Origin of the sequence: Dyella sp. GSA-30 (assembly GCF_027924605.1) — a bacterium.
Lineage (GTDB): Bacteria > Pseudomonadota > Gammaproteobacteria > Xanthomonadales > Rhodanobacteraceae > GSA-30.
Genome location: NZ_AP027042.1, coordinates 574,393 through 631,565 on the forward strand (window position 1 = coordinate 574,393; position 57,173 = coordinate 631,565).

At 62.0% G+C, this 57,173-nt stretch carries 54 protein-coding genes (2 of these 54 only partly in view); 23 read left to right on the forward strand and 31 right to left on the reverse strand.

What is annotated here, in order from left to right; all coding sequences use genetic code 11:
- Window positions 1-200: the final stretch of a GFA family protein gene (locus QMG46_RS02660; RefSeq protein ID WP_281850904.1), read on the forward strand. Its footprint begins 226 nt before the window's first position; only the last 200 of its 426 coding nucleotides appear in the window; its start codon lies beyond the left edge, outside the window; the stop codon is at window positions 198-200.
- Window positions 201-206: 6 nt separating this feature from the next.
- On the forward strand, window positions 207-1,916 hold the full coding sequence (locus tag QMG46_RS02665) for a glucosyltransferase domain-containing protein (protein ID WP_281850905.1): 1,710 nt from the start codon (window positions 207-209) through the stop codon (window positions 1,914-1,916).
- Here the strand turns inward: QMG46_RS02665 and QMG46_RS02670 are convergent.
- The 8 genes from QMG46_RS02670 to QMG46_RS02705 all read right to left on the reverse strand — a co-directional run bounded on the left by QMG46_RS02670 (window position 1,913) and on the right by QMG46_RS02705 (window position 7,182).
- Window positions 1,913-2,977: an oxidoreductase gene (locus QMG46_RS02670; RefSeq protein WP_281850906.1), complete on the reverse strand. Its 1,065-nt coding sequence runs from the start codon at window positions 2,975-2,977 to the stop codon at window positions 1,913-1,915. The genes QMG46_RS02665 and QMG46_RS02670 overlap by 4 nt on opposite strands.
- Window positions 2,978-3,178: 201 nt before the next feature.
- Entirely contained in the window at window positions 3,179-3,931 is a 753-nt protein-coding gene (locus QMG46_RS02675; protein ID WP_281850907.1) for an HvfC/BufC N-terminal domain-containing protein, read from the reverse strand.
- On the reverse strand, window positions 3,928-4,773 hold the full coding sequence (locus QMG46_RS02680) for an MNIO family bufferin maturase (RefSeq protein ID WP_281850908.1): 846 nt from the start codon (window positions 4,771-4,773) through the stop codon (window positions 3,928-3,930). Before QMG46_RS02680 ends, QMG46_RS02675 begins: the two co-directional genes overlap by 4 nt.
- Window positions 4,774-4,828: 55 nt before the next feature.
- A complete protein-coding gene (locus QMG46_RS02685; protein ID WP_281850909.1) occupies window positions 4,829-5,107 on the reverse strand; it encodes a BufA2 family periplasmic bufferin-type metallophore in 279 nt (92 codons plus the stop codon).
- Between the two features lie 71 nt (window positions 5,108-5,178).
- Window positions 5,179-5,931, reverse strand: coding sequence for an alpha/beta fold hydrolase (locus QMG46_RS02690; protein ID WP_281850910.1), 753 nt, complete (start codon window positions 5,929-5,931; stop codon window positions 5,179-5,181).
- A gap of 39 nt (window positions 5,932-5,970) precedes the next feature.
- A complete protein-coding gene (locus QMG46_RS02695) occupies window positions 5,971-6,453 on the reverse strand; it encodes a DoxX family protein (protein WP_281850911.1) in 483 nt (160 codons plus the stop codon).
- Window positions 6,450-6,725 (reverse strand): BufA1 family periplasmic bufferin-type metallophore, encoded by a 276-nt coding sequence (locus QMG46_RS02700; RefSeq protein ID WP_281850912.1) that lies wholly within the window; start codon window positions 6,723-6,725, stop codon window positions 6,450-6,452. The genes QMG46_RS02695 and QMG46_RS02700 overlap by 4 nt, the downstream gene beginning before the upstream one ends.
- A 40-nt stretch (window positions 6,726-6,765) precedes the next feature.
- The gene (locus QMG46_RS02705; RefSeq protein ID WP_281850913.1) at window positions 6,766-7,182 is read right to left on the reverse strand and encodes an organic hydroperoxide resistance protein; all 417 of its coding nucleotides are present in this window, start codon (window positions 7,180-7,182) and stop codon (window positions 6,766-6,768) included.
- Window positions 7,183-7,482: 300 nt separating this feature from the next.
- Here QMG46_RS02705 and QMG46_RS02710 point away from each other — a divergent pair, with 300 nt between their 5' ends.
- From QMG46_RS02710 to QMG46_RS02720, 3 genes are read left to right on the forward strand one after another with little or no spacing between them, the layout of a single operon-like run.
- Window positions 7,483-8,025: a redoxin family protein gene (locus QMG46_RS02710; RefSeq protein WP_281850915.1), complete on the forward strand. Its 543-nt coding sequence runs from the start codon at window positions 7,483-7,485 to the stop codon at window positions 8,023-8,025.
- Between the two features lie 41 nt (window positions 8,026-8,066).
- On the forward strand, window positions 8,067-8,807 hold the full coding sequence (locus QMG46_RS02715) for a response regulator (RefSeq protein WP_281850916.1): 741 nt from the start codon (window positions 8,067-8,069) through the stop codon (window positions 8,805-8,807).
- Complete coding sequence (locus QMG46_RS02720) at window positions 8,804-10,123, forward strand: sensor histidine kinase (protein ID WP_281850917.1); 1,320 nt, start codon at window positions 8,804-8,806, stop codon at window positions 10,121-10,123. Before QMG46_RS02715 ends, QMG46_RS02720 begins: the two co-directional genes overlap by 4 nt.
- Before the next feature lie 220 nt (window positions 10,124-10,343).
- Here the strand turns inward: QMG46_RS02720 and QMG46_RS02725 are convergent, their stop codons facing one another.
- The gene (locus QMG46_RS02725) at window positions 10,344-11,786 is read right to left on the reverse strand and encodes a DHA2 family efflux MFS transporter permease subunit (RefSeq protein ID WP_281850918.1); all 1,443 of its coding nucleotides are present in this window, start codon (window positions 11,784-11,786) and stop codon (window positions 10,344-10,346) included.
- 208 nt (window positions 11,787-11,994) lie between these two features.
- Between QMG46_RS02725 and QMG46_RS02730 the strand changes: the two genes are divergently transcribed.
- On the forward strand, window positions 11,995-13,161 hold the full coding sequence (locus QMG46_RS02730) for a hypothetical protein (protein WP_281850919.1): 1,167 nt from the start codon (window positions 11,995-11,997) through the stop codon (window positions 13,159-13,161).
- A 101-nt stretch (window positions 13,162-13,262) separates the two neighbouring features.
- Here QMG46_RS02730 and QMG46_RS02735 read toward each other — a convergent pair whose 3' ends face one another.
- On the reverse strand, window positions 13,263-14,411 hold the full coding sequence (locus QMG46_RS02735; RefSeq protein WP_281850920.1) for a Fic family protein: 1,149 nt from the start codon (window positions 14,409-14,411) through the stop codon (window positions 13,263-13,265).
- 226 nt (window positions 14,412-14,637) lie between these two features.
- On the opposite strand from QMG46_RS02735, the gene QMG46_RS02740 reads away from it, so the two are divergent.
- Window positions 14,638-14,946: a UBP-type zinc finger domain-containing protein gene (locus QMG46_RS02740; protein WP_281850921.1), complete on the forward strand. Its 309-nt coding sequence runs from the start codon at window positions 14,638-14,640 to the stop codon at window positions 14,944-14,946.
- Between the two features lie 35 nt (window positions 14,947-14,981).
- On the forward strand, window positions 14,982-15,920 hold the full coding sequence (locus QMG46_RS02745) for a Dyp-type peroxidase (protein WP_281850922.1): 939 nt from the start codon (window positions 14,982-14,984) through the stop codon (window positions 15,918-15,920).
- A gap of 121 nt (window positions 15,921-16,041) precedes the next feature.
- Here QMG46_RS02745 and QMG46_RS02750 read toward each other — a convergent pair whose 3' ends face one another.
- Window positions 16,042-16,935: a LysR family transcriptional regulator gene (locus tag QMG46_RS02750; protein ID WP_281850923.1), complete on the reverse strand. Its 894-nt coding sequence runs from the start codon at window positions 16,933-16,935 to the stop codon at window positions 16,042-16,044.
- A 101-nt stretch (window positions 16,936-17,036) separates the two neighbouring features.
- On the opposite strand from QMG46_RS02750, the gene QMG46_RS02755 reads away from it, so the two are divergent.
- The 3 genes from QMG46_RS02755 to QMG46_RS02765 are packed head-to-tail and all read left to right on the forward strand — an operon-like array spanning window position 17,037 to window position 19,370.
- Window positions 17,037-18,020: an aldo/keto reductase gene (locus QMG46_RS02755; protein WP_281850924.1), complete on the forward strand. Its 984-nt coding sequence runs from the start codon at window positions 17,037-17,039 to the stop codon at window positions 18,018-18,020.
- A gap of 4 nt (window positions 18,021-18,024) precedes the next feature.
- On the forward strand, window positions 18,025-18,351 hold the full coding sequence (locus QMG46_RS02760; RefSeq protein ID WP_281850925.1) for a carboxymuconolactone decarboxylase family protein: 327 nt from the start codon (window positions 18,025-18,027) through the stop codon (window positions 18,349-18,351).
- A gap of 11 nt (window positions 18,352-18,362) precedes the next feature.
- Complete coding sequence (locus tag QMG46_RS02765) at window positions 18,363-19,370, forward strand: aldo/keto reductase (protein WP_281850926.1); 1,008 nt, start codon at window positions 18,363-18,365, stop codon at window positions 19,368-19,370.
- A gap of 4 nt (window positions 19,371-19,374) precedes the next feature.
- Here QMG46_RS02765 and QMG46_RS02770 read toward each other — a convergent pair whose 3' ends face one another.
- The 3 genes from QMG46_RS02770 to QMG46_RS02780 form a co-directional block, all read right to left on the reverse strand.
- The gene (locus QMG46_RS02770; protein ID WP_281850928.1) at window positions 19,375-20,178 is read right to left on the reverse strand and encodes a plasmid replication/partition related protein; all 804 of its coding nucleotides are present in this window, start codon (window positions 20,176-20,178) and stop codon (window positions 19,375-19,377) included.
- 146 nt (window positions 20,179-20,324) lie between these two features.
- Window positions 20,325-22,043, reverse strand: coding sequence for an ATP-binding cassette domain-containing protein (locus tag QMG46_RS02775; RefSeq protein ID WP_281850929.1), 1,719 nt, complete (start codon window positions 22,041-22,043; stop codon window positions 20,325-20,327).
- Window positions 22,044-22,104: 61 nt separating this feature from the next.
- Window positions 22,105-23,124, reverse strand: coding sequence for a serine kinase (locus tag QMG46_RS02780; RefSeq protein ID WP_281850930.1), 1,020 nt, complete (start codon window positions 23,122-23,124; stop codon window positions 22,105-22,107).
- Between the two features lie 331 nt (window positions 23,125-23,455).
- On the opposite strand from QMG46_RS02780, the gene QMG46_RS02785 reads away from it, so the two are divergent.
- Both QMG46_RS02785 and QMG46_RS02790 read left to right on the forward strand, forming a co-directional pair.
- Window positions 23,456-24,958, forward strand: coding sequence for a B12-binding domain-containing radical SAM protein (locus tag QMG46_RS02785; RefSeq protein ID WP_281850931.1), 1,503 nt, complete (start codon window positions 23,456-23,458; stop codon window positions 24,956-24,958).
- On the forward strand, window positions 24,933-26,210 hold the full coding sequence (locus QMG46_RS02790) for a nucleotidyltransferase family protein (protein WP_281850932.1): 1,278 nt from the start codon (window positions 24,933-24,935) through the stop codon (window positions 26,208-26,210). The genes QMG46_RS02785 and QMG46_RS02790 overlap by 26 nt, the downstream gene beginning before the upstream one ends.
- On the opposite strand, the gene QMG46_RS02795 is transcribed toward QMG46_RS02790, so the two are convergent.
- From QMG46_RS02795 to QMG46_RS02865, 15 genes are all read right to left on the reverse strand, one after another.
- Window positions 26,153-27,259: a glycosyltransferase family 4 protein gene (locus QMG46_RS02795; protein ID WP_281850933.1), complete on the reverse strand. Its 1,107-nt coding sequence runs from the start codon at window positions 27,257-27,259 to the stop codon at window positions 26,153-26,155. The two genes, QMG46_RS02790 and QMG46_RS02795, sit on opposite strands and share 58 nt — an antisense overlap.
- On the reverse strand, window positions 27,256-28,386 hold the full coding sequence (locus QMG46_RS02800) for a glycosyltransferase family 4 protein (RefSeq protein WP_281850935.1): 1,131 nt from the start codon (window positions 28,384-28,386) through the stop codon (window positions 27,256-27,258). Before QMG46_RS02800 ends, QMG46_RS02795 begins: the two co-directional genes overlap by 4 nt.
- A gap of 10 nt (window positions 28,387-28,396) precedes the next feature.
- Window positions 28,397-29,914 (reverse strand): B12-binding domain-containing radical SAM protein, encoded by a 1,518-nt coding sequence (locus QMG46_RS02805; RefSeq protein ID WP_281850937.1) that lies wholly within the window; start codon window positions 29,912-29,914, stop codon window positions 28,397-28,399.
- Between the two features lie 20 nt (window positions 29,915-29,934).
- Window positions 29,935-30,633, reverse strand: a complete 699-nt coding sequence (locus QMG46_RS02810) for a class I SAM-dependent methyltransferase (RefSeq protein WP_281850938.1) — start codon at window positions 30,631-30,633, stop codon at window positions 29,935-29,937.
- Window positions 30,633-31,859, reverse strand: coding sequence for an amidohydrolase family protein (locus QMG46_RS02815; protein WP_281850939.1), 1,227 nt, complete (start codon window positions 31,857-31,859; stop codon window positions 30,633-30,635). Before QMG46_RS02815 ends, QMG46_RS02810 begins: the two co-directional genes overlap by 1 nt.
- Window positions 31,860-31,864: 5 nt before the next feature.
- Window positions 31,865-32,707 carry a class I SAM-dependent methyltransferase gene (locus QMG46_RS02820; RefSeq protein ID WP_281850940.1) on the reverse strand — a complete coding sequence of 281 codons (843 nt, stop codon included), beginning with the start codon at window positions 32,705-32,707 and terminating at the stop codon, window positions 31,865-31,867.
- 160 nt (window positions 32,708-32,867) lie between these two features.
- Window positions 32,868-33,677 carry a Wzz/FepE/Etk N-terminal domain-containing protein gene (locus tag QMG46_RS02825; protein ID WP_281850941.1) on the reverse strand — a complete coding sequence of 270 codons (810 nt, stop codon included), beginning with the start codon at window positions 33,675-33,677 and terminating at the stop codon, window positions 32,868-32,870.
- A 1-nt stretch (window position 33,678) separates the two neighbouring features.
- Complete coding sequence (locus QMG46_RS02830) at window positions 33,679-34,836, reverse strand: hypothetical protein (RefSeq protein ID WP_281850942.1); 1,158 nt, start codon at window positions 34,834-34,836, stop codon at window positions 33,679-33,681.
- The gene (locus tag QMG46_RS02835) at window positions 34,833-35,786 is read right to left on the reverse strand and encodes a glycosyltransferase family 2 protein (RefSeq protein WP_281850943.1); all 954 of its coding nucleotides are present in this window, start codon (window positions 35,784-35,786) and stop codon (window positions 34,833-34,835) included. Before QMG46_RS02835 ends, QMG46_RS02830 begins: the two co-directional genes overlap by 4 nt.
- Window positions 35,783-37,033, reverse strand: coding sequence for an O-antigen translocase (locus tag QMG46_RS02840; RefSeq protein ID WP_281850944.1), 1,251 nt, complete (start codon window positions 37,031-37,033; stop codon window positions 35,783-35,785). Before QMG46_RS02840 ends, QMG46_RS02835 begins: the two co-directional genes overlap by 4 nt.
- Window positions 37,030-38,142 (reverse strand): DegT/DnrJ/EryC1/StrS family aminotransferase, encoded by a 1,113-nt coding sequence (locus QMG46_RS02845; RefSeq protein ID WP_281850945.1) that lies wholly within the window; start codon window positions 38,140-38,142, stop codon window positions 37,030-37,032. The genes QMG46_RS02840 and QMG46_RS02845 overlap by 4 nt, the downstream gene beginning before the upstream one ends.
- Window positions 38,142-39,074: a GNAT family N-acetyltransferase gene (locus QMG46_RS02850; RefSeq protein ID WP_281850946.1), complete on the reverse strand. Its 933-nt coding sequence runs from the start codon at window positions 39,072-39,074 to the stop codon at window positions 38,142-38,144. Before QMG46_RS02850 ends, QMG46_RS02845 begins: the two co-directional genes overlap by 1 nt.
- Window positions 39,061-40,014 carry a glycoside hydrolase family protein gene (locus QMG46_RS02855; protein WP_281850947.1) on the reverse strand — a complete coding sequence of 318 codons (954 nt, stop codon included), beginning with the start codon at window positions 40,012-40,014 and terminating at the stop codon, window positions 39,061-39,063. The genes QMG46_RS02850 and QMG46_RS02855 overlap by 14 nt, the downstream gene beginning before the upstream one ends.
- 7 nt (window positions 40,015-40,021) lie before the next feature.
- Window positions 40,022-40,687: an acetyltransferase gene (locus QMG46_RS02860; protein ID WP_281850948.1), complete on the reverse strand. Its 666-nt coding sequence runs from the start codon at window positions 40,685-40,687 to the stop codon at window positions 40,022-40,024.
- Complete coding sequence (locus tag QMG46_RS02865) at window positions 40,672-41,109, reverse strand: sugar 3,4-ketoisomerase (protein ID WP_281850949.1); 438 nt, start codon at window positions 41,107-41,109, stop codon at window positions 40,672-40,674. The genes QMG46_RS02860 and QMG46_RS02865 overlap by 16 nt, the downstream gene beginning before the upstream one ends.
- A 245-nt stretch (window positions 41,110-41,354) precedes the next feature.
- Here QMG46_RS02865 and QMG46_RS02870 point away from each other — a divergent pair, with 245 nt between their 5' ends.
- From QMG46_RS02870 to QMG46_RS02910, 9 genes are all read left to right on the forward strand, one after another.
- Window positions 41,355-42,026 carry a cytochrome b gene (locus QMG46_RS02870; protein ID WP_281850950.1) on the forward strand — a complete coding sequence of 224 codons (672 nt, stop codon included), beginning with the start codon at window positions 41,355-41,357 and terminating at the stop codon, window positions 42,024-42,026.
- 95 nt (window positions 42,027-42,121) lie between these two features.
- Window positions 42,122-43,450 (forward strand): cytochrome C, encoded by a 1,329-nt coding sequence (locus QMG46_RS02875; protein WP_281852794.1) that lies wholly within the window; start codon window positions 42,122-42,124, stop codon window positions 43,448-43,450.
- A gap of 72 nt (window positions 43,451-43,522) precedes the next feature.
- Window positions 43,523-43,861, forward strand: coding sequence for a c-type cytochrome (locus tag QMG46_RS02880; RefSeq protein WP_281852795.1), 339 nt, complete (start codon window positions 43,523-43,525; stop codon window positions 43,859-43,861).
- A gap of 226 nt (window positions 43,862-44,087) precedes the next feature.
- Window positions 44,088-44,759: a TorF family putative porin gene (locus QMG46_RS02885; RefSeq protein ID WP_281850951.1), complete on the forward strand. Its 672-nt coding sequence runs from the start codon at window positions 44,088-44,090 to the stop codon at window positions 44,757-44,759.
- Window positions 44,760-44,845: 86 nt separating this feature from the next.
- A complete protein-coding gene (locus QMG46_RS02890; RefSeq protein ID WP_281850952.1) occupies window positions 44,846-45,430 on the forward strand; it encodes a sigma-70 family RNA polymerase sigma factor in 585 nt (194 codons plus the stop codon).
- Window positions 45,427-46,065: a zf-HC2 domain-containing protein gene (locus QMG46_RS02895; protein WP_281850953.1), complete on the forward strand. Its 639-nt coding sequence runs from the start codon at window positions 45,427-45,429 to the stop codon at window positions 46,063-46,065. Before QMG46_RS02890 ends, QMG46_RS02895 begins: the two co-directional genes overlap by 4 nt.
- Window positions 46,062-47,381 (forward strand): S8 family peptidase, encoded by a 1,320-nt coding sequence (locus tag QMG46_RS02900; protein WP_281850954.1) that lies wholly within the window; start codon window positions 46,062-46,064, stop codon window positions 47,379-47,381. The genes QMG46_RS02895 and QMG46_RS02900 overlap by 4 nt, the downstream gene beginning before the upstream one ends.
- A gap of 9 nt (window positions 47,382-47,390) precedes the next feature.
- Window positions 47,391-48,044: a tetratricopeptide repeat protein gene (locus QMG46_RS02905; protein ID WP_281850955.1), complete on the forward strand. Its 654-nt coding sequence runs from the start codon at window positions 47,391-47,393 to the stop codon at window positions 48,042-48,044.
- Window positions 48,045-48,292: 248 nt separating this feature from the next.
- Complete coding sequence (locus QMG46_RS02910; protein WP_281850956.1) at window positions 48,293-48,634, forward strand: YkgJ family cysteine cluster protein; 342 nt, start codon at window positions 48,293-48,295, stop codon at window positions 48,632-48,634.
- Between the two features lie 97 nt (window positions 48,635-48,731).
- On the opposite strand, the gene QMG46_RS02915 is transcribed toward QMG46_RS02910, so the two are convergent.
- Complete coding sequence (locus tag QMG46_RS02915; protein WP_281850957.1) at window positions 48,732-50,384, reverse strand: methyl-accepting chemotaxis protein; 1,653 nt, start codon at window positions 50,382-50,384, stop codon at window positions 48,732-48,734.
- Between the two features lie 158 nt (window positions 50,385-50,542).
- On the opposite strand from QMG46_RS02915, the gene QMG46_RS02920 reads away from it, so the two are divergent.
- The gene (locus QMG46_RS02920) at window positions 50,543-51,880 is read left to right on the forward strand and encodes a glucoamylase family protein (RefSeq protein WP_281850958.1); all 1,338 of its coding nucleotides are present in this window, start codon (window positions 50,543-50,545) and stop codon (window positions 51,878-51,880) included.
- 91 nt (window positions 51,881-51,971) lie between these two features.
- Here QMG46_RS02920 and QMG46_RS02925 read toward each other — a convergent pair whose 3' ends face one another.
- Window positions 51,972-57,173, reverse strand: partial view of a glycoside hydrolase family 94 protein gene (locus QMG46_RS02925; RefSeq protein WP_281850959.1) — the 3' portion only. The gene runs 3,462 nt beyond the window's last position; 5,202 of the gene's 8,664 nt are visible here — the last part of the coding sequence; the start codon falls outside the window, past its right edge; the stop codon is at window positions 51,972-51,974.

Genomic DNA, 57,173 nt, shown 5'->3' on the forward strand with positions numbered 1-57,173 from the left:
GCGGAACGCCATTGACCTACCGACGTCCCTCAAAAGCAAACACGATCGACGTCACCGCGGCCACGCTCGATGCAGCCGGTGACTTTGCGCCCGCCAAGGAAATCTGGGTGGAAGAGAAACTCGCCTGGGAATGCCTGAACGATCGCATGCCTCACTACGCAAGGAGCAGCGTGGGGGCGACTCCTATCGTTTCGCCATAGGACTTCTTGCGGCAACCTTTCGGACCGCCTAAGAGAAAAGAAAGAGACAGCGAGGATAGTAGCCAACGTTCGGATAGAACATCACATCGACGGGACGTCGTTTTCTTTGCCGGCAAAGCCATTTGCCCAACCGCGACGGCTGCCATGAATCCAGGTAACACAAGCTTTACTCCGTCGAGCACCGACAGCCGCGTCCTGCTCACGTTGCTTGGGCTCTATTCGTTCGTTATTTTTCCGATCTTGCGCGCAGATCAGTACTACAACGACGACCTGAAGCGAGCACTCGTCGGCCATGGCTCGTGGGATGCTACCGGGCGACCTCTCACTACGTTGTTGATGAGGATGCTGCAGGCCTACGACCCTGCCATGGTCGATATCTCGCCGTTGACGCAAATGGGGGCGGTCCTCATTCTCGCGTGGACTGGTGTCCTCATCGCACGACGCTACGTCTTCGCCTCGCCCTGGATCGCGGCGCTGGCCGCTTTCCCGCTCGGGGCGCAGCCTTTCTTTCTGGAGAACCTGTCCTACAAGTTCGATGCCTTGAGCATGAGCCTGGCGATATTCTTTGCGCTGCTCCCCATCGTCATGCTTGGACAGTCGCGCCAACGATGGTGGCTGGGTATCGCATCGATTTTCGTCAGCCTGGACTTCTATCAGGCCGCCACCAATGCGTATCTGGTTTTTGTCATCCTTGATGTGTTGCTCGGACAGCTTGAAGGAAAAACTCCGCGGCAGCTTATCCGACAGTTTGCATCACGGGCACTTCAGGCAGGCCTGGCGATGCTCTTGTATCAGCTCATCATTGGGGTTCATATCAATGGCTGGGTAAGGATGCACAGCGAGAAGATTCACAGCTTGCAACAGCTGCCCCTGGTTGCCTCGAACTTCGTCGATTTTTATACCTACGTTGCTGCGAGCTTCAGTGAGCAATGGCAGCTCTATTTCTCGCCGATTCTTCTTTCCATGCTGGCGCTTCCGGCAATCGTCAGTGTTCGCTATGCGCTCCGCGTCGATGTTGCGACGGCCCGGATAAGAGTGGCCCTCTTTGCGGCCGGCCTGCTTACACCCCTCGCCGCACTTGCATGCGCGCTTGGACCCATGTTGATCCTGGAGAAACCACTCTTTGTGCCGCGCGTGCTGATCGGCTTCGGTGCACTGTTGGCGGCCGGTCTGATACTGGCGCAGGCCGCATTGCGGCAATGGCGTGTTTCGGACAAGTGGGCGTTGGCCGTCGGAGGCATTCTTGCCCTTGGCATGTGCGTCATAGCCAGCGCATATGGCAACGCATTGCGTGAGCAAAAGAACTATGAAACGCGTATCGCCGCCCATCTGGCGGACGACCTTGCCGGCCTGAAGGGTGATGGCATTATCGATACTTTCATGCTGGATGGGTCGGCGGGATACTCACCGGTTACCGCGCATGTCGCCAGTCAGTTCCCCATCATCTATCAGCTGATCTCCCCGTATCTTTCTGCCGAAGATCGCTTCCACTCGCATGCGTTTCTCAGCTACTACGTTTCGGGCGTGACGGATATGCGAGTCGACGAGAGTCCGGCGAACCTTTTGCTGATCTCGCGCATGCTGGCGCAAACCTGCACCGTACCGGCGTCATACATTACCGGCGCCTATCGCGTGCATGTGATTGTCCGCACCGCGGTGGTGACATTTAGCCAGGCCGCCCCCGAACGCTGTGACGTGGCGACCGCGCACCCCTAGGCGAACCATGCTCGACGCTCCTGCTCGGACAACGACAGCGCGACAGCTTGACCGCTGGCGGACGACTCCATGGCGGCTTCGAGCACCGCCATCACGGTAATCGCCTGTGCGGCAGTAACGGGATTGGCGCCTGTGCCAAGCACCGCATCGCGCAAGGCGATGTAGTACTGACGTTGATCGCCCAAGGGCGCAGGCAACGTTGTCACCTTGCCTTCGCCGTCGTAGATCAAGAGAGGATCGGGGTCTTCGCCCCAGCCTGCGCTGCCTGGGTGCACACCGGCGAGCAGCTGGGCTTCCTGCCAGTCGGCGTGTGTCTTGACCAGGCTGGCTTGCGTGCCGTGTAGCGTGAAACGCGCGCTACCGCCGGCCACCAGCATGCTGGCATGCACAATGACGCGGCGCGTACCGTACATCAGCACGACATGCGCCCAGTCGGTTACTTCGCCACCATCACGTTGTATGGCCAGACTTGCCAGTACCCGATCGGGCAGGCCGAACAGCAGCAGTGCCTGATCGATCAGATGAGGCCCCAGATCGTACCAAAGGCCGCTGCCCGCGCCGGGCTGCTCGCGCCAGCGCACGCGCACTTGCGGACGGAAGCGGTCGATATGCGACTCGAAGTGCTTCACCTCACCCAGCACACCGCTTGCCATTGCCTGCTGCACACCCAGAAAATCGCTATCCCAGCGGCGGTTCTGAAATACCGACAACAGCCTGCCTTGCCACTCCGCCACCGCCGCCAGTTCGCGCGCCTGCGCTAGATCGAGCGCGAAAGGCTTGTCCACGACAACATGCTTGCCCGCTTCCAAGGCGGTGCGCGCCAAGGGAGCATGCGTATCGTTGGGCGAGGCAATCACCACCAGGGATATGCTCGGGTCCGCGATAACAGCGTTCACGTCAGCTACGACAGCCATCTGCGGCAAGTCCGCATGCACCTTGGCCGCATCGCGCGATACCACAGTGGCGAGTTCCAGGCCGGGTACGCTACGGATCAGCGGCGCATGAAAGGTCTTGCCGGCGTAGCCGTAGCCGATCAGGGCTGCGCGTATGGGGGAGTGCATGGGTGGTGCTCGGCTGTAACTATCGATGGGTATCTGATGGTAGAGCACAAAGCCCCCCTCACCCCAACCCTCTCCCCCGGCAAAGCCAGGAGAGAGGGAGCCAAGTTGCACAAGAACGAAGTAATCAGGCTTACCTCAGTCGCCCCCCTCTCCCCTGGCTTTGCCGGGGGAGAGGGTTGGGGTGAGGGGGGCTCTTGCGCTCTACTCACTCCCGACACCCACGACAATTCCACCAGCAATCCAGTCGGCCAGAAAGGTGCCAGCTTTGGCGATTCCCGCCTCTTCACCCAACTGCTCGACCATCGCATCACATAGCGCACTGAAGCGCGCATCATCGCGCAGCAACAGCAAGGCGGCATGCTCTGCGCTATCGATCGACTTGATTCGACACGTGAACCCGTTGCGCCACACGATCAAGCCGCCAGGCGCGTCGAGCATCTCGCTGTCCGGTGCCGCAATGCCATCCTCCAGCGCCGACCAGATGTCGTTCGCGTTCGTCGACATGGCGCACTGACGCAAGCTGGGACTAAGCGACAAGCGGGCGGTATCCCAATCGACCTCATGCCACGCCTCGCCGGATAGATGTGGCGCATCGGCGGCAACGAACGATTCGGAAAGCGCCCATTCGATCCATGCCAACTCATGCACATCGGGATTGCGCGGAAACACCGACTTCAAGGTATCCCCAAAGTCGATGCCATAGGCGTCCAGTGTCCAGGCATGGGGTGGGTGGCTGTCGATGTGGGCAATGGCCGCCTTCAGGAAGAGCTCGTCACCTAACCATGCATGCAGTTGCGGAAAGCTTGCTTCAAGACAGCCGACAAGCTGCGCGCGATAGTTGTTCTGGTAAACAGTCAGACCCGTTGCGGCGCTCTTGCCCAGGCGCTCTTGTGTATCGGCGGCAGAATTGACCAGCCATGCGCGCAGATCCCGCTGCATGTCGATCAGGTTCATGCGGCCTCCCGCAGGCCACGCTGGCGACGGCCGATCTCGCGCGCCGTACCGAGCTCGTCGAGCAATTCAGCCAATGGCGGAATCGCATCGTCGCGCTCGATCATCGTCGCCACCGGGCCAAGCATGGATGACGCCATGGCATACAGATCCCACACGTCTGCGCACACCGGCTGGTCGTGCGTATCGATCAAGATACCAGGGCCTTGCGTGTGGCCGGCCAGATGCACCTGGCGTACGCGGTCTGCAGGTATGCCGCGCAGATAGTCATGCGCATCCAGGCCATGATTGCTCGCGCTGACAAAAATATTGTTGATGTCCAGCAGCAGTCCGCAGCCCGTGCGACGAGACATTTCGCCTAGAAACTCCCACTCGCTCATCGACGCGCCATCGAATGCGATGTAGCTCGACGGGTTCTCGAACAGCATCGACCTGCCCAGAACGTCTTGCGCCAGGTTGATGTTGCGGCAGACTATTTCCAACGCTTCCTCCGTATACGGCAGAGGCAAAAGATCGTGCGAGTTGAAGCGATCGATACGCGACCAGCTCAGATGGTCGGAAACGAACAGCGGATCGATCTCGTTCGCCAGCTGGCGCAAACGATTCAGATAGGTCCGATCGAGACCGTCGGCAGAGCCGATCGACATGGATACGCCGTGCAGCGCTACCGGATGAAGTTCGCGCACCTGCCGCAGAATGTGCCGGGGCTGGCCGCCATCCACCATGAAGTTTTCAGAAATCACTTCGACAAAGTCGACTGGCACGTCGGTGTCGAGAAAGTCGCGGTAGTGTTCTTTGCGCAAGCCCAGGCCGTAACCGGAGAACGTTGGCGGTGGTGTGAACATGGTGGCTCCCAACAGGTCAACAGAGGCGGGCCCGGAGTGCGAGCCCGCCGTGTGATTACTTCGGCTCGGTCAGCGTGCCGCCGGCGGCCAGACAGTCGGTCTTGGTCTTGACGATCACGCCCTGCCCCTTGCAGGTGTTCAGACCCTTGCAATCGTTCTTGGCCGTGGCGCAGAGGCTGGTGCCCTTGCAGGTGTTGACGCCGTAGCAGCGGCCCAGTTCTTCTTTCGGCGCGGTCTTTTGATCGGCGGCGCTGGCGATGGAACTGATCGATGCCGCGAAGGCAAAGAGTGCGGCTGCGGCGGCAAAGCCGGTGCGGGTCTTGGTAGCGATCATGGTGATGTTCTCCGTGGAATGTGGCCCGGATGGACCTTGAGTAGTGGATGGTTGGTTGTGGTGGTGCCGACTTACTTCACGCTCTGCGCGGCGTCTTCGATCACCTGGGCGACCGCTTCGGGCTGCGAGATATAGACGACATGGCTGGCCTTGATCTCGGTGACTTTCGAGCCCGCGCGCTTGTACATCCAGCGCTGCAGATCGGGGCTGAGTGCGCGGTCATCGGTGGTCACGACCGCCCAGGTCGGCTTGGTGTGCCAGGCGGCCACCTGCATCGTGGCGCCGAAGGCGGCGGCGGTTGCCGGCACCTGCGAAACGGCCATGAAGTTGGTGCGATTTGGCGTCAGGTCGCCGGCGAAGTCGGCGCCGAACTTGCTCTCGTCGAAGAACAGATGGCCATCGCGTGTTGCAACGACATCGTTGCTGGGCGCCGGCATCGACGCGACCAGCTGCGCCAGGCTCTCGCCCACGTCCGGCTGCACCGCAGCGACATAGACCAGGGCCTTGACCTTGTCGCGGTTACCGGCCTGGGTGATGACCGCACCGCCGTAGCTGTGGCCGACCAGGACCACCGGGCCATCCTGCTTGCGGATCTGTTCGCGGGTCTGCTCGATATCGTTGGCCAGGGTTTCGATACGCGGCTGCACGACGCTTACCGTGTAGCCCTTGTGCACCAGGATGTCGTGGACGACACGCCAACCGGAGCCGTCGACGAAGGCGCCAGGCACGATCACGATGTTCTTGACGCCGGTCGGTGCATCCGCGGCGACTGCCGTTCCGGTCAGTGCCATCATGGCGATGGCGAGGCTCAATAATTTACGCATGGTGTTTTACCTGCAGTGGTTGTGAATGGAAGACAGCGTTCAGCGATGGCCGCGCCAGGAGCGCAAGACGCGGTCGAGCGACCAATTGCCTCCTCCGCGCGCCACCAGCGGCAGCAACAAACCGGCCCAGCTCAGGTGCGTCGGCCACGCATCGGGATAGACGAAGATCTCGATGACCGTAGTCATGCCAAGCAGTGCGAGCGCCGATGTCCGGGTAAAAAGACCGAGCACCAGCAGCAGAGGAAACAGATGCTCTGCACCTGTCGCCAGGCGAGCCGCCCACTCGGACGGGATCAGCGGCAACGCGTATTCGGAAGCGAACAGGTCGTAGGTCGATGGCTTGATCGTCAGGATGCCTTCGACCTTGGTGCGCCCCGAGAGGAAGAACACCGAAGCGACGCCCCAGCGCGCGACCGCCAGCAGCAAGTCGTCCGACAAGATCCGCGACCGCCATATCGCCAGTGCCGAACCGGCATGGCGCCATGGCGACGAAGAGGTCGCCTGTTCGACCGTGGAAATCACGACTTGGCCTCAAGCGAGCCGTAGCCCTTAGGCGTCTTGATCTGCGTGCAGGTGCCTTTCTCGACCAGCACCCAGGCGTTGCCCTGGTAGTCGGCCTTCGATGTACCGGCGCAACTGGTGCCCGCGCCGGCGGCGCAGTCGTTCTTGCCGGCTAGCGCGACGCCGTAGCACTTTTCCATCGGCTTCTTGGCCTGGTCGGCATGCACGCCCGAAGCGAGTGTGGCCAGGCCCAGCGCGAAGGCGGCAGCAAGAGCGGAATGTGTGGCTTTCATGGATAAGTTCCTTGAGAAGTTGAGTGGCTGTGATCGGAGGTCAGATCAGGGTGATCGCGACATCGATGTTTCCGCGCGTCGCCTTGGAGTAAGGGCAGGTCTGATGAGCCGCTTCGATCAGGCTCTGCGCGACGCTGCGCTCGATGCCCGGCAGGCTCACGTTGAGACGGGCCTGGATGAAATAACCGCCTTCGCCGGTGCCCAGATCCACTTCGGTCGCCACCGCCACATCGGCGGGCAAGCGGACATTGAGCGTGCGTGCGGCATGGCCCATGGCACCGATAAAGCAGGCCGACCAGCCGGCTGCCAGCAGTTGTTCCGGGTTGGTGCCCGTGCCGGCGGAGCCGGGGGTGGACAGCTTGATGTCGAGGCGGTTGTCGGAGCTGCGCGACTCGCCTTCGCGGCCGCCGGTGGTATAGGTGCGGCCGGTATAGAGAACGGTATCGATCTTGCTCATGGTTCGGTTTCCTGTGCGTAGAAGGGATGGGCTGATGGCCAGCCGGTGTGCATAGGAGACGATCCGCACGTATCGTCGATGTGTCCCGCCAGGCGCCCAAGCGCATCGAAATGTGTCGCGGCGACCGCCCGATACATTTCGGTACAAATCGGCCGTGCCGGCCCCTCGACCGGGCCCAGCCTCCTCTGTACATAGAGATACAAATCGCCGGTATCGCGGACACGTTCGGGACAAGCCGGGCTCGTTCAATAGGCACATCCGGGCGCAGCGCGCCCCTTGCCTTTTGCAGAGATCCACGCCATGACCTTTCTACGTCCCACCATCACCTTGATCGCCATAGGCATGGCGCTTGTCGCCGCCTGGCCCGGCCGCTGGGCGACCGCCGGCGCCGGGGATTCCCAGACTGTTGCCATCGCGCCCGAACTTGCAGGCGCCGAAGCCTGGCTCAACTCGCCGCCGTTATCGTCGGGTGAGCTCCGCGGCAAGGTGGTGCTGGTCGAGTTCTGGAGCCGTGAATGCATCAATTGCGTGCACACGCTGCCGCACACCAGAGCGCTCTATGACACGTTCGGCAAGGACGGGCTGGTTATCGTCGGCGTCCATACGCCCGAGTACGAAGAGGAGCGCGATCCCGATGGCGTAAAAGCGGCCATGCGCGAATTCGACATCCATTGGCCGATCGTCATCGACAACGACTACCGCATCTGGAAGGCCTTCGGCAATCGTTTCTGGCCGGCGCTCTATCTGATCGATCGCGACGGGCGCATTGTCTATCGCCACTACGGCGAGGGAAACTACGACACTACCGAGCAACGCGTCCGCCAGCTTCTCGCCAAGCACTGACCCGTTCCATACGCATCCCTATCAGCCACTGGAGACACGCCATGGAGCACATCGACCATATTCTGGTTGTCGATGACGATCACGGCATCCGTACGGGTGTGGTGGATTACCTGCGCAAGAATGGTCTGCGCGCCACTGCGGCCGTCGATGGCCGCGATATGTGGGCGCAGCTGGAAGCATCCGCATTCGACCTGATCGTGCTGGACATCATGATGCCCGGCGACGACGGCCTGGTGCTGTGCCGCAACCTGCGCAGCGGCAAGCATCGTGCGCTGCCCATCCTGCTGCTCACCGCGCGCGACGACGAAACCGACCGCATCATCGGCCTGGAAATGGGCGCGGACGATTATCTGGTCAAGCCCTTTTCGCCGCGCGAACTGCTGGCGCGGATCAAGGCCGTCATACGCCGCACGCGCATGCTTCCGCCGAACCTGCGCATCACCGAAACCAGCGATACGATTTCGTTCGGGCGCTGGCGGCTGGATACCACCGCACGACATCTGCTCGACGAAAACGGGACGATCGTGTCCCTCAGCGGGGCCGAATTTCGGCTGTTGCGCGTGTTCCTCGATCACCCGCAGCGCGTATTGTCCCGCGACCAGCTGCTCAACCTTACTCAGGGGCGGGATGCGGAGCTCTTCGACCGCTCCATCGACCTATTGGTGAGCCGCCTGCGCCAGCGCCTGCTCGATGACAGCAGGGACCAGTCCTATATCAAGACCGTGCGCAGCGAAGGCTATGTGTTCAGCATGCCGATCGTCGTGCATGGGGAGAACCCATGAACCAGGAAGCACAACCGGTGACACGGCGCTGGCTGCCCGCCAGCATGGCGTCGCGCCTGTATCTGATCATTTTCGCGGGCCTGATGCTGGCGCACGGATTGTCGTTCGGTTTGTTGTTCATGGAGCGCTATCAGAGTTCGACCGCGGTCATGTTCAACACACTAGAACACGACGTCGGCACCTCGATCGCAATACTCGACCGCCTGCCTGCCGCCGAACGCCCTGCGTGGCTTCACCGCATCGAGCGGGACAACTATCACTACATCCTCGGCAACGGCCAGCCGGGCAATCCAACGCTGTCCAGCCGCGCACGCACCGTCGTGCAGTTGATCGCCAAGGAAGTCGGCCCCGGCTATCAGGTGCATGCCCAAACCGTATCGCTCAAGCCGGAACGCTACCAAGTGCATTTCACCCTGCATGATGGCTCGCCGCTGACGCTCGAGATCACGCCGCGCATGGTGCCTGTAGCGAGCTGGTTACCGTTCGTCTTTGTCCTGCAGATAGCGTTGCTGTTGCTATGCACCTGGTTCGCGGTGCGATTGGCCACTCGCCCGCTCACCCGCATGGCCCAGGCGGTGGAAGCGATGACGCCGACCGCCGATGGCCCGCGCATGAGCCAGGACGGTCCCACTGAAGTGGCCCACGCGGCGGTCGCCTTCAATGCCATGCAGGACCGGATCCGTCGTCACCTGAAAGAGCGGTTGCATATCCTTGCATCCATCTCGCACGACCTGCAGACCCCCATCACGCGCATGCGCCTGCGCGCCGAGGCCCTGGACGAGAGCAGCGAGCAGGAAAAGATTCTTGATGACCTGCGCCAGATGGAGCATATGGTCCGCGAAGGTGTCGCTTACGCACGCAGCGCACACGGCGGGTCGGAAGCTCCCGTACGCATCGACGCGGCCGCCTTCCTGGAAAGCATGGTCTTCGACTACCAGGACGTCGGCCAACCCGTGACCCTGACCGACAACGTCGGCGGCACCGCCACGGTACGGGCGCAAGCGTTGCGGCGCGTGCTCGGCAACCTGATCGACAATGCGATCAAATACGGCGGAAGCGCCGAGGTCGGCATGCAGCGGGGCACGGACGAGAAGTTGCTGATCACCGTATCGGACCGTGGGCCCGGCATTCCTGATGACGAGCTGGAGCAAGTGCTGCAGCCGTTCTATCGGCTGGAGGCATCCCGTAATCGCGATACGGGCGGCACCGGCCTTGGTCTTGCGATCGCATCACAACTGATGACGTCGATCGGTGGCAGCTTGCAGCTGTCCAGTCGCGATGGCGGTGGACTTGTGGCGACGATAGAGCTGCCGTAACTGGAAAGAACCTCAACCTTCCCTATCCGTCATCCCGGCGCAGGCCGGGACCCAGTGACTTTGAAGTCGGTTATCGCAAAAGTCATCAAGAATGGTCGCTCTGCTGCGAGAACCGGAAACCGAAGCCACTGGGTCCCGGCCTACGCCGGGATGACGAGTAGGAGGTTATTCGGACCTCTCTGAAGTCGCCTCTACAGACGACTTGATCCGCACCGCAGCATCACTTGGCCCGATGCCCACTCAACTCATGCCCCGCATCATGCGCGAACGCGAGATGCCAACGCGTCGAGCTGAGCGATATCAAGGTCACCACCAGGAACGCAATGGAGAAATCCATCAGCTGCGGCTGGGTGTGGCCACCGACGACCATGGTGGACTTCAACAACAGCGAACCGGTGCATACGCCAACCGACAGCATCAACTGCTGCAACGTGGTGTAAAAGCTATTGGCGGCACTGACGCGCGACGTAGGCACAGCCTCGTACGCAATGGTGTTATAGGCGGCGAACTGGAACGACATGAACGCGCCGCAACAGAACAGCAAGGCGAACATGATGGCGGACGGCCAGTCGGGGCGGAAGAAAGCGCACACCGCGTAGCCCAGGCTGGAGAGCACGCCATTGAAGATCATGCCATTGCGAAAACCGACGCGTCGCAGCAGTCGCGGCGTAAAACTGCGAGTGACGATGGCGCCGAGCGTCGTGGCCAGAATCAATTGACCGCTGCGCACGGCGGACCATCCGAAGCCGATCTGAAACATCAGCGGCAGCAGAAACGGTTGCGCGCCTTGCGTTACGCGCATCAACGAACCGCCAATGACCGATAGCCGAAACGAATCGATCTTGAGCAGAGACAGATCGAGCAGCGGATTGGGCCGGCGCTTCGCATGCCACACATAAGCGATGCATGCGCAAAGACCAATGGCCAGCAACGTGAGCGCCTCCGGCAGTGCCGCGTTCTGGCCGATGGATTCAAAACCGAACAGCAGGCAACCAAGGCCGACACCGCATAGCACGAAGCCCAGCAGGTCGAAACGCGAAGCGGTCGTTTCGCTGCTGATATCCGGTATCAGCTTGCGCACCAGCACGAAGCCGAGCACACCGATCGGCACGTTGATGTAGAAGATCCAGCGCCAGTCGAGATAGGTGACGATAAATCCGCCCAACGGCGGGCCGATCAGCGGCCCCAGAAACGCAGGAACCAGTGTCCAGGACATCGCCGAAACAAGATTGCGGCGCTCCACCGTACGCAACAGGATCAACCGCCCGATCGGCGCCATCATCGCCCCGCCGGCACCCTGCACCACGCGCGCCGCGACCATCATGGGCAGGCTGGTGGTCCAAGCGCAGAGGATCGAGCCGGCGACAAACACGCCGATGGCCGTGCTGAAGACGCGGCGCGCGCCAAAGCGATCGGCCATCGCCCCGCTCGCCGGAATAAAGATGGCCAGCATCAGCAGATAGCAAGTGATGACCACGCTCATCGCCGGCGCGGTGACACCGAAGTCATACGCCATCGTGGGCAATGCCGTGGCCAGCACGGTAGCATCCAGTTGCTCCATGAAGATGGAGCAGGCCACGATCAGGGAAATCACGCGATAATCGGTGCTCGCCGGCGCGGCAGGCGCGTCTTTCGCAGCGACGTCCTCGCCCGGCAAGTTCATACGACGATCCTGGCCGATCCTGGCAACAACGGGTGGGGTTCGACTTTCACTGGGAAGGCTGGGGACTAAAGTGGAGCGCAGGATGCCAAGGATAAGCCAAGCCGGGCCGGTTATCTCTCAAACCATCAAATTGCGCGGGTCGCCGACGTTCATTGGGCGGACATCCGCCACCCGCGACACTCGGCCGGTTTTAATCACGGGAATGGCCGTGCCATCCGTCAATGTGTATCAACGCCCTGTTCGCGCAATCACCTGGCTACGACGGCTGCTAGCCGCCATGGTGCTCGCGGCCTGTCTGGGCCCGCTGCTTGCTCACGCTCGCACCAGCAAGGTACGTGAGCCTGCCCTGCCGCCTGGGGACATGCCCGCGAACCAGCTGTCGATGGCGGTAAAGAACGACCGCTTGACGCTTGCCGTGGCCAAGGCCACCCAGGTCTATCTCTACGGCGTGATCGACGCGGATGCACCCCAGCGTTTCGATGCCTGGGTCAAGGCCGGGAAGATTCCGACCGGGTCCGACGTCTATCTCGATGCGTCGGGCGAAGACATGGGTGCGGGCTTTGCGCTTGGGCGGCTGTTTCGATCCAGCGGCATGGTTACCCATGTCGGCACGTTGCGGCGCCCGGGCGAGCCGCCTAAGGCTGCGCTTTGCACGGATGCGTGCGCCTATGCGTATCTGGGCGGCTTGTACCGCTGGTCGGCGTCCGGCATGGATCGGATCGGCGTGCACCAGTCGCATGTACCGGCGATCAGAAAGAACGAGGCCGGCAGAAGCCAGGCGGCAGACGAAGCCGCCGCGTACCTGAAATCGATGGATGCCAACCCCTGGGCGTTCTATCGCGCACCGACCCCGCCCAGGACCGACATGGTGTGGTTCGACGCAGATCAACTGCTCGGCTGGGGCCTGTCCAATAACGGCCGCCAGCCGCTCATTGCCAGCTACCAGCCCGCAACCGTGCCGGCCACACTGACGTTCTCGCAGATCGTGCGCGGCGGTGACAACAAGGTCACCCTGGTCTGTGCGCCCGAGGGCGTGACGCTCACCGCGTACTACACAGTAGGCCGTGAACGGGCGCGGCAACTGGTGGCACGCGAAAGCCGGGCGTATTTCGAGATCAACGAGCAGGAAGTCATGCCGCAGCAAGGCGGGCGTGCCCGCGCGGTCGACGATGCCATCGTGCTCAGCCGTCCGTTGTCGATGGAACAATTGACAAGCTTTCTCGCCACCTACTCCATGGGTGCGTGGATCAAGGACAAGAGCGGCGTAGTGCGTTACGGCTTTACGATGGGGCCGGCGCGAGTCAAGGACAGCTATGCGAGCTATTTCGCCGATTGTCAGAAGATTGTGCAGCGGTCGGGTGCACACGCGCCTTAACGCGGCTGATGGGATCAAAAAGAGCCTCATTCTTTCCTAGTCGTCATCCCGGCGCAGGCCGGGATGACGACTAGGAAGGTTTTCCAGATTCCCTGAAGTCGCTACAAAAATGGCATCGCGCCCGGCGATTTAATTTGATATCGCGTGCTACGCCCCCCGCCGGGCAAGCGTTCCACGCAACCTTTCTTAAGCAAGTCTGCCAGGTGACGAGTCGCCGTGGCCTTGGATACCTTGGTCACAGCCTGGTATTTCGAAGCGTTGATACCTTGCGCGAACCCACGTTCGCCGCCATCGAGCAAACGATTCAGTACCTTTACCTGATCGGCCGATAGCGCCTGATGGCGATGTTGTTGCCAGAAGCGAGCATTGGCCAGCACACGATCGATACGCTGCAAGGCCTGTTGAAAACTGTCAAGCAACGTATGCAAAAACCATTGCAGCCAATGGGTGATATTCAGCCCCGCTTTCTGACTGGTTTCCAGCACTCGGTAGTAACCGGCACGATCGGCCAGGATGCTTGCCGACATGGCGTAGAAACGGATCGCCTGATGCTCTCCCTGTGCGAGCGCGAGATCGGTGATAGCCCGTGTCAAGCGGCCATTGCCGTCGTCGAACGGATGCAGCGTGACGAACCAGAAATGCGCGACGCCTGCACGCAACATAGGATCCAATGCCGTGTCGCTTCGGCTACGAGCAAACCATGCCAGGAACGCATCCACCTGCTGTTCCAACCCATCACGCGGTGGCGCCACGAAATGGATCACCGGTCGGTCGATGCGCCCTGACACCACTTGCATCGGCTCCTCGCCGCGCAAACTTCCAACGCGGATGCGTTGCGGCAACAACGTCTGCTGCTGCGGGAACAGCCACTGATGCCAGTGCAACAGTCGCGGCAGATCAAGCGGAGCTTGATGATGTTGGGTGACGTCGAGCATGAGCTCGGCCAAGCCTTCGCTGCGTGCAGTTGCCTCGCCGTCATTTGGGGTGGTCACGCCAAGTCGACGTGCAAGTGAGGAGCGCACCGAGGCGGCATTGAGTTGTTCGCCCTCGATAGCCGAGGAGGTAATGATGTTCTGCAGTAATGTATCCAGCTCGTCCTGCATCTGCGCATCATCTGCTACGCCCCCAGCCATGCCCGACAGCCGGCCTTGAGCTTGCTGACAATCGCGCAACAAAGGTGCCAGCGTTTCCGCCTGCCAGTGGAATTGGGGCCAATCCGGCTGTTGCCAGATCCAGCGGGGGCTACTCACGGTCGGGACTCCTGGTCGTGAGCCGATTCTAATGGCTATTCGGCTCATAGAGTGAGCCGAATATTTAACTTATTCGGCTCACCGGCACGTGGCTGGCCCAAACTCCGCCTGTCTCATCCAGTACTGATACTGTGTCGCAACCATGGCCTCTAACGAGGCGTACAGCAAAAAAACTGGTCGGCCTAAGATGATCACCAGCCCTCTTCGCCACTAACGGGATTCTCCGATGTCCAGCCATTGCAGCCATCTAGCGTCGATCCAGGATGTCACGCCCAGCGCACGCGGGTGCGAGGAATGCCTGAAGTCCGGGGATACATGGGTTCATTTGCGTATCTGCCGCACCTGCGGACATGTGGGCTGTTGCGACGACTCCCCGAACCGGCATGCGACCAGGCATTTCCATCGCACCCAACATCCCATCATCGAAGGCTACGATCCGCCGGAGGGTTGGGGCTGGTGTTATGTCGATGAGGTCGAATTTGATCTCAGCGACCGCATGACGCCGCAGCTCGGCCCGATTCCGCGTTACTACTGAACCGCGTTATTTTTTAAGATCCAAGCGCACGCGCAATGGAGGTGACTGTGTCCGTCGTTTCGCAGCCGGTTGTAGCAAAGCTCACACGTGCGGCTATTTTTCTGGTCCTGACGCTAAAGCCGGAACCTCAGCATCGCGCAACCGTTCGGGCCCTTTGTGGCGATCTGGCCGGACTACTGCGCGCCGTGGGCTTTCGGGATCTTGAAGGGCGCCTCTCGTGCGTGATGGGTTTCGGATCCGATGCCTGGGACCGGCTCTTCGGGCAACCCAGGCCCAGGGATTTGCATCCGTTTCGCGAAATTCAGGGGCAGCACCATGCCGTGTCCACGCCGGGCGACATCCTGTTCCATGTGCGCGCCACGCGCATGGACCTGTGTTTCGAACTTGCGAGCCAGATCATGTCCCGGCTCCGCGACTCCGTCGTCGCCGTCGACGAGGTGCATGGTTTCACCTATTTCGATGACCGCGACCTGATCGGGTTTGTCGACGGAACGGAGAACCCGGTCGATCAGGCGGCGCTGGACGCGGCCATCGTCGGTAACGAGGACCCGGGCTTCACCGGCGGAAGCTACGTGATCGTGCAGAAGTACCTGCATGACCTGCAAAGCTGGAATGCGCTACCTGTAGAGCAGCAGGAAAAGATCGTGGGCAGGACCAAGCTTGCGGACATCGAGCTGGAGGACAGCGTGAAGCCGAGCTACGCGCACAATGCATTGACCACGATCGTGGAGAACGGCAAGCAGCTGGATATCGTGCGCGACAACATGCCGTTCGGTGACATCGGCAAGGGCGAGTTCGGCACCTATTTCATCGGTTATGCGCGTTCTCCACAACGCATCGAACAGATGCTCGTCAACATGTTTGTCGGCCGCCCGCCTGGTAATTACGACCGGTTGCTCGACCATAGCAAGGCTGTTACCGGTACGTTGTTTTTTGTGCCGTCGGCGACGTTTCTAGAAGAAGTGGCTGGCTGATGGGTTGAGGGCTTAAAGCCCCCCTCACCCCAACCCTCTCCCCTGGCTTTGCCGGGGGGAGAGGGTTGGGGTGAGGGGGTCGGGTGCTCGCGGGAGCATCCACTACCCGCCCAAAAGCAACTCAACCCCGATAACGCAACGCATCCACCAGCAAGGTAAACGCCGGAGACGGCTGCCGGCGGCTTGGGTAGTAGAGGTGATAGCCGGGAAACGGCGGGCACCAGTCGGCAAGTACGCGGATGAGTTTTCCGTCGTCGATGTATTTCTGTACCTGGTCTTCCGGCAGATAGGCCAGGCCAAGGCCTGCCAGAACCGCATCGCGTCTCAGCGCGATATTGTTGAAAACCAGTTGGCCCTCGACACGCACCCGCACTTCGCGACCGGCTTTTTCGAACTCCCAGGGATAAATGCCTCCGTGCGTCGGCAAGCGCAGATTGATGCAGTCGTGATGCGTCAGGTCCTGCGGCGTTTTCGGTCGCTTGCGCCGCGCAAAATACGCAGGCGCACCGACCGCCGCCATGCGCATATCGGGACCGATGCGTACGGCGATCATGTCCTTGGCCACCTGCTCGCCAAGACGGACACCAGCGTCGTAGCGTTCGGCGACGATATCCGTCAGGCCATAGTCGACAACGATTTCTATATGAATGTCCGGATAGTCGGGCAGCAAGTTTCCCAGCGCAGGCCAGAGAATCGCACTTGCCGCGTGCTCGCCCGAAGTAATGCGGATGGTGCCCGCGGGCTTGTCCCGCAGTTCGCTCAATGCGGACAGTTCGGCATCGATCTCCGCGAAGCGCGGCGCGACTGCGGCACGCAAACGCTCGCCGGCATCGGTGGGCGTGACGCTGCGCGTGGTTCTTGCCAGAAGGCGGACGCCCAGGCGTTCTTCGAGCGCACGGATCGTATGGCTGAGCGTCGATTGTGAGATACCGAGCTTGGCCGCGGCCTTGGTAAAGCTGCGCTCACGCGCCACCGCAAGAAAGGCCAAGAGATCGCTGAAGTTCTCACGCGGCATTTATGGTCTCCAGCCATAAGTCCATGCGATTTATACCACTTAATCGCATCAACCCGGAGGACTAGGATGCTCGGATCAATTACATCGGGCAGGAGAAATCCATGCAAAAACGTTCATTGGGAAACAGCGGCCTGGAAGTGTCGGCGATCGGGCTCGGATGCATGGGATTGAGCTTTGGCTATGGGCCGGCCACGGAAAAGCAGACCGCCATTGCCCTGATCCGCTCGGCGGCCGAGCGTGGCGTCACCTTTTTTGATACCGCCGAAGCCTATGGGCCGTTCGCCAATGAGGAACTGGTCGGCGAAGCGCTGGCTCCGCTTCGCGATCAGGTGGTGATCGCGACAAAATTCGGCTTCAAGCAAGGCGAGGTCAATCTTGGCCTGGACAGTCGGCCGGAGCGCATCAAGCAGGTAGCCGAGGCCGCACTCAAGCGCCTCAGAACCGATCGTATCGATCTGTTCTACCAGCACCGCGTGGATCCGAACGTCCCGATGGAAGACGTCGCCGGCGCGGTGAAGGATCTTATCCAGCAGGGCAAGGTCAAGCACTTCGGTCTGTCCGAAGCGGGCGTGAAATCGATTCGACGCGCACACGCGGTGCAACCGGTCGCTGCACTGCAAAGCGAGTACTCGTTGTGGTGGAGGGAGCCTGAAGCGGAAATCCTGCCAACACTGGAAGAACTCGGTATCGGCTTTGTTCCGTTCAGTCCGCTGGGCAAGGGCTTTCTGACCGGCGCCATCAGCGAAAGCACGACCTTCGACAGTACCGATTTTCGCAATATCGTTCCGCGCTTCACGCCGGAGGCACGAAAGGCAAACCAGGCCCTGGTCGATTTGCTTGGACAGATGGCGGCGCAACGTGGGGCGACCCCGGCGCAAATCGCCCTGGCATGGCTGCTGGCTCGCAAGCCCTGGATCGTACCGATTCCCGGCACCACGAAGCTCCATCGTCTGGAGGAGAATCTCGGAGCAGCCAGTATCGAGCTGACATCTGGCGATCTGGGCGAGATCGAAAGCGCCGTTTCCCTGATCCCGGTGCAAGGCGAGCGCTATCCGCAGCACCTGCAGCAACGCGTCGATCGGTGATCACATGACGCATACACCTACTACCGCACGCAACGCATTCGGCGATATCGCTCCGGCGCTGGCCGATTACACCGACCATGTGTTGTTTGGCGATGTCTGGGAGCGACCGGGATTGTCGCCGCGTGATCGCAGTCTGATCACCGTGGCAAGCCTGATCGCGCTCTATCGCACCAACGAACTGCCTTTCCACCTAAGGAAAGCATTGGATAACGGAATCAGTCGAGACGAGTTGATCGAGGTGATTACACATCTCGCCTTCTATTCGGGCTGGCCTACGGCCAGTTCCGCTGTGTCAATCGCTCGACGGGTTTTTGAAGAAGCAAACGCCTGACCGGAGTTCCCATGGATTACCGCTACCTTGGCCGCAGCGCCCTCAAAGTATCTCCCCTGTGCCTGGGGGCCATGATGTTCGGCGGCGAGACCGACGAAACCACCTCCAAGCGCATCATCGACAAGGCCTTCGCGCAGGGCATCAACTTCATCGACACGGCCGACGTCTATCACGCCGGCCGTTCGGAGTCGGTCGTGGGCCGGGCCATCGCCGACCGTCGCGATCATTGGGTGGTGGCGACCAAGTTCGGTTTTCCAACCGCGCAGAGTGGCCCGAACGAACAAGGCCAATCGCGCAAATGGATCATGCAATCGGTCGACGCTAGCCTGAAGCGGCTCGGCACCGACTACATCGATATCCTGTATTTCCACCGCGCGCTCGTCGATGCACCGATGGAAGAAGGCGTGCGCGCCATCGGTGATTTGATTCGCCAGGGCAAGCTTCGCTATTTCGGCCTATCCAACTTCCGTGGCTGGCGCATTGCCGAGATCGTACGGCTGGCCGACCAGCTCGGTGTCGACCGCCCCGTCGCCAGCGAGCCGCTCTACAACATGGTCGACCGCAGCGCCGAAGTCGAGCAGTTGCCGGCAGCGGCCCACTACGGCATCGGCGTGGTGCCCTATAGCCCACTGGCGCGCGGCGTGCTGACCGGCAAATACGCCGTGGACGCATCACCGCCGAGCGACTCGCGCGCGGGTCGCGGCGACAAACGCATCCAGCAAACCGAGTGGCGAGCCGAATCGCTGAAGATCGCAACGTTGTTGGCGGACTATGTCGCCCGGCGTGGCACGACATCGGTCGCGTTCGCATTGGCGTGGGTGCTCAAGAATCGCTTCGTCAGTGCCACCATTGCCGGCCCGCGAACCGAAGCCCACTGGGACAGCTATATCGATGCGCTGCAGCTCGAGCTCGGGCCCGAAGACGAAGCGTTCGTCGATGGACTGGTACCGCCGGGCCATGTTTCGACGCCCGGCTATACCGATCCGGGTTATCCGATCGAGGGGCGACAGGTCGCCTGAGCTTCTAGCCCCGCAGTTCCGCCAGCTCGCGGCGCAAGGCTTCGTTCTCTGCCATCAGCTCGATCACACGCTGGCGTAGCTCAAGCAACTCGTTATCGTCGGTTGTATCTTGCGGCGCCTTGGTTTCGTCACGCGGTTTGCGGCGGGCTTCGCGCACCCGTTTGGCCGCTTGCTTGAGCTCATCGCCGCCAGCGACAGCAGCGGCCCGCTGCTCTTCGGCCGGCAGGGTCGCCACGGCGGCCGCGGCATTGATCGACAGCGTGCCCGACTTGACCGCTTCGACCACTTCCGGCGTGGCCTGTTTCTGGATCTTTTCGATCATCCCGACTTGGCTGTTGCTGAGTCGTGCTTCGCGCGCGAGTGCTTCGCGGCTGATCGCCGGTTCGGTTCGTGGCGTGTCGGTAACGGTTTCCGCTATCTCGCTGGTCGCCTCGACCGGCTCCGGCGTTTCCACCGGCTTATCGGCATCGCGCGCACGGTTCCGTCGCTCGGCCAGGATGGCCCGCTTGCGCAGCGCCAGCACGCCGCGCTGAAAGGGTGACACGCTACGCCGACCAAGATGCTGGTCGATCATCCACAGATGCACGTCGTCCATGGACTGGAACTGCGTGTTCTGCATGGTCTTGAAAGGCAGGTCGTGCTTGCGGCACACGCTGTAGCGATGGTGGCCGTCGACCAGTGTCTCACCCCACAGCACCAACGCGTCGCGACAACCCTCGGCCAGGATGCTTCGCTCCAACGCCTCGTATTCGTCCGGGGTCATCGGGTCGATATAGGCCTTGAGTTCTTCGTTGACGACGATATCCACAGTCACGGCTGCCGGGTGAGGGAAAGGGGCCGCATTGTAGAGAGGGCGAGGCGTTTTGCCGACCCTTTGATCAACTTGCCTCAGTCTTCAATCGTCATCCCGGCGCAGGCCGGGATGACGAGCAGGTGGGATTCCAGGACTTCTTGTCAGCCGGCCAGCGATGTCGCGCGCCGCAGCTCGGTGTTGCCAACCACCGTTGTCACCAGATCATTGCCGATGGTCAGACACTGGTCCGCGATGGTCGCCACGCTTGAACGGTGCGACACGACGATCAGAATGGTCTGCGGCAGGCAGCGCTTGAGCGCCGAAAGCACGGCGATCTCGGAGGTGGCATCGAGCGCGCTGGTCGCCTCGTCCAGCAGGGCAAGCGAGGGTTGCCGCAGGATCACCTGGGCGAGCAGCAATCGTTGCAGCTCGCCGCCGGACAACCGGCTCGACGAGCTGTGCAGCGATGTGTCCAGTCCGCGATCGGAGTCCGCCAGTCGCTTGTCGAGGCCAACATCGATCAACGCACGCTGCATCATCGCTTCGGTCGCATCCGGTGCGGCCCATAGCAGGCATTCGCGCACCGAATGCTGCCAGGGCCGGACACTCTGGCTGACATAGGCGCCATGGCGTACCAGCTCCCTATACTCGCCAAATTCGATCGATCGATGGCCCGCGCGTGCCACGAAGATCTCCGGCGTCATCATGCCGGCCAGTACATCGACCAGACTGCTCTTGCCGATGCCGGAGTCGCCGGCGATCGAGGTCAGTTCACCGGGGTGCAGGCGCAGGTCGGCGATATCCAGTCCGTTCGATGGCGGGTTCAAGCGCATCCGCTCGATATGCAATGTCGTGCCAGCGAGCGGTACTCGCGCGGGCGCGCTGGACGGACGGGTCGATTCCAGATGGGTATAGCGTTGCCACAACTCAAACGCCGGCGCGGCCAGGCGCAGCTGCTGAAAACTCTGCCGCGTCGACACCAGGTACGGCAACAAGCGTCCGAGCAATAAACCCACGGCAACCAACGACGACTGATCGAAACCCTGCCAGCGATGGGCAAGCATGAACACCGCCGCGATGCCGACGGCTGCCAGCAGTTCGAGTACCAGTCGTCCAGAAGCGATCAACTCCAGCTGGCGGCGATAGCCATAACCCAACCGAGTGGAGATATCGCCGTAACTTGCCTTCTCCGCCTCTTCGCGCTCGAAGGAACGCACATGGCGCAGGCGTCGCGGAAAATCCTCGCTGTGCCAGAACAACCGGGTCATATCCGCGACGTACTGGCGGCTCACCTGCACCTGCTCGCGCGTGCTGATGCGCGACCCGATCAGGGCGAATACCACGAGCAACGGCGCCGCCAGTACCAGTTGCGGCGACAACCAGAGCGCAAAGGCCAGGCTGACGGCCGAGGTCACGCAGGTCACCAGCAGCTGCTGCAGGGCACTGAAGCCCTGGATGACGAGCTCGACATTGTGGGTAAGCACGTTGGCGATCTCGGCCGAGGTGAGGTCGGCAAGCGATACCAACGGCGCGTCGATCAGACGCGCGTGTACCGCACGCCGCAACCCGATGCCGTAACGGGCCACTAGGCGTGCACCCATTCGCGATGCCAGCCAGCGCAATAGCGCAAAGCTTATGGTGGCCGCGGCAAAGATCAGCGCCTGCTTGTCGATATCGCCATGCGCATCGAGCAAGCCACCCGCGAATGCCACGGCATGCCCTGGCTGGACCAGGGGCACCAGGAGTATCGCAACAAGACTGCCCGCGAATGCCACCGCCACCGATAACACGACATAGGCGATCGTCTCGACGATGTCGGCTGTGCTGAGCGTACGCGCAAGCGCACGCAGCAAGCTCGTCGCTCGATGCGGGTCCGACATCGTTATACGCACAGGCCGCTGGCCTGGATCGACAGCGGCGGCATCAGGGGTGCTTTATGACTCAGAACGACACGTCTCCCGTGGCCAGGTCGCCATGCGGGTGTGTGCCGTGCGCCGCGGGAAAGGTTGCCCCTGCGCTATCGAGAAGCTGCCGCAACGCCTCGACCGAAGCCCTCGGATGAGGGCCGCGCCGAAGCCGATGGATACCCAGCTGCGCGAGCCGCTCTGCAAATGCATGCCAACCGGGTTGTCCCGCCGCGTAGGGCTGATCGTTGGCAAGCCATGCGATGGCCTCCGGCAGCGGAACCGTGCTCAGCAGGTGATCGGGATCGTCGGCCGGCTCCCGTGAAACGCATACCGCGCCCACCAGTTTCAACGGCGTCATGGCAAGCCGGCCATGGCCGTCTCTGAGATCGGCTTCGAATTTCTCGACACCGCTGCGTCGACGGATCACCGGTGCCTGGCCGATCCATCGATTGATTTCATCGTGGTCGAGAAAGCGCAGCGCATCGGCCTGCACATGCACGAAATTCGCAACGCCTGTGGCAAGCATGCCGTCGGGGTGCACGAAGACGGCATCTTCGGCAAGAAAATCGAGATCTTGCAGCAGGCTGTGAAGAGCCAGCGTCGATTTACCCGAGCCGCTGGATCCCAACAGCAGCAGCCCGCGCCCATCGCGACCGACACAGGCACCATGCAACGGCACCAGGCCCAACCCGCGCGTGGCGAGGGTAAAGACCACAAACTCGATCAGCTCATAACGCAGGTGGTAAGCGCGACTCAGCATGTCCTCCGAGGCAACGATCAAGGCACGTTGCTGATCTGGGACAAGCATCACGTAATTGAACGCATCCATCACGCCGCAGAGCACGCCCGCGCCCGACTGCATCTGCACGGGAGGCGGCTCGACACTTTCGATGGGCGCATAACGTGACACCAATCGCAGTTCGACATGAAACGGCGGCGCGGTCACCGGCAACTGATGCTGCGGTAACCCGGCATAGGCGTCTTCGACCAGGCGCAGCAACGCCTCGCTGTTGCTTTCGAACTGAAAGCACCCACCCAGAATCTGTTTTTGCATGGAGAAGCGATGACCGGACCGCTCACAAAAGGGGTCGGCCATGAGATCGCTGACGTCGTAGCGGGGAGTCAAAGGCGCCTCGTTGATGGCAGTTTCAGCGATTCGATCGCACCGGGTCGGCGTACGCACCCAGCCTGAACGTTGAGTGCCGTTTCGCAAGAAAAAGGTTGCCTCTCGCCAGCCCTACGGGACTTCCAGTTTTTATTGCCACGAGGCAACCCACGGGCCTCGATCGGGCACTCACGTCCATGCAGCGCCGAGCCTGGGGTCCTAGAGCCTCATCGCCACGTGCCGCGGCTTATTCCCTGTTATGACCTAAGGCTCCCCCCAGATGCTAAAGATTCAGGTCGGCCACTCCTACTTTCTGACGTACGACCGAAAGCAGTGGGAGCGCGGCAAGCCTTATCCCCCGCTGGCCACGATCCAGATCGCCGCCATGCTGCGACAGCCTGGGCACACTGTCTCCCTGTTCGACGCGATGCTGGCCGACGGTGTCGAGGACTATGCAAGCTCGCTGCAGGCGGCGCAGCCAGACGTCGTGGTTTTCTACGAAGACAATTTCAACTTTCTGACCAAGATGTGTCTTGGCCGCATGCGCGAAGCCGCCTGCCAGATGATTGCCGAGGCGCGCGCCGCCGGTGCGCGGGTGATTGTCGCCGGCTCGGATGCCTCCGATCACCCGGACGCGTTTCTCGCGGCGGGTGCCCACGCCGTGCTGATCGGCGAAGGTGTCGGTGCACTGATTCAACTGATCGAACGACTGCAGCACAACCCAGGTATCGAGACCGAAGACTGGGTTGGCGGTATCACCGGTATCGCCACGCTGGTTGCCGGGCAGACGCAACTCACGCGCGTCGGCGTGATGCCACCCGACCCTCGCGTCGTCGGGCGCCCGGCCTGGGATCTGCTCGACATCGAGCGCTATCGGACGATGTGGCACGAACGGCACGGCTACTTCAGCCTCAACATGGCCGCGTCGCGCGGTTGCCCGTTCCGTTGCAACTGGTGCGCCAAGCCGATCTGGGGAAATCACTACAAGCAACGCAGTGCCCAGGACGTGGCTGCTGAAATGACGTATCTGAAGCAGACCTTCCAGCCCGATCACATCTGGATGGCCGACGATATCTTCGGGTTTCATATCGACTGGGTCACCGAATTCGGCGAGCACCTGCGCGCTGCTGATGGCTCGGTGCCGTTCACCATCCAGACGCGCGCGGACCTGTCCAGCGAACGCATGGCCCAGGCGCTTGCGCACGCCGGTTGCACGGAAGCGTGGATCGGCGCGGAAAGTGGCAGCCAGCGCGTGCTGGACAGCATGACCAAGGGCACCAAGGTCGCCGAGCTGATCGAGGCACGCAAACGGCTGGGTGAACACGGCATCCGCGTCGGTTTCTTTATTCAGCTGGGTTATCTGGGCGAACAGTTGGCCGACCTGTTGTTGACCCGCGACCTGGTGGCACAGGCCGCGCCGGACGATATTGGCGTCAGCGTGTCGTATCCGCTGCCGGGCACGAAGTTCTACGAGCAGGTCAAAGCACAGCTCGGCGAGAAAACGCATTGGCAGGACAGTGCCGATCTCGCCATGATGTTCCGCGGCGCCTATGACTCCGATTTCTATCGCAGCGTGCGCGACCTGTTGCATGAGCAGGTCACCTTGCAGCAAAGCAAAGCCACCGACCTGCCCGAGCATTATCACCAGGCCAGCGTTGCGCTCGACGCACGCTGGGATGCATTGATCGCCAGCGAACAAGCGCATCGCAGTGACCGCACCACCTCCTCCGCAGCAAGCCAGACCCAGACGATCCGCCATGTTGCCACCGCTCAAAATCGTTAAGGCCGGCCTGCGCCGCACCACCGAAGCGCTTGCCATGGAACTGGCTTCGGCGCGCCCGGGCCATAGCACGCCCAAGTGGAGCGATCTCGAATGGCGCTTGGCAGCGGCGGCGGCCGCAGCGCACGGCATCGCACCACTGCTCAGCCGATCCTCGGCATGGCAAAACCCGACATGGCGACAGTTTCTCGCCAGCCAGCGCGACCATGTGGAGCATCGCTACCAGCGCATCGCGGAGATGCTGCGAAAGATCGATATCGGTGCTCGGAACGCCAGGCTTCCTATCGTTCCCTTGAAGGGTTCCGCGTTACATGCGCTGGGACTCTATGCGCCAGGCGATCGGCCCATGGCCGATATCGATCTACTGGTTCGGGAAAGCGATGTCGAAGCAGCGACCGCACTGCTGCTGCAATTGGGCTATGTCGAATCGTTCGTGCAATGGAAGCACCGCGTGTTCAAGCCCGCGGACGGCCAGCACGTGACGGGATTGGGTGAGCATCGCGATACGCCGATCAATATCGAGCTGCACACGCGCATCCAGGAGCGTCTGCCGATAGCCACCGTCGATATCACCGAATGCATCTATCCGCGCGACGCTCGACCGGGCTTGAATCCCTACCCGTCGCTCGGCGCGCTGATGAATCATCTGCTGCTGCATGCGGCAGGCAACATCTGTGGACGCAGCCTGCGCCTGATCCATCTCAACGATATCTCGCTGCTGGCGACGCGCATGCTCCCTGGCGACTGGAACACGCTATGGGATACGCAGTCCGCCCAGACGCCATGGTGGGCGTTACCGCCGCTGCGACTGGTTGCGCGTTACTACCAGCAAGCCGTCCCCGCGAATGTGTTGGCGCGAATCGAACGCGACTGCCCCAGGCTGCTGCGAACGATCGCGCGCCGCCAGACGGCGACCCGGGTTTCCTGTTCGGAACTGTGGTTGCATGCGTTCGCCGGCCTCGAATGGTCGCGCTCGCTACGCGATGTCGTGAGCTACGTGTCGAACCGTATCCGACCCTCGCAGGAGGCCGTGCAGGAACGTGCCGACATGATTCGCACCCAGGTCTGGCTGCAAGGGCAGAGCTGGGTGAAGCTGAAACATGGGCGACGCGTGCTGACCTGGCTCACCCAACCCGTGCCGCGCATGGACACGCTTTATGTGGTGCGCGCGGCGATGGAACATTTCGGGCCGACGGATCAATCCGCCTTGTCGAGCAGCCGCGAGTACAACGCGCCGAACGCTCGCACCGTATAGTCGGCGTCTTCCAGCATCGCGCGATGCTGTGCCCTTTGCGCCAATTCCAGGCGCAGCGGTTCATCGGCGAGCGCCTGCTGGATCGCACCAGCCAGCGCAGCGAAATCTTCGACAGGCACCGCCCATGCCGCAAGAGGCGCCCATTCCGCGATGTGTCCCACCGCGGTGCCGACGGTGGGTACGCCGGCCAATGCGGCCTCCAGCAATACCAGAGGGCCGGCTTCGTGCAGCGACGACATGACCAGCAGATCGACCGTCGCCATGATCGGGCGCAGTTCGCGCTGGGTCTTGAAGCCGAGGAAGCGAACATGCCGCTCCAGATCGAGCTGTCGGGCAAGCCGCTCCATCTCGCCCTGCAGGGTGTCCACTCCGACGATATCCATCTCGAAGTCCAATCCCGCCTTGGCCAGCAGCGCCAATGCCTGTAGCAAGGTCGACTGGTCCTTGACCCGATTGAGACTCGCTACGTGGATTAATCGCGCGCGCGCTGCATCGCGCCTGCGCGGTTCCAGCGGAGGCCACGCCTGCAAGTCGACGCCGAGCGGCACGCGTTCGGCGTCGATGCCCAGCGTCTGCAGCGAGTCGATGATCGGCGCACTGGCTGCGGTAACGATATCGGCGCAACGCAACACCACCGCCTCACGCAGACGACCTTTCCATTTCTGTCGCCCGCCGTAACCGATCGCATGCAGCGCCACGAGCTCACCGCCGGCGATATGTACCAGGCTTGGCAGACGCAGCAGTTTGGCCGCGGCGACCGCGACAAAACCGCAGGAACCGGAAAAGATCGCATGAACCAGATCGAACGGCGCGCGGCGATGCTCGGCACGAATCGCCGCGATCGCGCGTGCGCGCGGCCAGCCATCGCCGATGTTGTGAATGCGCGCGCCCACCAGATCCCACTCGGCCGCTGCCGCCTCCTGTCGCAGCACGAAGACATGCACCTCGTGCATACGCGCCAGGCGCTCGATCAAGGCCAGGAAGACCGGTATCACACGGTACTCGCCCGTGCGATCCACACCGCCGGGAAGAACCAGCGCAAGCTTCACCCTGTCCTCCTCAACCGCCCATCGAGCACCTGCGCATAGGCATCGGCCCATTGGCGGCCAACGGCGGCGAACGAGAGCGTGGCATCGAAATGAGCACGGATCTGCTCGGGGGAAAGCGGTGCTGATGCAGCACGCACCAACGACTCAGCCAACCTCTGCGCATCGCCAGGTGGCCACAGATGTCCGATACGCCTGTCACCGGTCAAGGCACGAAACGAAGGGATATCCGTGACCACCGGCGTGGTTCCGCTAGCCAGCGCCTCGAGCAAGGCATAGCCGCAACTTTCGGCGTGGCTGCCCGAGACGTAGAGGTCCGCGGCTTGCATGAGGGTCTCGATCTGCGCGTGCGGCACCTTACCCATCAGATGCACACGGCCCGCAAGTCGCGGATCGTGATCGATGCGCTTGTGCACGTCTTCGAGCAACGGCGCGCTACCGAAAGCACACCACAGCTGCAGGTCCGGCAGTCCACTCGCAGCTTGCGCGATGCCGTCGAGTACGGTCAGCGGGTCTTTACCCGCAGCGAGGTGTCCGACCCATAGCACGCATGGGTCGCCATAAAGTCCCGTGGTGGCGCGCGCATCGGCGCGGTTGCTCAGGCCAAAGCGGCTGCTCGACTCGGGTATCGCGAAAAATTGTGTCAACGGTCCGAACAAGCCGGCGTGCGTGAACGGTTGTACCTGCGCAAGCGCAGTGAAAACGACGCCCGACGCCGACGCGTACCAACGTCGCCATTTCGAGCGATGCCACCACCAACGGGGCGGCCGATCGGCGTGATCCTGAAAAATGAGCGGCAGCTGCGGCAAGCGCTGCGATATGGCAAATGCCTCCTCGGCAAATCCCAGGCCATGCACGTGCAATACGTCGGGCTTGATATCGCCCAGCACTGAGGCAAACCGGTCAGCACGGCTGGCTGCGGCAGTCGCTCCGCTGACGTCGATAAAGTAGTAATCGACACCATGCCACGTGAAACGCTCTTCGCGCGTCGCCGCTTGAATCATCGATACCCGGGTGCCGGCGCTGGCCGCCGCTTCGGGGATATCGGCCAGCGAAGGCCATCGTTCGAACAACTGCTCCGATGTGCAGTCCGATGGGGCCAGCGGGAAATTGATCTGTGCAACGCGCAAGCAGCCCCCGTTAAAGACCCGAAACCTGCGGCATGCGCAACTTCACCAGCCGATTGGCCAGGTTCAGTTCCCACGGCTTGTCGTAACGGCGGTGGCGATAGCGCCACGATGCGATCGCGCTCAGGCTCCGCTTGGCCCAACGCGGCGAGCGCAGATCCTGCACCGTCGGGAAACGGCAGCGCAGCACCGTCACAAAGTCGTGGATGTGCTGGCGCAGCTTGTCGTCCAGCCAGGGTGCATCGGCGTGGCAGGCGTAGTCGACCCAGCGCTTCTCCATCCACTCTTCCGGAGTCTTGGGAAAAATCACCGGCTCGCCGTTGAGATCGAGCAGAGGCATCGATGCCCGCTTGCCACGATCCTTTTCGTGCTTGCTGCTCTCGGGCAACGGCGTGTAGATGTAGACGATGATCTCCGACTCCGGGTTGATCCGCTTCAAGTCGCGGATGAACTCGAAGGTGTGCTCGGTTTCTTCCACGGTGTTCTCGGGCGGCGCGACCATGAACGACAGCTCGGGAATCACGCCATTGCGCCGGCACAGCTCGGCAACCTCCAGCGTCTGGTCCGGCCGCGTGCCCTTGCGGATTTCCTTGAGCATCTGACCGCTGGGTGATTCGGCCCCGATATAGGCCATGCGCAGTTTGCTCTTGCGCACCAGCTCCCAGGTGCTCTCCTTGAGATTCAGCAGGGCATCGGAGCGCGCATAGCACCACCATGGCATTTCCAGCTTGGCCATGACTTCGAGCAGCGGAATCATGTCCACTTCGCGGTCGAAGAAGTTGTGATCGAAGAACTGAACCGAGTCGGCGCCGACTTCGTACTTGAGATAACTCAGGTCGCGCTCCAGGCGCGCGGCGGCCGGCAGCACGGTGGTGCCGCCGAACATCGCGTTGACGCCGCAGAACGTACAGCGAAAACGACAACCGATCGCCGCTTGGTGCGCAACCGTGCGTCGACCGAGAAAGGTTGGCGCGAGATAGCGACGCGGATCGCCAAGCTTGTCATAGGGGAGTACCACTCCAGTGTCACCCAACGTGAAACGGCGATTCGGGTTATGCACGACGGCGCCGTCGTTTCTCCACGACAGGCTGCCGATCCTGGCCAGCGCATCGGGCGCCGCGCCGCGATGGATCGCCGAGACCAGCTCGGGCAGGCTCTCTTCGCCCTGCCCACGAATGGCGTAGTCGACATAGGGCGCAGCCAGTGCCGTGTCCGTATAGAGCGTCGGAAAATAACCGCCCCAGATAATCGGCAATTGAGGAAAGCGCTCGCGTATCGCCGTGGATACCGCGATAGACGGCGCCATTTGCGGGCCACCCATCACGCTGATGCCAACCGCGTCGACGCGGCCTTGCTCGATGGTTCGCAGCGACTCGGCAATGAAATCGCGTTCCACATTGCCATCGATGATCTGACTGCTACCTGCACGATCCAGCGTCGCCGCCAGATGCAGCAGCGACAACGGGAACCGCGCGCTGGCACGCGAGGTAATCGTCGGATTGATCAGCAGTGTGTGGGGCGTATGTGTCATGGGCGGGGTGCGCGTGGGGGTTAGGGCTGACGACGCAGCTGGAATACCAGCGCAACGGGCACTTCGAGCGCCATGCGATCGAAGCGGGCACCGACCGGGATATCGGCCGGATCGAGCATCGGTTCCAGCACACGCTCGATCTGCCACCCAAGCGTGGCGCAGGCGGCATGCCAATGGCTGTAGAGATGTTGCGTGTGCTGCACGGCATAGCGCTCATCGCCCGACTTGAAGTCGCGAACCCAGCCGAGCGCGTGCCCGATCGGATGCACGTCGCTGCACAACAGGCGCCCACCCGGCCGGGTTATGCGGTGCAGCTCGGCAAGCGAAGCGTGGAGATCCTCGACATGGCCGACGACCAGGCCGCAGACCGTCAGGTCCGCCCAGGCATCGGCCACGGGCAATGCCGTAACGCTACCCTGCAGCAGTTCGACCGGTACGCCGTGTCGCTCGACACTCAGTTCCGCATCGGCGCGTTCGAGCATCTCCGGCGACAGGTCGACACCCGTGACGCATGCCGCGCCACGGCGCAGCGCATGCAGCATGTAGCGGCCGCTGCCACAGCCTGCATCCACCACGGCCTGCCCATACAAGGACTCGGGCATCAGTTCGAGCATGGCGCGCTCTTCGGCGTGCATGACCGGATTGTGGGCATGCGCGGGATAGCTGGCGGCCCAAAGCGCGTATGCCTGTGCAGGTGCGAGCATGTGCGGGCGCGACATCAGTGATACCGCGCTTCAACGCTGCGATCGCGCTCATTGCTGTGCGTGACCAGCTCAAGCCCAGGTTCGAGCGCCATCAATGCCGGATCGGCCAGAGTCTTGGCCAGCAGCTTCGGCTTGCCGTCCAGCATCACCGGCACGGTCTCCACGCCTGCGGCAGCAAACCACTCGATGAAGTCGGGGTCGGCGATACGCGGCACACCGGCGTGCACCACGGCGCGAATCTGGCTGCGCTCGATGCCGACCAGGCTTTCGACTTCGTCGCCACCGCGGTCTTCGACGATCACCATGTCGGCCGGACCACCCGGTGTAAGACTGCCGTGCAACGGCATCCGAAGAACGCGTGCGGCATGTGTCGTCGCCAGCGCTAACAGTTGTCCGGCGTCCAGTTCTCCGCGCGCAGCGACATCGCGCATTTCGGCAAGCAGATCGCGTGCGCCGCTCAGTCGTGAATCGCTACCCAGGGCCAGCCGGCCGGCAGCCAGAAGACGCCGTGGATCGAGTGACTGCCCGAGCAAGGCAAGATTGCTGCCCGGACACCACACCACCGAGGCGCCTACCGCAATGACGCGATCGATGTCCTGCTCACGCAGCCCTACGCCGTGAATCAGCACGCTGTTGGGTGCCAGGCAACCGATCTGATCCAATTGCGACAATTCAGCCTGTGCCGTTGCGTCCGTGCCTTCGGCCAGATGGATGAACCACGGTTGATCGGCCGGCGTTGCGGCGAAGCTCTGTTCCAGTGGCGGACCATAGCCGGGACCGGCCAGGGTGTAGCTCCAACCGAAGTCGCGCAGCAACGTGACTGGAAAATCAGCCGCATCGAGCGTCGGATGCCAGGGATCGTGGTGCGCCACGCAGGTGGTGCCGGCCAGCAGGTTCTTCAGCCCACCGTGCTTGAGCCGCAATGCCTTCGAAACATGCAGCGCAGCGATAACGGCAGGATTCTCGAAATGCTTCTGAAAGGCCGCAATCCAGGCGTAGCTGTTGGGAAACGGAGCGCCCTTCCGGAAAGGCGGGACGCAGTTGACCTGCAGATGCTCGTGCGCGTTGATCAGACCGGGAAAGATCAGGTGATCGCGCAGCTCGACGCGATAGGCACCTGCAGCCACCGATGCGTCGATGCGGCCAGCTCGAATCGACAACGGCTCCCGCGATGGCCCTGCCGACGTCATCGAAGTTGCGCGGTAAAGGCTGATGTCGGTCGGCGCGTGCAGAGCGTTCATGGCGATCAGCGCCGATGCATCACGATCAGGAAATGGTCGCCCATGTCACGCAACACGGGCAGCGCACCCCAGCGGTCGTCGAGTCGTCCCAGCCGCTCGCACCAGTTACGACGCCGCCGGTAGTAATCGACCAGATAGGGCGGCGGCAGGAACAGACTCAGCGCGCGATAGCTTGCCAGCGAGAAGTGCTCAGCGAACGGCTTGTAGAACTCACGCGGCAGGTAGTAGTACGTCCAGATCGTATGACGATTCATGCCCACCGCCGTCGCGCCGCGCGCGGCACGCACGCCCGCTCGCTTGAAGCGACCGCGCAGTGCGTAATACCCCAGCTCCCAGGGGCAGATCCGACCCATCACCGAAAAAACCATCCGGCCACCAGGCTTGAGCAGGCGCGCGCATTCGTTGGCAACGGCGGCGAGATCCGGCGCGCAGTTCAATGGACCGAAATTCGAATAGATGCCGTCGAACTCGCCCTCGAGTTGATTCAGTTGCTGGATGCCCAGATGCACGGCGGTGACACGCGACTCGAGTGCCGATGCTTCGGCGCGCGCACGCGCACGCTCGACCATCTGCGGCGACCAGTCCGAAGCAACGACGCGAAAACCACGCCGGGCGAACTCGACCGCGTCGATACCCGTGCCGCAGCCCAGGTCGAGCAAGCGGGCACCGGGGGAGAGCTCACTGTGCACCGTGTCCCACAAGGTGATGCGCATGCGCTGGATCAGCTCGTTGTTGCCGCGCGGGCCGTCGTAATCGGCCGCGACGCTGTCAAAGGCGCGTTGCGTCTCGAGCAACTGCGACTCGTCGAGCGAAGTGTCTCCGGTTTCGAGCTTGTGTTGTACGGTCATACTCATCCCTGCGTCACCGGCCTTTTTCGTTCGTGTACGTGGTGAGTGCCGATATCGGGTGCTTTGGTTGAATCGGGTGGTAGTTGAAGAGCCCCCCTCACCCCAACCCTCTCCCCGGCGAAGCCAGGGGAGAGGGTTGGGGTGAGGGGGCGCTCCTGATCTAGCGCCGCGCAACATTCCTGCCGATAGCCGCCAACGCCCCCATGAAAAGCCCAAAGAACACCCCGATACCCCAGGTCAGCACGAGGTTAGGCGACACCGGCCAATCCGACACACGAATCGGCCAGGCCAGCGATGTCTCAAAGGTGTAGTTCGGGCTCAGGCGATTGATAAGTTCGCTTCTGGCGATCTGCAGGGTGTGAATGTCCTCGTTCTTGCCCGACAGCAAAATCGCGGCAACCGCTGGCGTCGTCTCGTCCTTACCGCCCTGTCCGGCCGCATGCAGCAATCGATCCCGATCGGCGATGGCACTCTGCAGCTCAGTCTGGATCTCATCGAGGCGCTCCTTGGCGAGCTTCAGCGGCAAGGCTTCGAGGCCCTGATGAATCGCCTGCAATTGGGTAAGTGTCGCCGTAGCGAACTGCCTGGCCTGCTCCGGCGACAGCGCACGCACACTCACCTTGATCAGGTTGGCATAGGGCTCCGGCTCCAGCTTGAAACTCTTGCGATAAAGCTGAGCTTCCGGACTCTTGACCGAAAACCCGGCGCTTTTCATGACATCGTTCTGGAAGTCCAGCGTCTGCAGGCGCTGGATCACGCGCTGAAACGATTCGACCTTGGGATCGGTGCCTTGCAGCGCCGAACCGACCTGCCCTACCTGTATCGAGGCGGTCGCCTCCCACTTGGGCCTGGCCATGTGCGCATAGGCAAACGTTGCGGCCAGGACCACCAGCAGCACCGCTACGAACCATCGCCACTCACGCACGAAAATCCGCCACATGTCGATCAGATAGATTTCGTCTTGTTCCATGTCAGAGGCTCGTTGAAAGATGGGCGGGGGCAGGCATCGGCGTGTCGGCTTTTCGATTGGGCAGCAATGCGGCCGCTGTTTGCATTGCCAGACAAAGACCGATGAATGCGACATTCGTCCAGATAAATGCCTGCGGCGCGAATGGCGACATCACGCATACGTAGGAAACACGCAGAAAAATAAGCAGGGGAAACAAAGAGGCCGCGGGCCGAAGGCGCCGCACGCTCCATAGCAACAGGGCATACAGCACCAGGATCGCCACGACCGCCCCCAACGGGCCAAACGCGAGCAGAAAAGGCAGAAACTCCGTGCCCACGTTGATATTGGACGCATCCAGCGGAATATCCGTCCCCGCGGTAGCGATCGAGCCGCTGAACGGAACCACTTGATTGATGAGGAAGCTGGCGTTGGTGTAGTGCTTGGCCACCATTGCGCCAAAGTTGTAGGGGCCGGCGCTGCTATAGAGCAATAGCCACTTGATCCCCTGCGGAGCGGCGCGGTACATCGCACTGAAAGGCAGCGTAACCGTATCGAGCGATCCCGATCGCAGCGCACCCAGTATCGAAAACACGCTGCCGCCGACCAACGCCAGCAGCCCGATCGTCTTCCATGGCAACGGCTTGTTCTCGTCGCGCCGAAACACAATAACCAGTGCGAACGAAAACAATGACGCGAAGATGCGGTTGCGGTCGATCACCAGGATCGGAAACATCACGCCGACGACGATCAACGTGTTGCGGAGCCAGCGCTTTCTTGTGCAGAGCAGCCCGATAACTGGAAGCGTCCAACACATATCGGAGATATGCCGGATATGCTCGCGGCCATTCTCCATCGTCGCGTAAGACGATGGGTTGTCCAGCAGCGGCACGGGGAACAGGGTCAGATCCAGCAGACAGAACAGGACGATCACCGCCGCAAAAATCAACGCAACAAAAGCGTCGCGCGTGCCGGTGTAGCGACGCGCACGGAATTGCGCAATAGCGGGCAAGCGATTGCCCATCACTGCATCGGCAAGCATGACGCCCATGGCAGTAAGCGCCAGCACCAGCATGCCCTCCAGATAGCCGTCAGGCAGATCGTAGGCAAGCAGCGTGAGTCCGCAGGCCAGCAGAAGCGGTAATGCCAGATAGGTCGACGGTAGGCGCAGCAGCCACTTCATACGTGTTCCGCATGCGCGTGTGTCGAAGGAAACCTGAGCTTGGACAACACGGACAGCGCCAGGTATGCCGTCATATGGAAGACCAGAGGACCCACGCGTTGCTGCAGATACGCGATCTTGGCGCCGATGTAATGCGATTGTGCCCGCAACAGGGTTTGATAAGGTTCGTCGAACAGGCACACCCGCCGTAACGCGACCTGACGGGATTCGATCAGATTCACGATGCGGGTTGCGGTATGTCGCGTCTTGCTCAGATTGGTGCCATGCAGGCGATACGCACAGACGCTGACATCGATAAACCCTAGCTCGTCGCGAGCGGCCAGGCGCAGAAACAAGTCCCAGTCGTCAATGCGCAAGCCCTCGCTCCAGCGGGCCACGGTCTCCAGCGCGCTCTTACGAATCAGCGTGACCGGCCCGCCGATCGCCCAGCGCGTGATGACCGCACGGCGTATGCCATCGTCGGAGTCATACAGCCGCTTATCCGCGCCGTGTAGATCGCACATGCCGCTGTCGTGCAGCTTGTTCCCATCCTGATCGATAACCACCGAGTCGCCGATCACCGCACCCTTGCGCGGATGCGCCAGCAGATAGCGAACCTGCGCATCCAGTCCACCGGGCAACAGATAGTCGTCGCTTGCGCCCAGGCGGAAGAACTCGCCACGCGCCCGCGCCGCCAGTTCGTTCAAGGTCGCCGATATGCCCTTGTTCGCCCGACGCACGTACTCGACGGGAATGTACTGACCGTTCCTGGCCACCCATTCGGCAATCAACTCGCCGGTGCCGTCGGTAGACCCGTCGTCGATGATGACGATCTCCTTCGCCGGATAAGGGTCCTCCAGCACGCTGTCCAGGCAACGCTGCACGAAATGTTCGTGGTTGTAGGCCGGTATCAGCACGGACACCAACGGCATCGCCGCGGGACTCTTGGATATGTCGGCAGTTGTCGTCATAACGCCCCCAGATAACGTCGTACGACCAGCACGTTGAAAACCAGGTAGATCAGGTAATTGACCGCAAAGGCGTACATCGCGCCGATCAGTCCGAAATGCGCAGTGAACAGATAGACCAGCAGCAGATAGCTGGCGCCGAAGACGCATTCGGACACGACGAACAGCCGCGTCATGGCCTTGGCCAACATGACGTAGGACAGAATGAACGACGCAATCTTGATGACGTCCCCGAGCAACTGTGGCCCGTAAAGCGCGTTGGCAGAGCTGAAATCCGCGCTGAAGAGCAAACCGGTCACCCAATCTCTAAGCACATACACCACCGCCGCGAGAACAACGACCGCCGGCAACAGATAGCGATAGGCATTGCGCAGCTCAGCCACCAGCGCGCCACGCTCCTGCGTCGACGCCAGCTTGGGCAGGTAGTAGATATTGATGGCGGTGGTGAGAAACAGCAGGTACGCATCGGACACTTTGCTGACCGCCTGCCAGTAACCCACTTGCTCCCAGCCATACTGGGCAGCGAGATGATCACGGACCGCGATATTGATCAGCGGCGGCAGCAACGCCGAGGTGAGCGTCATCATCGAGAACGCCGCCAGCCGCAGCGTCATCTCGCGATCGAAATACATCCGCAGCATGCTGCGCTGGAAATAAGGGCTTCGCCACCACGCCGGCAAGCCGACAATAAGCCATAACACCTGTCCTATCACCAGGGCGAGCAGCGCGCCGTACAGCTGGAGCCATCGCGATAGCCACAACACGATCACGACGCTGAACATCGAGCCGAGCACCTGGATAAATGCCAGCCGGCGCACATCCATGAAACCGTTGATGACTGCCAGGATGTAGTTGACCAGTGCGATGCCAAGCTGCGCCACGGCCAGCACGCGGATCAGCCCCGCGTACTGCGGGTCGCCCAGCAACCAGACAGCAAGCGGCCGGCTGAACAAGAGCGCCGCGCCACCCATCAGGCAGGACGCGCACAGTGCGTACCAGAGCGCGGCCGCGAGAAGCCGCGACAACCGTTGCGGGTCGTTGCGATATTCAGCGACGTACTTGACGATGCCAGCACTGATGCCGCCACCGGCGAGGATCGCCAGCAAGGACATCAGGCTCATGAATTGCCCCAGTTTGCCCACGCCCTCGGGTCCGGCAAACCATGCCACCAGCTTGATCACCACCAGCCCCGCCAACAGCCGTGCGGCGGTGGCAATAGCGGAGTAGAAGCCGGCGCGGACGATGTTCATGTCGGGCACGCGAAGGACTGACAAGCTTCGATTACTCGCTCCACTGCATCCGCACTCAAGGTCGGGCCGATCGGCAGGCTCAGCACCTCGTCGTGCAGGCGCTCCGTTACCGGCAAAGAGAGACCGTGCAGGCCCGGATAGGCCGGCTGCCGGTGTGGCGGTACCGGATAATGCACTTGGCATTGAATGCCATGCGCCTGCATATGCAGCTGCAACGCGTCGCGATGCGCGCTTCGAACGACAAAGAGGTGCCAGACGTGCCGCTCTTCCTGCGCCAACTCGGGCACCTGGATATGCGGATGGCGAATGCCCTCCCGATAACGGCGTGCGACCTGGCGACGCCAGGCGATCTCGTCGTCGAGATAATTCAGCTTCACCCGCAACAAGGCAGCCTGCATTTCGTCGAGCCGTGAATTGACACCCTGATAGAGATGCAGGTACTTCACATCCGATCCATAGTTGCGCAGCGCCGCGATGCGTTTGGCGAGCGCGCTGTCATCGGTGACCACCGCACCGCCATCGCCCAGCGCACCCAGGTTCTTGGTCGGAAAAAAGCTGAAGGCCGCCGCATCGCCGAACGCGCCGGCCTTGCGGCCATCGCTCGTGGCGCCATGCGCTTGGGCAGCGTCTTCGATAAGGAGTAGTCGATGTCGTTGCGCCAACGCGGCCAGTACGGGCATATCCGCCAGCTGGCCATACAGATGCACGGCCATGATCGCGCGGGTACGCGGACCGATGGCAGCTTCCACACAGGCAGGATCGAGATTGAAGCTGATCGGGTCGGGCTCCACTGGAACCGGTACCAGCCGGTTTTCGGTGATCGCCAGAAAGCTGGCGATAAAGGTGTTGCCGGGCACGATCACTTCGTCACCTTCGGCCAGCGCGCCCAGCTCCTTGTAAGCGCGAAGGATCAGCGACAGCGCATCCAGTCCGTTACCCACACCGATCGCATGGCGTGCACCGCTGTATTGGGCGAACTCGCGCTCGAACGCTGCCAGCTCGTCGCCGAGTATGTACCAGCCCGAATCGATCACCCGTGCCGCCGCAGCCTTCAGCTCGTCGGCATAACGGGCATTGACGTCCCTGAGACTGAGAAAGGGTACGTCCATCAGAGCACCCACTCGTAGAAATCGTGCACCACGGCGCGAGCGCCGAAATGTTCCTTCTGCGCGACCAGGCCTTCGTTGAGCACGGCCCCTTGCTGCTCGGTCGAAATGCCAAGGCTCAGGTAACGCCGATCCGCGTACTGGCGATCGATCAGTTCGGCCAGCAACAAGGTCAGCGCATTCAGATGACGCCCTTCCTGCGAAGCGGCCAGGTACTGGGTGTGCACCACGGCGCCGAAATCGTAGACCAGCACACCGGCCAGCAGCACGCCTTCGCGCCGCGCCTCGTGCAAGACGATCTGCCCGGGAAAGCGTGCCTGCAGCAGGTAAAGTTCCTGCAGGCTGTGGGTCGGCGAGACTCCGTGTCGTTGCAGCACCTCGCAAAGCAGCGCGTGGAAATCGTCGAGATGAGCGCCGACCTGGCACTCGATGCCTGCCTTTCTTGCCTTGGCGACGGCACGTTTGCGCCCTTGGTTGAGCTCGAACGGCTCCTGCAGCGCGATGACCGAGGAGAGATCGCGGCGCGTGAGTCGCGCCCCCGACCGGTGCAACGCATACAGGTCTTCTTCGGCGGGATAGGCATGAAAGATGTGTGGTACCGCCTTGTAAACGATGCGCTCCACATCGTTTGCGCGGTAGTGGTCGCCCATCTGCTGAAACACCGCAAGCGTCGACTCGGCACGCAGTGCATGGCTGACAATCAGCCCGGCATAGGTCAAACCGCCGTGGCTGGTCACCTGCCTGTCCCGGACGCTGGCAGGAAAGACAGCCACGATGTCGCCGTCGCGTTCGATCACCAGCGAACAGTCGACGAATCGATCGGCGTGGTAATCCATATAGGGCCGCCGATGCAGCATGTTGCCGTTGCGGGAACGCTCGACCAGCCCGTCCCAGGCTCCAGCGTCGGCGGGCACATAGGGTCTAACGGTGAACATCGGCTTCACCGTCGAAAGTTTCGCTATCGGCTTCGGCCACGCCGAATCCATCCACACCCATGTCGTTCCCGTTGTAGAACATCAGCAGCTTGTCGCGCTGACGTATCAGGGTGGGATAGCAGATGACCCGGGAGTCCCAGCCGCTTGGGGAAAGCGCCAGGCCCAGCGATTCGTCGCGGCGTTCCCAATGCACGCCGTCGTCGCTATGGGCGACTCCGGGAAAATACTCGCCTGTGGTATTGCCGCGCGTGAAGTACATGACGTATTTGTCGCCGCGTCGGTACACGCGCGGTCGTCCGATGCGGTATTCGCTGCCGCGCGGCAGCAGGCAGACACGGTCTTCGCGTGGCAGGTATCTCGGATCGTCCGTTTCCGCGTAGCGAATGTGATAGCGCGGAAAGGGGCGTCCGTCGATGATTTCCCAATCGTCTCCCACCGCGTACCACATGCGCCAGCGGCCATCCTCGCGAATCACCGAATGTACGGCGCCGATCGTGCTGCGGCCTGGCGCGCGATCCAGGATGGGCGTTTCCTGTACGCGCTCGAAGCGTTCGCCCCCATCCTTGGAGATGGCAAGGCCGGTGAAGGCGAGAAACTTGGCCTTGGCAACACGCTGGAAGCCGACATAGAACATGTGCAGGCCGCCGGGCGCATCGATGACATCGCCCAGGATCATTCCATGATCGTCAAAGCAACCGCCCCGACCGATGTCGAGCACGGGTACGGCGCTGACCCGCTCGATCGTCGCAGGGTCGTCGGCACGCACGTCGACATAGCCGATCCGGCTGACGCCATCGGCATCGCGAAAACCCGCATAGACGCGTATCAGCTCATCGTCGAGCCGATACGGCGTCGGCGTAAGCGCCGAATGGCGCATCCAGTCGCCCACGCTGTGCCGCGCGGTTTCGAAGACCAGTCCTCTCTTGTTCCATCCGGGCATGCGCTTTTCAAATGCCTGCATCGAGACTGGATTTGCCGGGCAAGGCGCGCGCCGGCGAACCGACGTAGATCAAGCCCGGCTCCGTATCGCGAGTCACCAGCGCGCCCGAGCCGATCACATTGTCTCGGGCCACTTTCACGCGATCGTTGAAGGTCGCGTTCACGCCGATAAAGCTGCTTTCGCCGATCTCGCAGTACCCCGAAATCACGGCATGCGATGCCACAAAGACGTTGTCGTTCACGACCGTGCGATGCCCCACATGGTTGCCGCTCCACAGCACGCAGTTGTTGCCGATACGAACAAAGGGCTGGATCACATTGCCTTCGAAAATGAAACTGTTTTCGCCCAGCTCCGCATTGCACCACACGAACGCCCGGCTGCTGACATAGGTCGCGAAGCGATAGCCCCTTTGCTTGGCGTCCTGGTAGAGGCGCGTGCGCAGGCGATTGAGTTTGCTCGCTGGAATAGCGACGAAGACCTCGACGTCGCCTGGCGGGTAATGCGTTTCCAGCGTTTCGTAGGGCACGACGGGACGACCGGCCAGGACCGGTTGCGTCAGGTATGCCTGTTCCACGCTGAAGGCGACCACGTCGTAGTCGCTGTCATGCTCGAAGTATTCGCAGGCGATCTGCGCGAACTCGCCGGCGCCGATCAGTACTAGCGGCCGGGCCATGCTGCCGCGCCCTCCCGTTGCAGCGGGGCGCTCGCTTCACGCAGGAAGTCGTCGTAGTTGGCGATGTAATCGGCCGGGTCGTAAAGCTGATCTGCCAGCACCATCAATACGCAGTCTTCGCTGAAGTTGTACAGCTCGCGCCATACCATGCGACCGAGCAGCAAGCCTTGCGACGGATCGTCCAGCACGACCTCGACCGGCCCGGTGCCGTCATCGAGCAGGAACGTGACCGACCCACGCACCGCTACCGCCAGCTGATTGAGATGACGATGCGCGTGCTGGCCGCGATGCACGTCGCGGCTTGTAGCAAACAGGTAATACACGCGCCGGATTTCGAAGGGCACGTTTCGGTCCTGCTCCAAGGCAATGAGCATGCCGCGGCTGTCGCCATGCGATTGCAACTGGATGCGTTCGATTTCCATGTTTTAGGCCACGTTGTCATTGCTTGGAGGACCGCTCTCTGCCTTGAGTGCCGCCTCATTCGCGAAAGGTTGCGTCGTTGTCGACACGTCGCCGGCCGGGCCTACCGGGCGATGCGTCTTTTTATTCCCTCGGCCACGCAACCTTTCCCGGCTTCGTGGGCACTCATGCGCATTGGGCCCCTTTCCGTCTGCGCACGGCGCCAACGCAAGTGCGAAGCGGGTCACGGTTACATAAGGGGATCGGCATGATGACGGCGGCGCGCAAGGGCATCTTGAGCATGGGACTGGAGAAAGAGACTCCACCAAAGGGGACCGGTGACGCGGCATTCGTCGCTGGCGTGGAAGACCCGCTGAACAGCCCGTCCCAGCAACCCACCGAGATCAGCGTGCCTGCACGACCCCGAAAGCTGGTGGTGCTGCATTGGCTCACCGTGTTTTGCCTCATTGCCGCCGTGACATTTATCTTGACCCGCGACCAGATCGACGGGAAAGCGGTGCGGCAATGGTTGCTCGAAGGACACCGTCACTTCGGCTTGTTCGTGCTGATGCTTTTTCTTGCGCGCGTCGGCATTCGCCTCCGGCTGGGAAAACTGCCACACGACGAGCATCTCCCGAAGCTCGTTCGCCTGATGGCCGGTCTGACCCATGTCGCCTTGTATGCGTTGCTGCTCACCCTGCCTTTGCTCGGCTGGGCCTTGAGCAACGCTGAAGGCAAGCCGGTACACCTGCTCGGCCTGACGCTGCCTGCGCTCGTGAGCGCCGACGAGGATCTCGCCGACACCTTGCAGGCGTGGCATCTGAATGCCGCCTGGGTATTGCTTGGACTGGTTTCGCTGCATGTTGCCGCGGCGCTCTGGCACCACTTCGTCCTGCGCGATGAAGTGCTTCGCAGGATGTTGCCCAACCGCCGCCGTTGATCGGCACTGCCGTCGATAGGCATGTCGCCCTCATCCCCGTTGCATCTAATAAAAAGCAAGGAGATCTCATGCTGTCCTTTCTGAACCGACGCACGATGCGACGGCCCAAGAAGATGCTCCTGTGGTGTGGACTGGCGGCGCTCCTGCTGCTGGCCAGCACCGCGGCCCAAGCGATTCCGGCCTTCGCACGACAAACCGGCTCGGCCTGCGCGGACTGCCATGCCGGCTCCTATGGCCCCCTTCTCACGCCCTACGGCATGCGCTTCAAGCTCAATGGCTATACCGATACGGATGGGCATGGCGTCAAGATTCCGCTCGCCGGCCAGCTGACGGAGACACACAGCGCGCCCGCGCGTGGCCCCAGCAGCACCGCCCTGACCGAAGCCGACCTTTACATCGCCGGGCGCATCTCCGACCAGTTTGGTGGCTATGCCAAGGTCGAGGCGGACTACGCCGGACGCAACAATACGTACAACACCCGGCTCAGCTATCTCGATCTGCGCTTTGTGGCCAAGGAGCTCAAGCTCGGCGGCAAGGACTTCACGCTCGGCGTCAGCGTCAACAACAACCCGGGCTTCGACGATCCGGTCGACGTGCTCCCAGCGGCAAACAGTATCGGAGCAGTCACCGGAAGTGGACCTACAGGCACTTTTCTTGGTCTGTCCGGCCCCAACAACGGGGCCAACCGCGTGATCGGCGCCAACGTCTACGGTCTGTACGACGCCAATTGGTATGGTGAAGTCGGCACGTATACAACGCTGCCGACCTCAACGCAGGATCGTCTCGGTTACGACATCTCCGGCGACCCCGGCAAGATCAGCGATACCGGCTACTTCCGCTTCGCATACATGAAAGACATGAAGCGGCAGTTCTTTTCGGTCGGCGTGGTCGGCTTGACGACCAAGCGCCAACTGCCTCGCACTGCTCCCAGCGACAGTCTGTTCGACCTGGGCTACGACCTGTCCTATCAGTTCATCGGCAATCGGGACAACATCGTCCAGCTGTCGTACGTCAATATTCTCGAGAAGCGCAAATACGGCACCACCCCGGTCGGCCCTACCGGCCTCATCGCCTTGCCACGAGGCGCACTGCACGACGAGATCCTGAGCGCCACTTACACGTTCAAGCAGGCTTATGGCCTGCAAGTGGCGCACACGCAGAGCAACGGCACCCGCGATGCGGTTCGATTCGGTCCCTTCGGCAATCCCGATACCACGGCCAACCTCATCACCTTGTTCTGGACACCGTTCGGCCGCGAGGACTCGTTCACCTCGATCGCCAACCTCAAGCTTTCGGCCACCTGGTTCCGCTTCACCAAGTTCAACGGCGTGACGAACAACATCTTCGGCGTTCCGTTCGGTGCGGTGCAGACCAAGCCCGGCGATCTGAACGCGTTCTCGGTTTCGGCAAGCGTAGCGTTCTAACACCTCGCAAAGGAGTCAACAGTGACGAAGTTATTTTTGGGGCTGTGCACCGCAACGCTGGTTCTTGGTTGGGTGCTGGCCTCCCCCCTCGCGCGGGCCGGCGATGCCTCCGCAGGGTCGGATGTCTTCAAGACCGAATGCTCGGAGTGTCACAGCATCAAGGAGGGGCGCAACAAGAAAGGTCCCAGTCTTTTCGGTGTGGTGGGACGCAAGGCGGCGACGATATCCGACTATGAGTACTCCGACGCCCTGCGCTCAAAAACGGACTGGGTCTGGACACCGGAAAAGCTGCACAGTTATCTGTCGCAACCGGCCAAGCAGGCCGATCCGGGTACCAAAATGAAATACGATGGCCTCAGCGACGCCAAGCAACTGGATGATCTGATTTCTTATCTGAGCACCGTTCACTGATGATGAAGTGATGTTGCACAGCCAATCCCGGGTCTGTGTTTATGGGATGCGCCTTGCCGCGACGGTTCACCGCCGCGGCAAGGCGTTTGTGCGACTGGAGGGACACTCGGAAAACTTACCACTCGCCATCCCGGCGCAGGCCAGGATGGCAAAGGGGACTGGCATTATTCGTGGTCTTCCGCATCGACGTCGGGCCACGCTTGTCGTTTGTGCCTTGATGGGCTTCATGGCATTGCCGGCGCATGCGCAGTCGACCGGCATCAACGGGACCATCGCACTCAGTTCGCAACTGGTCGATCGCGGCCAGGCCATAACGCCCTCCACGCCGGTGCTGCAGAGCGCGCTGTCGTGGACCTCTGCCTCAGGCTGGTCGCTGGGTGTGTCGGGCAGCACTGAAGTACGTTCGCCGGATCACGTGGTCGAGGCCCTGGCACAGGTATCGCGCTATTGGTCGCTGTCCAACGACTGGCAGATGCAGACCGGCCTGCTTTACTACAGCTACCCCGGCAACAGCCGTTCCAGCGTCTATAACCGCGCCGAGCTGGGCGTCAGCTGGATATACCGCGATGTGCTGACATTCGGGTTATCGGCCGCGCATGTCTTTCGTACCGGCAACCAGCGCCCGCGAACGGCTGCCGACGTCGACTTTCACTGGCCACTGGTCTGGGATGTTTCGCTGTCGGCCGGGGCTGGCATCGCCGAAACGCTGATCGCCCCCCGCCCCCCTTATACCTACGACCACCCCAGCCACTACAAGTACGGCCATGTCGGCCTGGTCTGGCGGCGTGGCCCCTGGCAGATGGAGCTGGAGCATATCCAGACCGACCCGGGAACGGTCGGACGGCGAGGCACCCCCGACGTCTCACCCTGGGTTGCGACAGCGTCCTGGTCGTTCTGACCGCTCCTCTCATTTAGATACAACCTTTTTGCTTCGAACGGGTACTTACGCAGGTAACTCGCTCCCACCCGCCTGCTTGCGACCCTATGAACGAAGCCGATATCGACGCCGACGCGACCGACCGCATGCTGCTCCAACGCATGTCGGCGGGCGATCGCACCGCGCTGTCGGTGCTTTATCGCAGCTACCACGGGCGGCTTTGCCGCTTCCTGTCCCGCCTGACCCGTCGTCCCGACGTGATCGAAGAAGTGATCAACGATTGCTTCTGGATCGCATGGCAGAAGGCCGGCAACTTCCACGGCGACTCACGCGTTTCCACCTGGATCATGGGCATTGCCTATCGCTGCGGCCTCAAGGCTTTGCGGCAGCACGGCGACGAACCCGTGGACGACGACGCCATACCCGAAGACCGCACACCTGCCCACGATCCGGGCGAGGATCGCGAGCTGCGCGACTGGCTGGGCAAGGGTCTGGATCGTCTATCGGTAGATCAGCGGGTCGTGATCGAACTGGTTTATGGCGTGGGGCATTCGCTGGACGATGTGGCGGTCATCATGCAGTGCCCGGTTGGCACGGTGAAGGCACGCCTGTTCCACGCACGCGTTAAACTGCGCAACGTACTGCCGGCCCTGGCCGGCGAATCACGCGCCACCAAGGAGAGCGTGTCATGACGTTCCCGACGGGTTCCGGCAGGGACTGTGCCCGTGCCTGGGAGGCGATGCCCTGGGTGCTGCAGCAGAGCGCGACGCACGAGCAAAGCCACTGGCTGATGGATCACCTGGCCGATTGCGAATCGTGCCGTGCGGAGTTCGAGCAGCAGAGTCGCTTGCGGCGTGCCATGTCGTTGCCCTCGGACATCGCCATCGACGCCAACGTCGGTTTGAAGCGCTTGCTCGCTCGCCTCGATGCGCCCGAGCCGCAAGTCGTACCGCTGCGCGCTCGCTCGGCGGGCTGGCTGACGCGCTCACTGGTCGCCGCGGTACTGATTCAGGCGCTGGGTATCGGCGCGCTAGGCATGAAGCTATGGTCGGAGAGCGATAGCTCGATGTACCACACGCTCAGCCAGGACAACTCGTCTCCCGCGCCGCCGGGGGCGATCCATGTCGTGCCCGATGCAACCATGAAGCTTGCCGACTGGAACGCACTGCTGCGCACGCTTCAATTGCAGGTCGTCGGAGGCCCCAATGACGTGGGTGCCTATACGGTCGTGCCGACCCACTCGGCGTCGACATCACGGACTACGTTGCAGCAACTTCGCGCAACACGGGGTATCCGTCTGGCAGAGCCTGTTACCGATACCCCATGAAGTACGCGGTACTCATGCTCGCCGGATGGGCCTTGGCTCTGGGCGGCTGCGCGTCGTCACGCCCCAACACCACCCCGGACGACCATGCAGGTCTGGCTCGTCCGTCCGTCGATCATGTGTCGTCGATGAACCCTCAGCGCGATATCGTGGTGGCTGTTGCCAACCCGCTCGCACCGCCGTCCACGCATGCCGGCTCCAGCCTGCTCGGCTATACGCCATCGGCGAACTACGGTGCCGGGCAGCGCGCGATTTCCGTCCTGGCGTCATTGAAAAAAACCTACGGTCTGCGCGAAGTCACCGGCTGGCCGATCAAGGCGCTGCAAGTCTATTGCGTCGTGCTGCAACCGCCGCCCGAAGCGGATCGGGATGCCTTGATCAAGGCACTCGCCAAGGACGAACGAGTGCAACTGGCGCAACCGCTGCAGGACTACTCGGTTTATTCCGATACAACGAATCCGAATAAATCGGCGGACGCGCATCACTACAACGACCCCTATGCCGATCTGCAACGCGGCTTCGTCGAAACCGACGCCGCGCTGGCGCACAACCTCAGCCAGGGCGACGGCGTGCATGTGGCCATCGTCGATACCGGTGTGGATACGACACACCCCGACTTGCTCGGGCGCGTTCGCGATACGGCCAACGAAGTCGACGACGATACCGCGGCATTCCGCCACGATCACCACGGCACCGAAGTGGCCGGCATCATCGCCGCGGTCGGCGACAATCGCCAGGGCATCGTGGGTATCGCGCCCAAGGCCGTGTTGAGCGTCTACAAGGCATGCTGGTATGCGCCAGACAACAGTGCGGGCGCCCATTGCAACTCCTTCACGTTGGCCAAGGCGCTGGCGGCATTGATCGATACGGATACGCGCATCATCAACCTCAGTCTGGGCGGCCCTGCCGACCCGCTGTTGAACAGGCTGCTGGAGCAGTTGCTGAGCCAGGGCCGCATCGTGATCGCGGCCATGCCTCCGGACGGGAACGCCAACGGCTTTCCGGGCAGCGCACCCGGGGTGATCGTGGTGCGATCGAGCAATCCATCGGCCGCACCACCGGGCATCGTGAGCGCACCGGGGAACGACATCCTGACGACCCAGCCCAGCGGCGGATACGACTTCACCTCCGGCTCGTCCATGGCGGCGGCGCACGTCAGCGGCATCGCCGCCTTGCTGCTGTCGATCGCACCGAAGCTCGATGCACGCACGCTGCATGATTTGCTGATTCAGAGCAGCAAGGTTTCCAACGGCGTGCTTCAGGTAAATGCGGCATCCGCGGTCGCCGCTTTGCGTAATCAACAGAAGATCAAACCCTGAGCGATGAACATGACTTTCTACGTCATCGCCGCGGCGATGATCGCGTTGGCGCTGTTTGCGTTGATCTATCCGCTGATAAAAGCGAATCGCCGGCATCAGCACTCGCAAAATCTACTCGCCACGATCGTCGCCATCGCGGTGCTGCTGCCGGCGGCTGCGATCTATCTCTATGCACACCTCGGCTCGCCGGCTGCGCTGGACGAGAGCGCTCGCAACATCACGATCGGGGCATCCGTCGAACGGAAACAGCAGGACATCCAGAAGTGGCTGGATAAGGCTCACGAAGACGACGTGGCTCAACGAGTCGGGGAAGCACGCGACGCCTATGCACAGGTATTGACGCTGGACCCGCAAAACACTGTCGCCATGGTCGGCTGGGTCGAGGCCGATATGTCGCAGCAAGCCGGCTATGCCGTCGACACCGCCGCGCGCCGGCTACTCGAACAGGCGATCGCGCTCGACCCGGACAATCAACGTGCGCTCTGGTTGGTCGGCATCAGCCAGTTCCAGCAAAAAGACTATGCCGCCGCGTCCGCCACCTGGCGGCATCTGCTGCAGCTCCTGGATGCCGGCACCGACCTGGCGCAGTCCGTCACGCAGCAAATTGCGATCGCCGATGAAAAGGCGAATCTCGCACATAGCGGCCTGAAATCCCTCCGCTAGCGGCACAAATCGCCCGTATTCACCTCAATTGACACATTCTTTCCGTGGTAGCCGTTATGCTGCACGCGGATTGTTTCTCGTTTGCCGCCAAACCATGGCGACGAGCGCATGACATGCTCCAGGCCAAATCCAAGTGCCCGGGGGCCACCAAGGCTTGGTGGCTACCTCAGTGACCTGACGCCCACCGAGTTCCGACCATCGCGAACCGGCGACCTTTTTTGTGCGGCAGTGAACGCGAGTCGAACGTTATGAGCATTTCCCCTGATCCCTACGCCGAGAGCGTCGATCCGTCCGTGCAGTGCAGCGACTGTGAGGCCGTTTGCTGCCGGCTGACCGTTGTACTGATGCCAGAGGATCATGTGCCCGGGTGGCTGGTCCATCGCGATGAAAAAGGCATGGAAACGCTCGCCAAGGGCCGTGATGGTTGGTGCAAGGCGGTGGATCCCAATACCTCACGCTGCACGATCTACGAACAACGCCCGGAGATCTGCCGCAAGTTCGCGATGGGCAGCCCAGGGTGCCGCGATGAACGCGAGCGGTGGTTTGATCGATCTGCTTTTCCGACGCGCACTGTGTTGAGCAATTGCTGATGGTGTGTCAAAAACCTCGCCTACTCGTCATCCCGGCGTAGGCCGGAAGCGCTTTGCAACAGCGAAGCTGGTCACCCATCCCTCAGTCATCGGCTTATTAGACAGCGTGTGGCAAGTAACTACGCTGAGGAATCGCTTCCGGCTTTCGCCGGAATGACGATGAAGGTTGAGGTTGTTCGATGTGCACCTCAACGGGTGCGGCCACCTCATCATGTGAAGACCGAAAGAACGCCACCTGCCGCGTCAAATCAAGCGCGAGCTCAAGCGACGTACGACTGGCGGCGCTGGCCTGTTCGGCCAATGCGGCGTTCTGCTGGGTCACATCGTCCAGCGCGGTAATCGCATCGCTGACCTGCGCAATTCCCGCTGACTGCTGCTGCGACGCCGCGGCAATCTCGGCCACGATATCGGCAACACGCTTGACTCCGCCATGGATGCCTTGCAGCGATGCTCCGGTGCGCTGCACGAGCTCGGCACCGGTCGTCACGCGATCGCTGGCATCGGCGATCATCGCCTTGATATCGCGTGCGGCCGTCGCGCTGCGATGCGCGAGTTGGCGCACCTCAGTGGCCACGACGGCGAAGCCGCGGCCTTGCTCGCCCGCGCGCGCCGCTTCTACGGCGGCGTTCAGCGCAAGAATATTCGTCTGAAACGCGATGCCGTCGATCAGCGTGGCGACCTCGGCAACGTTCTGGCTGGCCGTCAGAATCTGCGCCATCGCATCGGTGGCCGACTGCGCTACCAGCGCGCCCTGCTCGGCATCGCCACGCAAGGCCCTGGTCAACTCGCTTGCCGCCAGTGCGCCTTCCGCGTTTTGCCTGACCGAAGCCGACATCTCATCCATCGAGCTTGCCGTTTCTTCCAGCGACGCGGCCTGCTCCTGCGTCCGACGGGAAAGATCGTCGATGCCCTGGGCGATATCGCGCACCGCCAGACTCATTTGTTCGGCGTTGCCACGCACGCGACCGACCACCGTCGTAAGCGTCCTGTCCATCGAGGCGAGCGACTGCAAGGTATCGCTCAGCTCGTCGTTGCCGGCAATGACCAGTTCGTTATCGAGCGTACCGGCGCTGATGCTGGCCGCCAGTTGACGGGCACTGAAAAGGGGCGCCATGACCGCACGAACAAGCAGCAGGCTGGCGATCAGCAGGACGACCATCCCGATCAGTATCGTCGCGATGCTTATGTAGACCGTGCGCTTGTGACGCTGCTGTGCGGCGGCGTATTGCTCACCGGCCTGTTTGGCGTTGAACGTGACGTTGCGCAGAATGGCCACGCTTTCCACGTCGAACGCTGACGCCAGTTCATGCAGCGCGAGCGCCGACGCCTCATCGCGGTGCCCCGCGGCCAGCAAGGCGAGACTCCGGGTCACCAGCGGCGCTGCCACGACACGCGCATCGGTAAACGGCTTGGCCACCGCCAGGCCCTCGGGCGAGTCCGCTTGCAGTTTCAGGTACGCCTGCCAACGGGTGTCCATGTCCTGCTCGATCGCCGCCACTTTCCGCATCGCGTCGTTCGCTGCGTCGACCGTGCCGAACAGCAATGCCCGGCTGACCGTACCGCGCTCGGTGGCGATCGCGGCGCGAACATCGCCCACCTGCGCGACCGGCAGCAGGTTGCGATGGAAAATATGGTCCAGGTCGTCGAACGTATGATCGAGCGCCGCCAGGCCGATACCGCCCACGATGATCGCGATAGCAAAGCCCGATGCCATCGTGGCTAGGATCTTGAGCTTGACGGTGAAACGCATGGCCGACTCCCCTGGTGTCACAGGGATATCGACCCACGGCATTCGGGCTGTAACCATAGCTGATATGCGTGTTTTGCATCACGTGACACTAACCGCTCAACCGGCATGCTTTGCTCCCGCTGATTCTTCGCACATCAGCTGCAACGCATAGGCCGACAATGCTCCTGCGTCATCGCACGGAAACCCAGGACCTGCTGTCCATCCAGGAAAAAGCGTTCGCTTACTTCCTGTCCGAAAGCCACCCTGAAACCGGTCTCGTGCGCGACAAGAACGCACCGGGTTGGCCCGCCAGTATTGCAGCCACCGGCCTGGCGCTGGCGTGTTATCCGGTGGCGGTCGAACGCGGCATGATGACGGCCGATGCGGCTGTGGAACGCACGCTGGCCGTACTCAGATTTTTCTGGAACAGCAAGCAAGGCCCCGAGCCGGATGTCACCGGTCACCGCGGCTTTTATTATCACTTTCTCGACATGGCTACCGGCACGCGCGCCTGGCAATGTGAGTTGTCCACCGTCGATAGCGCCTTCCTGCTTGCGGGCATGCTGACCGCGGCTGCGTATTTCAGCGACGACAGTGCCGATCACCGCGAGATTCGCCGGCTGGCCGAAGCGCTTTATCGTCGCGCCGATTGGCCGTGGCTAGTGGGCGAGAGCGGAACGATACGCCACGGCTGGAAGCCGGAAAGCGGGTTCCTGCACTTTTATTGGGAAGGTTACGACGAGGCCCTGCTGCTGTATGTGCTGGCCCTAGGCTCACCGAGCCACCCCATTCCCGCCGCGTCGTACCAGGCCTGGACGTCAACCTACGAATGGAAGCGCTGCTACGACCTGGATTATCTCTATTGCGGTCCACTGTTCACACACCAGCTGTCGCATGTCTGGATCGACTTTCGCGGCATCCAGGATGCTTTCATGCAGACCCAAGGCATCGACTACGCGGAAAACAGCCGCCGTGCATCGCTGATCCAGCAACGCTATGCGATCGACAATCCCCTTGGCTACAGGGGTTATGGCGCCGAGGCCTGGGGCATTACCGCCAGCGATGGGCCCGGCCCGTCCACGCGCCGCATCGCGGGCATCGTCCGGCGTTTCTACGACTACGAAGGACGCGGCGCACCGTATGGCCTCGACGACGGCACGCTTTCGCCGTGGGCAGTCGTTGCCTCATTGACGTTCGCGCCGGAGATCGTACTGCCATCGATTCACCACTACGTCCACACGCTGCAGATACACGATTGTCATGAGTACGGCTTCAGGGCGAGCTTCAATGCCACCTATCCTGGCAGCCACGCGCGTTGCGGCTGGATATCGCCGTGGCATTTCGGACTGAACCTGGGGCCGATCGTGTTGATGACCGAGAATCATCTCAGCGGGATGGTCTGGCAGCTCACCAAGAACTGTTCGTGGTTTGTGGACGGGTTGCGGCGCGCTGGTTTTCAGGGCGAGTGGCTTGGGGCTGGGCAGCAGAGCATCGCGACTGAAGGGAACCTCGAATAACCTCAGTTTTGTCGTCATCCCGGCGAAGGCCGGAATGACGAATAGGAAAGGCTTTTGGAGACTCCCTGAAGTCGCGGCCGTCGCACCGTACCTAACCGCCACGCCGATGATGAATCTCGATCAGATGATCGCGCCCATCATCGATCAATACGATCTCGTCCCCGTCCTGAATCACGCCATCTACCGCGATCTGCTGTAAACCCGTGCCCGCCGCGGTCTGCCACACCGTGGCGTGATAATCGGTTTCACGAAACCGGTAGCGCAGCTCGAATATCGTCCACTCCGCCGGCAGTACGGGGCGAATCTGCAAACGCTCCCCCTGCAGATGGAAGCCCAGCAGGGATTCGACGATCAAGCGATACATCCAGCCTGCCGAACCGGTGTACCAGCTCCAGCCGCCTCGACCGATATGCGGATCGGCACCATAGACATCGGCGGCCACCACGTACGGCTCGACCTTGTAGACCTCGATCGCCGCCGCGCTGTCGCCATGGCTGACCGGGTTGATCATGCGCGTCAGCTCCCACGCCCGCGTGCTGTCGCCCAGCGCGGCGAACGCCATGGCGGCCCATACCGCCGCGTGTGTGTATTGCCCGCCGTTCTCGCGCACACCCGGCACATAGCCCTTGATGTAGCCAGGGTCGAGCGCCGAACGATCGAACGGCGGTTCCAATAGTTGAATCAGCCCTGCCTCGCGGCGGACAAGATGCTCATCGAGCGAAGCCATCGCCTGACGTCGGCGCTGATCGGAGGCGGCGCCGGACAGCACCGACCAGCTCTGCGCGATCGAATCGATTCGGCATTCGTCGTTCGCCGCTGATCCCAGCGGCGTGCCGTCATCGAAATAGGCACGTCGGTACCAGTCACCATCCCAGCCGTGCTGCTCGAGATTGTCGCGCAGCAGCGACGCCTGCTCCTGGCAACGGTCGGCAAACGCTGCATCGTTGTAGCCCCGCGCGATATCGGCAAACTGCTCCAGGGTGTCGTACAGGAAAAAACCGAGCCACACACTCTCGCCTTTTCCTTTCTCACCGACACGGTTCATGCCATCGTTCCAATCGCCGCTACCGATCAGCGGCAAGCCATGCACACCTCGCGCCATGCCGTGCTCCAGGGCCCGCACGCAATGCCGATACAACGTCTCCTGCAAGGGCGAGTGTCCCGGCAGATCGTAATAAGACTCTTCGCCCGGATTGAGCGGTCGGCCATCGATGTAGCCCACTTGCTCGTCGAGCACGCCCGTATCGCCGGTAACACGCACGTAGCGGCTGGTGGCCAACGCCAGCCACAAGTAATCATCGGAACATTGCGTGCGCACTCCGCGATCCAGCGGTGGATGCCACCAGTGCTGTACGTCGCCTTCAGGGAACTGATGAGCCGCGCATTGCAACAGATGCTGACGTGCGTTGTACGGCGTGGCGTGAATCATCGCCATGGTGTCCTGCAGCTGGTCGCGATAACCGAACGCGCCACCCGACTGGTAGTAGCCGCTGCGCGCCCAGAATCGACAGGCGATCACCTGATACATCAGCCAGCCGTTGACCATGACGTTGATCGCCGGATCGGGCGTGTCCACCTGTATCCGACCCAGTGTCCAGCGCCAGTGCATGCGTACGGCCTCGAGCGCGTTCGCCGCCGCCTCCGTGCCACGGAATCGTTGTACCAGTTCGGTCGCCGTCTTGGCGTCATATCCCGCGCCCAGCTGAAAGACGATCTCGTGGCTGGCGCCTTCGTCCAGATCGAAACCGAACTGCATGGCTCCGCAAGGGTCCATGCCGGCACCGACGCGACCGGAGAGCCGCGCCTGCGCCATTGCCGCCGGCGCGCGCAGGCTGCCGTTGCGACCAAGAAATTCGCTGCGGTCGCCGGTGACGCTACAGCCGGACTGATCGACATCGAAGAACGCCACCCGACTGGGAAAGTCCATCAGATAGGCATTGCGTGCAAACAGGGCACCGGTGACGGGATCGGCCTCGGTCACCACATGCATGGCCGATTTCTCGCGCAGATCGCCCAACACCCATTCGACATAGCCGGTGGCGGACAGTCGACGTGGGCGGCCCGATGCATTGTGAATCTTGAGTACGGAGAACTTGATCGGCGCATCCAGCGCGACATACACCCATAGCTCGGTGCGAATGCCATCTTCCTGATGTTCGAACACGCTGTAACCGAAGCCGTGCCTGACCACATAGGCGCCCGTACCGCGCCGCGGCATCGGCGTCGGCGACCAGTAGTGCCCGCTCTCCTCGTCGCGCAGGTAAATCGCCTCGCCGCTGATGTCCCCGACCGGATCGTTGGCCCACGGCGTCAAGCGGAACTCGTGTGCGTTCTCGCTCCAGGTGTAGGCACCACCGCTTTCCGAAACGATGGTGCCGAACAGCGGGTTGGCCAGCACGTTAGCCCAGGGAGCCGGTGTCGCCTTGCCCGGCTGCAACGTCATGACGTATTCGCTGCCGTCGGCGGTGAAGCCACCGTAAGGATTGCGCAGAATCAGTTTCTCCTGCGCAGGCTCCGATACCGCTGCCGGTTCCGACGCCGTCTGCATGATGGATATGCGGCTTGGATCGAATCGTGGCAGCGGCTTTTCGGCACGACGGCGATGAACCTGCTCGGACAAGCTCCCGCGCGTGTCGCTGATGACGATCCGCGCGACCGATTGCATGAGAATGCGGTCCTCACGCGACAGCTGTTGTGCGGGGCGTACGAAGATGCCACCGGGGCGATCGATCAGGCTGGCCTCGATGCCCGAAGCGATCAATCCCATGATCAGATCCTGTAGATGCTGGCGATAACCGGCATGGTCCTCGTTCCAGATCACCAGATCGACCGCCAGGCCTTTCAGACGCCAATAGGCATGCGCCTGCACCAGCTGGCGCACCAGTTCGATATTGGACGAATCGGTGATCTGCAGCAGGACTATCGGCAGATCGCCGGAAATCGACTGACCCCATAAACCCGACTGGTTGCGGCGATTCTCGATCAGCACCGCTGCTCCGGCGCGCAGCGACGCATTGGCGTAGATGATCGACGCGGCCATCTGTTCGTACAGCCGCGCGTCCGACAACGACGCATTGAGCTGGCGCAGCAAGACCTGACTATGCGTCCAGGCAAGGTCGAACACGCGGTCTGCCAAGTGTCGATCGCGATATTTATTAATCAGGTACAGGCAACCGTCGCGACTATCGCTGACGCCAGAGACGAAATCGATGGTCGCCGACTGTCCGGCATCGAGCGTAATGCGACAGCGGATCGCAACGACTGGGTCGAGCACCGAACCGGCGCTGTCGGAGAGCAGGCCTTGCACATCGAGCGGCTCGTCCATCGCCGCCGGATACGTAATGCTGCGGCCACGGCCGATAAAACGCGCGCGGTCGGTTTCATACGAGATCGCATCCACATCGCAGCCGTGCGCCGCCAGCAAATGACACATCCACGGTACCGCTTCCTGGGCCTCGCGCGGCCGGCGCGTGCAGATAATCGCCTGCAGAGACTTGACCAGCTCGGTCTGCACAAACAGGTTGCTGAAGGCCGGATGCATCGCATCGGCCATGGCCGGTGCGAGCACCACTTCGGCATAGCTGGTGATCTCGATGGTCCGCCGCACGCGTGCGCGATTGGTGACGCGGATGCGGCGCAGCTCGATGTCGTCCTCTGGCGACACCACGATTTCGGTATGCGCGTCGAAATCGCAGGCACGCACGCGAAACTCGGCGCGCGCATCGGAGAAGATCGCTTCGTAGCTCTCCGGCCGCTTCAAGGTCGGCTGGTGCGTGCTGGACCAGAACTCGCCGGTGGCGACATCCCGCAGATAGCAGAACATGCCCCAGTTGTCGCAGGTAATGTCTTCGTGCCAGCGCGTCACCGACAGATCGCGACAACGGCTGTAGCCGCCGCCGGCGCTGCTCACCATCACGTGATAGCGGCTGTTGGAGAGAAGCTGCACGGAGGGCCGCTGCCGATCCGGGTCGGTAAAGACCCGTAACTTGGTTTCGGCTACGCGCACGGCTGTGTCGACGGCGGAGAAACCGGATGCATGCAGATATTCTGCAGCGGTCTTCGGCAACCGCTCCTGCAGCAACAAGGTGGTGGCCTGGAACTGCGGATCGGACTCGAACCGTCGCTGCATCGGCCGATCCAACAAGACGCTGGCCAGCGACAGCAGGCTCATGCCCTGATGATGGGCCATGTACGAACGAATCACCGCCGAGGTCTGTCCTCGCGGTAAACGAGCCGGGGTGTAATCGATCGCTTCATGCAGACCGAAACGCCCTGCCGCGCCTTCGGCCGTCAACCGCTGCAGGTTTCGGCAAGCCGCTTCAGGCGCCACCATCATGGCCAACGCGGACGCATAGGGCGCAATGACGATGTCTTCGCCCAGGCCGCGCTTGAGTCCCAGGCCCGGCACGCCAAACGCGCGATACTGATAATTGAGCTGCACATCCAGCACGTTGTAACCGGATTCGGACACGCCCCAGGGCAGGCCCAGCTGATGTCCATACTCGATCTGCCGCGCTACCGCGGCGCGGCAGGTCTGGTCGAGCAGCGTACCCTCGTAGCTCGGCATGACCAGCAGCGGCATCAGGTATTCGAACATCGAACCGGACCAGGACAGCAGCACCGGCACGCCGCCGGTGGTGGTCAGCAGGCGTCCAAGAGTGAACCAGCCCTCTTGCGGCAACTGCCCCTGCGCGATCGCCACAAAGTTGGTCAGGCGCGCCTCCGATGCCAGCAGGTCGTAGTAGCTCGCATCCAGCCGGCGCTCGTCGACGTTGTAGCCGATCGAGAAGAGATCGCGACGCTTGTCGTAGAGGAAACTGAAATCCATGATCGCGAACGAGCCGGCGAGCTCGGCCAGGCGTCGTGCGCTGTCAACGCGCTCACCGGCAAGCCGGCGCACTTCGGCGACGCCTGCCGCGCTGGCATCGACCCAGGCACCGGCATCGAGCTCCGCCAGTTGCCGCCATGTCGGCATGTCCGGCAGGCTCGTGGCATGACTGCGACCTGGCGGAAGCACGAACAGCTCCAGTTCGCCCAGGATATCCCGGCATTGCGTCAGCAGAGCCTGCCGCCAGAACGCGACATCGCTGCCTTCGGGTGCGTCGATGCTCCCGGCGAGATGTTCGGCTTGATGGAGCAGCGTATGCATGCACGTCACCGCCGCAGTCAACGATGTCGGCGGCGCGGACAATGCCGCGTCGAGTTCGTGCTGCCAGGCGTGCATGTTCTGATCGCTTAAAGCCGCAAGCAAGGCTTCACGCAGTACGTCCGCGGTGTCGCTCAGACCGGAAAG

What these genes read in the sequence shown, in the direction of transcription:
- QMG46_RS02670 (WP_281850906.1), bottom strand. Translation starts at nt 2,977, where the DNA reads ATGCACTCCCCCATACGCGCAGCCCTGATCGGCTACGGCTACGCCGGC.
- QMG46_RS02675 (WP_281850907.1), bottom strand. Translation starts at nt 3,931, where the DNA reads ATGAACCTGATCGACATGCAGCGGGATCTGCGCGCATGGCTGGTCAAT.
- QMG46_RS02680 (WP_281850908.1), bottom strand. Translation starts at nt 4,773, where the DNA reads ATGTTCACACCACCGCCAACGTTCTCCGGTTACGGCCTGGGCTTGCGC.
- QMG46_RS02685 (WP_281850909.1), bottom strand. Translation starts at nt 5,107, where the DNA reads ATGATCGCTACCAAGACCCGCACCGGCTTTGCCGCCGCAGCCGCACTC.
- QMG46_RS02690 (WP_281850910.1), bottom strand. Translation starts at nt 5,931, where the DNA reads ATGCGTAAATTATTGAGCCTCGCCATCGCCATGATGGCACTGACCGGA.
- QMG46_RS02700 (WP_281850912.1), bottom strand. Translation starts at nt 6,725, where the DNA reads ATGAAAGCCACACATTCCGCTCTTGCTGCCGCCTTCGCGCTGGGCCTG.
- QMG46_RS02705 (WP_281850913.1), bottom strand. Translation starts at nt 7,182, where the DNA reads ATGAGCAAGATCGATACCGTTCTCTATACCGGCCGCACCTATACCACC.
- QMG46_RS02710 (WP_281850915.1), top strand. Translation starts at nt 7,483, where the DNA reads ATGACCTTTCTACGTCCCACCATCACCTTGATCGCCATAGGCATGGCG.
- QMG46_RS02715 (WP_281850916.1), top strand. Translation starts at nt 8,067, where the DNA reads ATGGAGCACATCGACCATATTCTGGTTGTCGATGACGATCACGGCATC.
- QMG46_RS02720 (WP_281850917.1), top strand. Translation starts at nt 8,804, where the DNA reads ATGAACCAGGAAGCACAACCGGTGACACGGCGCTGGCTGCCCGCCAGC.
- QMG46_RS02725 (WP_281850918.1), bottom strand. Translation starts at nt 11,786, where the DNA reads ATGAACTTGCCGGGCGAGGACGTCGCTGCGAAAGACGCGCCTGCCGCG.
- QMG46_RS02740 (WP_281850921.1), top strand. Translation starts at nt 14,638, where the DNA reads ATGTCCAGCCATTGCAGCCATCTAGCGTCGATCCAGGATGTCACGCCC.
- QMG46_RS02745 (WP_281850922.1), top strand. Translation starts at nt 14,982, where the DNA reads ATGGAGGTGACTGTGTCCGTCGTTTCGCAGCCGGTTGTAGCAAAGCTC.
- QMG46_RS02750 (WP_281850923.1), bottom strand. Translation starts at nt 16,935, where the DNA reads ATGCCGCGTGAGAACTTCAGCGATCTCTTGGCCTTTCTTGCGGTGGCG.
- QMG46_RS02755 (WP_281850924.1), top strand. Translation starts at nt 17,037, where the DNA reads ATGCAAAAACGTTCATTGGGAAACAGCGGCCTGGAAGTGTCGGCGATC.
- QMG46_RS02760 (WP_281850925.1), top strand. Translation starts at nt 18,025, where the DNA reads ATGACGCATACACCTACTACCGCACGCAACGCATTCGGCGATATCGCT.
- QMG46_RS02765 (WP_281850926.1), top strand. Translation starts at nt 18,363, where the DNA reads ATGGATTACCGCTACCTTGGCCGCAGCGCCCTCAAAGTATCTCCCCTG.
- QMG46_RS02775 (WP_281850929.1), bottom strand. Translation starts at nt 22,043, where the DNA reads ATGTCGGACCCGCATCGAGCGACGAGCTTGCTGCGTGCGCTTGCGCGT.
- QMG46_RS02780 (WP_281850930.1), bottom strand. Translation starts at nt 23,124, where the DNA reads ATGCAAAAACAGATTCTGGGTGGGTGCTTTCAGTTCGAAAGCAACAGC.
- QMG46_RS02785 (WP_281850931.1), top strand. Translation starts at nt 23,456, where the DNA reads ATGCTAAAGATTCAGGTCGGCCACTCCTACTTTCTGACGTACGACCGA.
- QMG46_RS02790 (WP_281850932.1), top strand. Translation starts at nt 24,933, where the DNA reads ATGTTGCCACCGCTCAAAATCGTTAAGGCCGGCCTGCGCCGCACCACC.
- QMG46_RS02805 (WP_281850937.1), bottom strand. Translation starts at nt 29,914, where the DNA reads ATGACACATACGCCCCACACACTGCTGATCAATCCGACGATTACCTCG.
- QMG46_RS02810 (WP_281850938.1), bottom strand. Translation starts at nt 30,633, where the DNA reads ATGTCGCGCCCGCACATGCTCGCACCTGCACAGGCATACGCGCTTTGG.
- QMG46_RS02815 (WP_281850939.1), bottom strand. Translation starts at nt 31,859, where the DNA reads ATGAACGCTCTGCACGCGCCGACCGACATCAGCCTTTACCGCGCAACT.
- QMG46_RS02820 (WP_281850940.1), bottom strand. Translation starts at nt 32,707, where the DNA reads ATGACCGTACAACACAAGCTCGAAACCGGAGACACTTCGCTCGACGAG.
- QMG46_RS02825 (WP_281850941.1), bottom strand. Translation starts at nt 33,677, where the DNA reads ATGGAACAAGACGAAATCTATCTGATCGACATGTGGCGGATTTTCGTG.
- QMG46_RS02830 (WP_281850942.1), bottom strand. Translation starts at nt 34,836, where the DNA reads ATGAAGTGGCTGCTGCGCCTACCGTCGACCTATCTGGCATTACCGCTT.
- QMG46_RS02835 (WP_281850943.1), bottom strand. Translation starts at nt 35,786, where the DNA reads ATGACGACAACTGCCGACATATCCAAGAGTCCCGCGGCGATGCCGTTG.
- QMG46_RS02840 (WP_281850944.1), bottom strand. Translation starts at nt 37,033, where the DNA reads ATGAACATCGTCCGCGCCGGCTTCTACTCCGCTATTGCCACCGCCGCA.
- QMG46_RS02845 (WP_281850945.1), bottom strand. Translation starts at nt 38,142, where the DNA reads ATGGACGTACCCTTTCTCAGTCTCAGGGACGTCAATGCCCGTTATGCC.
- QMG46_RS02850 (WP_281850946.1), bottom strand. Translation starts at nt 39,074, where the DNA reads ATGTTCACCGTTAGACCCTATGTGCCCGCCGACGCTGGAGCCTGGGAC.
- QMG46_RS02855 (WP_281850947.1), bottom strand. Translation starts at nt 40,014, where the DNA reads ATGCCCGGATGGAACAAGAGAGGACTGGTCTTCGAAACCGCGCGGCAC.
- QMG46_RS02860 (WP_281850948.1), bottom strand. Translation starts at nt 40,687, where the DNA reads ATGGCCCGGCCGCTAGTACTGATCGGCGCCGGCGAGTTCGCGCAGATC.
- QMG46_RS02865 (WP_281850949.1), bottom strand. Translation starts at nt 41,109, where the DNA reads ATGGAAATCGAACGCATCCAGTTGCAATCGCATGGCGACAGCCGCGGC.
- QMG46_RS02870 (WP_281850950.1), top strand. Translation starts at nt 41,355, where the DNA reads ATGATGACGGCGGCGCGCAAGGGCATCTTGAGCATGGGACTGGAGAAA.
- QMG46_RS02875 (WP_281852794.1), top strand. Translation starts at nt 42,122, where the DNA reads ATGCGACGGCCCAAGAAGATGCTCCTGTGGTGTGGACTGGCGGCGCTC.
- QMG46_RS02885 (WP_281850951.1), top strand. Translation starts at nt 44,088, where the DNA reads ATGGCATTGCCGGCGCATGCGCAGTCGACCGGCATCAACGGGACCATC.
- QMG46_RS02890 (WP_281850952.1), top strand. Translation starts at nt 44,846, where the DNA reads ATGAACGAAGCCGATATCGACGCCGACGCGACCGACCGCATGCTGCTC.
- QMG46_RS02895 (WP_281850953.1), top strand. Translation starts at nt 45,427, where the DNA reads ATGACGTTCCCGACGGGTTCCGGCAGGGACTGTGCCCGTGCCTGGGAG.
- QMG46_RS02900 (WP_281850954.1), top strand. Translation starts at nt 46,062, where the DNA reads ATGAAGTACGCGGTACTCATGCTCGCCGGATGGGCCTTGGCTCTGGGC.
- QMG46_RS02905 (WP_281850955.1), top strand. Translation starts at nt 47,391, where the DNA reads ATGACTTTCTACGTCATCGCCGCGGCGATGATCGCGTTGGCGCTGTTT.
- QMG46_RS02910 (WP_281850956.1), top strand. Translation starts at nt 48,293, where the DNA reads ATGAGCATTTCCCCTGATCCCTACGCCGAGAGCGTCGATCCGTCCGTG.
- QMG46_RS02915 (WP_281850957.1), bottom strand. Translation starts at nt 50,384, where the DNA reads ATGCGTTTCACCGTCAAGCTCAAGATCCTAGCCACGATGGCATCGGGC.
- QMG46_RS02920 (WP_281850958.1), top strand. Translation starts at nt 50,543, where the DNA reads ATGCTCCTGCGTCATCGCACGGAAACCCAGGACCTGCTGTCCATCCAG.